Genomic DNA, 55,992 nt, shown 5'->3' with positions numbered 1-55,992 from the left:
CACATCGAGTGTCACTGTTCAGTTTTCAAGGAACTTGTTAGTACGCTTTTGCACTTCACTGCGTCTCAGCGAGTACTTTTATATCTTATTACAGATAATATTTTTTGTCAACAACTTTTTTGTTATTTAATTTGATGACAAATTTTCAGTGCCACTTTCAAAAGCGACTTGATTAATATATCATGAGTTCAAGTTAGAAAGCAAGCAATAAACTTATATTTAAATTTTCTAACTATGTACCGGCAATTATTTTATAGATAAATTATCTTTGGTGAATTGCTTCATAAGCCTACTACCTAAACAACTTTACTATCATACTGCTTCATATAAAATAGACGGACAAACGATTACGATTGTCCGTCTCCTTGCAGTTCTATACCTCTTCCGTACTCTCTTCGTTCATTTCTTCTGCCTGTTCAGCCGCAGTACGCTCGCGCATAAGCGGGAATAAAAGAACATCACGAATGGATTGGGAATTCGTCAGCAGCATAACCAAACGATCAATCCCAATACCTAACCCTCCTGTTGGAGGCATACCATACTCTAACGACTCAAGAAAGTCTTCATCCATCATATGCGCTTCATCATTTCCAGCTTCACGTTCTGTTAACTGTGATTCAAAACGCTGACGCTGATCAATCGGATCATTCAGCTCAGTAAAGGCGTTGGCATGTTCACGACTTACAATAAATAACTCAAAGCGATCCGTAAAGCGAGGATCTTCCTCATTCTTCTTAGCAAGCGGAGATACTTCAACCGGATGTCCATAAATAAATGTCGGCTGAATCAGCTTCTCTTCTACAAAGTGCTCAAAAAACTCATTAACAATATGACCGTATTTAGCACCTGGAGGTACGGGGACATTGTGCTTCTTCGCGAGCGCTATCGCTTCCTCATCCGTCATGTGCGGCCAGAAATCAACACCGGTTGCTTCTTTAATCGCATCGACCATATGCACTCGCTTCCACTGCGGCTTCAGCTGAATTTCATTACCTTGGTAATTAAACACAGTCGTACCAAATACATCTTGGGCAACATGTGCAACCAGATCTTCAGTTAAGCGCATAATATCTTTGTAATCCGCGTAAGCCTCATACAATTCAATGGATGTAAACTCAGGATTATGGCGGGTAGAAATCCCTTCATTACGGAAAATCCGGCCAATCTCATAGACTTTTTCAAGTCCGCCTATGATCAAACGCTTCAAATGAAGCTCCGTCGCAATGCGCATATACAGGCGCATATCGAGCGCATTATGGTGCGTAACAAACGGGCGAGCTGCCGCTCCGCCTGGAATGCTGTGCATGGTTGGGGTTTCTACCTCAAGATAGCCACGCTCGTCCAAATAACGACGCATAGATTGAAGAATCAAGCTTCGCGCAATGAATGTATCCTTTACACCTGGATTCATAATTAGATCCAAATAACGTTTGCGGTAACGAGTTTCCACATCTTTAAGGCCATGGAATTTCTCAGGCAGCGGACGCAGTGATTTACTCAGCAATATAACTTCTTTTGCTTTTACGCTTGTCTCACCTGTTTTCGTCTTAAAAATAACGCCGGTTACACCGAGAATATCACCGATATCGCACAGCTTATACATATCATATGCTGGTTCGCCAACCTGATCCTGACGCACATAAATTTGAATGCGGCCGCTTTGATCCTGAAGGTGACTAAACCCTGCTTTACCTTGACCTCGCTTGGCCATCAATCTTCCTGCAATGGAAACTTCAATTTCCTGCTCATCCAACTGTTCTTTCTCAAGCTCTCCATACTGATCTAGAATTTCTTTTGCTGTATGAGAACGCTCGAATTTCTTTCCAAATGGATCAATTCCATTTTCACGCAGCGTATGTAACTTCTCGCGCCGGATTTGCTCCAGTTCGCTCAATTCTTCTTGTCGGGACATGCTCGTATTCAACTCCTCAAATCTTGTACTACATCCATTGTAGCCTAAAACTAGCTAAAAGCTCCTACGAAATCGAAGGAGCTTAGCTTAAACATGCGTTAATCTACTTTAATCTCAAGAATTTCGTACCGCACTACACCTGCGGGAACGTTTACATCTACAACTGAGCCTTTAGATTTGCCTAGAAGAGCTACACCAACCGGCGATTCGTTTGAGATTTTATTTTGTGTCGGATCTGATTCCGCAGAACCTACGATCTTAAATTCCATCTCTTCGTTAAATTCAAGATCTTTTACTTTTACTGTAGAGCCGACACCTACCATACCTGTATCTAATTCTTCACCGGTAATCACTCGTGCGTTACGAAGCATTTTTTCTAACGTAATGATACGACCTTCAATAAAAGCTTGTTCATTCTTTGCTTCTTCATATTCAGAGTTCTCGGACAAATCGCCGAAACTGATGGCTTCTTTAATGCGTTGTGCTACTTCGCGGCGTTTTACTGTTTTCAACTGTTCGAGCTCGTCTTCAAGCTTTTGCAAGCCCGCAGCGGTTAGGATTACTTCTTTTTCCGTCATCTTCGCATTCCCCCATCATCATCCATTCTATACTTTTCCTGCGCCTGATGTATCGTAGAGTGTATGATAAAATTGTATTTTTTATGCAATTAACAGACATATATGAAACTGCCAGTGCATTCACTGGCAGTTTCGTATACCGATATGAAGGTATTATATGGTAGCCCCTTGCTAATGTCAAATTCAAGCCTTAGAGCACTTTTACCTTCTTTTCTAGCTGTTGATCTGCGTATTCCGCCGCTTTCGCTTCTACTCTGCTAAGGTAGTCAAGCAGCAGATTCGCCATGCCTTCTCTTGTTTCCTGAACATTAATACCGTCACGGACTTGTGCCGATGCCGGGAGGCCCTTAAGATACCATGCTGCATGCTTGCGCATCTCAAGCACAGCAACTTTTTCACCTTTTACCTTAATGAGGCGATCTAGGTGCAATAGAGCAATCTCGATCTTCTCACGCGGCGTCGGATCGTTAGGCAGCTCACCATTGGTCAAATACTGAATCGTACGATACAGCATCCACGGATTTCCAAGCGCAGCACGGCCGATCATAACACCGTCACAGCCCGTTTCATCAATCATACGCTTCGCATCTTCCGGAGTAGCAACATCACCGTTGCCGATAATCGGAATGCTGACAGCTTCCTTCGCTTGTCGAATATATTCCCAGTTCGCCTTACCTTGATACATCTGCACACGTGTTCTGCCATGAATCGCAATTGCTTTCCCGCCAGCACGCTCTACCGCTTTTGCATTATCAACAACATAGATATGATCTTCATCCCACCCGATACGCATCTTTACCGTTACCGGCTTCGATACATTCTCAACAACAGCGGAGACCATCTCTTCAATTTTATTGGGGTCGAGCAGCCAGCGTGCACCTGCATCACAGCTTACGATCTTTGGAACTGGACAGCCCATATTAATATCGATAATATCAGCATTTGTATGCTGATCTACATGTTTTGCTGCCTGTACAAGGGTTTCTTTGTCTCCGCCAAAAATCTGTAGGCTGAGCGGCTTCTCACGCTCATCTACATACAGCATCTCAAGTGTTTTTTTGTTCCCATGTACAATCCCTTTATCGCTAACCATCTCAGCGCAGACCAAGCCTGTGCCGAATTCCTTTGCAATCAGACGAAATGCAGGATTGCATACACCCGCCATCGGAGCAAGCACGACATTATTCTTCAGCTCGATGTTTCCAATTTTTAGGGTAGCCATACTTCCACCTTCCATATATGCTTTACGTAAAAGTTACGGGCTATTCCTTGTATAAGCAAAAAAAGCCACTAATTATTCCCCTATTTTATCATAGGATTTTTTCATTTCAACTGTTTTCCGCCTGTATACTCAATCCATATGCTCCCATTGAATCGTTTTCCAATGCTGTATACCCTCTCGGTCTTCTACATCTGCCAGCGCTTTTTGTACAGTCAAAAAGGTTCGATCCTCTTCTATGCAGGGGATAATAGCGTCCGGAGCAATTTCTGCGAGGGGGATAAGTACGAATGCCCGCTCGGTCATCCGCGGATGCGGAACTTGCAATCCTTCCTGCTGGATACATTCGGTTCCATATAATAAAATATCAATATCAAGTGTGCGCGGACCCCAGCGAATCATGCGCTTCCTTCCTAATTCCGCCTCGATCTTCTGCATATGTACAAGCAGATCACAAGGCGCAAGGGACGTTTCAATCTGCAGAGCAAGATTTAGAAATCTTCCCTGTTCAGTATAGCCGATTGGTTCTGTCTCATATAAAGAAGAGCTTCTTCGCACGCTGATATTGGGTAGCCGGTCAATCATTTGTATCGCGCGAATCAGCAATTCTTCCCGATCGCCCATATTTGATCCGAGTCCGAGAAAAGCGTGGATGATTGGACTATCCATTAATTTTTGCCCGACTGCGTATAATCTCTACAGCCACCGAGTCATAGTGACCGGGAATTGGAGGATCTGGCTTTGTCACACGCACAAGGATCTCGTCAATTAACGTGTAGTTCTGCAGAATTTTGGCTGCAAGACGTTCCGCAATTGATTCTACAAGCTCGTACTTTTCATTTTCTACGACCTGCTGTGTCGTTTGATAAATATCCGCGTAATTTACCGTGTCTTCCAATTTATCGCTGTGTCCAGCTTTAGACAGATCAAATATCAGTTCGAGATCGACATAGAAGCGCTGACCGAGCTTATTTTCTTCTTTAAATGCTCCATGATAACCCCAGAACTCCATCTTGTTAAACAAAATTTTGTCCATTGTATTCACTCCTCTTCTTGCTGCCACCCATATAACATGGCATCCATCATACGACAGACACGGGCAATCGGTTTTACGTCATGTACTCTGACAATCCGGCAACCGCGCTCTATACCAAGCGCTACTGTAGCTGCCGTTCCCTCCATCCGCTCCGTTACCGGAACATCACCTAGGGCTTTGCCAATAAATCTCTTGCGTGAAGTACCTAGAAGCACCGGATATCCGAGTGCTACAAGTTTGTCCATATGATACATAATCTCAAGATTGTGTTTATACGTTTTGGCAAATCCAACACCAGGATCGAGAATGATCTTCTTATCTTCTACCCCTGCTGCTTTCACCAAATCAATACACTCGTGCATATCCTTTAACACGTCATCTACAAATGACATATAGTTCATATTGTCCCGATTATGCATCAGAATTACAGGTAGCTTTGTTTCCGCCATCACGGCCGGCATATGCGGATCTGCTTTTGCCCCCCATACATCATTAATGATGTGAACGCCGGCGCAAGCGGCCTGGCGCGCTACTTCCGCTTTGTATGTATCTATCGATAATGGGACTTCGATTTCTCGCACCAAACGTTCAATCACCGGAATGACTCGCTCCATCTCCGCTTCCGCGCTGATTGGGTCATGACCGGGTCTTGTCGATTCGCCTCCAATATCAATAATATCCGCTCCGTCCGCTACCATTTGCCGAGCGTGTTCAACCGCACGCTCTACCGTTTGATAATGGCCGCCATCTGAAAATGAATCCGGTGTTATATTGAGAATCCCCATTATAAGTGTACGCTGATGAACAGGCAGTTCATAAGAGCCTGCCCAAATCCCCTGCTGCATATGTTCCGCTCCTCTCTGGTGTATATAACTTATACGATATGATTGCGATACAGCGCAAGCAACTGCTTCGTAATTGCTCCTATTGTACCCTGACCAATTCTTTGCTCATTCACCGTATGGATGGGTACAATCTCTTGAATAGCATTCGTAATAAATACTTCATCTGCTACCATTAACCGTTCAATATAATACCAGCCTTCCCGTACAGTAAAGCCATGCAATTCAGCCAATTCCATGACGAACTCACGCCGTGTGCCGGGTAGAATTCCTGTTTTTATATCAGGCGTGTACATCACATCTTCAGAAACGAAAAAAAGATTCGATACAATCCCTTCCGCCAAGCAGCCATTTTCCGTAAGAAAAAGCCCTTCCACATCCGGATGCGTACCAATCTCCATCTTACCGAAGCGATTATTCATATAATGGTGAGACTTAAAACGCCACTCCCCTTCAGGAGAATTGCGCGGCCGCTTCAGGACCTGAAGTTTCTTTCCTGTTTCATACAACGAGATCGGAAAATCAGGCAGCGGCTTTACGAAAATAAGCCAATGCGGTTCATCATATATACCCGCATAAGGACCAAGCCCTTTATCGCCTGCCGTCAAATCGACCCGTACATACGCATCATGCAAACCATTTGCACTAAGCGTTTTAAGAATGGCAAAACGTAATTCTTCGCGCGTCATTGTCAACGCAATACCAAGCTCATCTGCCGCTTGCTGCAGCCGATGATAATGCTTCTCCAGCAAAGCGATATGCCCGCTGTATACCCTCATCGTCTCGAACAGTCCCAGCCCATAAAGAAAGCCGTGATCAAACGGCGAGATCACAGCTTGTTGGGCATCCAGTATACGCCCATCGAGAAATACTTTCACGATTCGTTCCTTACTCCTTTATTTATATATTGGTAAGCGGAGCGTAACGTGTTAAAAAGTTACGCAGCAGTTGCATGCCATGTTCTGTCATAATGGATTCGGGATGAAATTGTACTCCTTCTACCGCAAGCTCGCGATGACGCAGCGCCATGATTTCTCCTTCCGGCGTCTCAGCCGTAATTTCCATACACTCTGGCAGCGTCTGCCGCTCCACGATAAGTGAATGATAACGTGTTGCACGGAATGGTGTAGGCAATCCAGCAAATATACCTTCGCCGATATGATGCACCTGCGATGTCTTACCATGCATCAGCCGTTCGGCACGGATGACTCGACCACCAAATACTTGGGCAATGGATTGGTGTCCCAGACACACGCCAAAAATCGGAATCCTGCCCGCAAACCGCTCGATCGCTTCTAGGCTAATCCCTGCTTCGTTCGGTGTGCAAGGCCCTGGTGAAATCATAAGATACGACGGCTGCAGGGCTTCAATCTCATCACATGTGATCTGATCGTTGCGTATAACGCGCAGTTCTTTCCCCATCTCACCCAAATACTGAACCAGATTGTACGTAAATGAATCATAATTATCAATCATCAAAATCATGCTCGACTCTCCTCTCTCATACTCTTCTCAGCTCTTAGCTTTGCTTCGGTCAAAGAAAGCGCTCGCCACAGGACTTCTGCCTTCTTTAATGATTCATAATACTCTGCTTTTGGGATGGAGTCAATCACAATTCCAGCCCCTGCCTGCACATGTGCCTCTCCTTCTTTGAGAATAAGGGTACGGATGATAATATTGCAGACGGCGTTACCGTCAAAACCCAGTACACACATAGCACCCGTATACGGTCCACGGGTCACCGGCTCCAACTCTTCAATAATCTCCATCGTGCGTACCTTTGGCGCACCGGTAATTGTCCCACCCGGAAAAGCTGCAATGATTGCATCATACATATCCTTGTCCTCCGCAAGCAATCCCGTCACATTGGACACAATATGCATCACATGAGAATACTTCTCTACGACCATGAGTTCGTCAACCTTCACAGACCCGTATTGGCTTACCCGCCCAAGGTCATTACGCTCTAGATCAACAAGCATAATATGCTCGGCCACTTCTTTCTCATTGTCAAGCAGTTCATGAACCAATGCAGTATCTTCTTCTTCCGTCCGACCTCTGCGCCGTGTTCCTGCAATTGGTCGCGTGCTTAGCTGATTGCCTTTTACACGAATTAATAGTTCGGGGGAGGCGGATACAAGCTGGAATTCCGGAAAGCGAATCAATCCCATATAAGGAGACGGATTCATCGAACGAAGCACTTCATAGATCGCTTCTGCTTCCAAATCGGTATTCTTCGTTTGACGGACAGAGAGATTTACCTGAAAAACATCTCCTGCTGCAATGTACTCTTGTACGCGTCTGACCGACTCTTCAAACTCCTGCTGGTTATATGACGTTCTAAGGCCCTTCAGATAGGCATCACCGCTCTCTTCTTCCGCTTGCGTAGAATAGGAAGCCGATTCAGAAGTCCTTAATGCAGCCGCAAGATCACTGGCCATCTCTATCAGGCGTTCGTGCCCTTCCTCTAATGTATAAAGTGCTGCACGCTCGCCGACATGTACGATAATAAAAATCTTGCGCTGTTCATGATCAAAAACATACAACTGTTCAACCAGCATGAGGTAGATATCAGGGAGCTGTAAATCATCTGTTGTGCTACGGGGCAGTTCTTCATAATAACGTCCCGTATCATAGCTAATGTACCCAATTGATCCGCCCAACCATTCCGGCAGGCCCGCTTCGGCCGTTTCATCGGCTTTTGGTGAGAAATGATGACCCATCCAACGCCGCACGGTTGCCATCGGGTCCGCCATAATCGGTGACAGAGCACCGCTACCTTCCCGCACTTGTCCATTCTTATATAGAAGAGAAGCAGTCGGATCAGCTCCTACGTATGTATAACGTCCGTTTCGTCCGCTCTCTAGAATAAACGCATAATCCACTTCCGCTGCAATCTTCCGATAGAGCTGCCATGGATCTTGCTCCAACCATTCGATGCTTTGCCAGAGAGGCACACGCTCATAGCGCCCAAGCCATTCTATCGTCCATTCCTCAGGCTGTCTCACTTGCTTCCCTCCATTGTCTATCGTTCTCTGCGCAAAGCGAGCCCTTGCCTTTAGCAGGTCAAGGGCTCGTGCTCTTTTATTATACTCACTCTTCGTCGAATTGATAAAGAGGGGTGCTTAAATATCTTTCTCCGTTGCTTGGAATGATGACAATAACGTTCTTGTCTGCTCCTAGCTTCTTCGCTACTTTCTTCGCCGCATGAATAGCAGCACCTGATGAGATTCCGCCCAGAATGCCTTCTGTTTTGGCTACTAAACGCGCCATAGCAAATGCATCTTCATTTTCTACCTGGATGATCTCATCATATATATCCGTATTCAGCGTCTCCGGTACAAATCCAGCACCAATCCCCTGGATTTTGTGCGGCCCCGGCTTACCGCCCGATAATACAGGGGATGCGGCAGGCTCAACAGCTACAATCTGAACCTCTGGATACTTCTCCTTGAGCACTTCACCTACACCGGTAATCGTTCCGCCGGTTCCGATACCGGAGACAAATGCATGAACGCCGCCGATTTGTTCAGCCTGCTCTAGCAGTTCTTTCGCCGTCGTCTCGCGATGAATCTGCGGGTTCGCTTGATTTTTAAACTGCTGGGGCATGAAATAATTTTCATGCTCACTCACTAATTCCTCCGCTTTGCGAATGGCTCCCCCCATGCCTTCCGCTCCCGGTGTCAGCACAAGCTCCGCACCATATGCACGAAGCAGATTGCGTCTTTCCATACTCATGGTGTCGGGCATAACGAGTAGAGAGCGATAGCCTTTTGCTGCGGCTACCATCGCAAGTCCAATGCCTGTGTTTCCGCTTGTTGGCTCCACAATTGTCATGCCTTCTTGCAATACACCTTCTCGCTCTGCCGCTTCGATCATAGAAAGCGCAATTCGATCCTTTACACTACTGCCTGGATTAAAAAATTCCAGTTTCAAATAAACATTTGCTTCGTCCGCTTCCGTCACACGATTTAATTTCACTAATGGTGTATACCCGATTAAGTCAGTAATTGATTGAGCTACCCGCATCGGAAATCCTCCTCATCAAATACCTACTAATTAAATAGGTTTTATGAATATTATATCAATCGACCTAAGAAAGCGTCAATTGTCCACTATAAATTTGCACGAAGATTCTCAAGGTCCTCACGGTCAAGGTGGTAGCGTTCGTTACAGAAATGGCAGGTGATCTCAGCTTCTCCCTGTTCTTCGATCATCGCATCCAATTCTTCTCTGCCAAGGCTGATTAATGCGCGATTCACACGGTCCAAAGAACAGTGACAGCTAAATACGACTTCCTGCTTATCCAATAGGGTAAAATCAGCTCCCAAAATCTCATGCAGAATCTCTTCAGGAGATAATCCCTCATCAATCATCGATGAGACAGGGCGAATGGAGCTGAGTGTTTTCTCCAACCGTTCAATTACGTCTTCTGGTGTATTCGGCATAAGCTGAATGATGAAGCCACCTGACGCTTTTACTGTATTGTCCGGATTCACCAGTACACCTACACCCACAGCGGAAGGTACCTGTTCGGATACAGTCAGATAATATGTTAAATCTTCACCAATCTCACCTGACACAATTGGACTTGTCCCTTGATACGGTTCTTTCAATCCCAAATCTTTCGTTACAGTAATGCTCCCCTCCGTACCAACAACACGGCGAACATCCAATTTGCCTTTCTCATTCATTTCTTTAAAGTGGATATGCGGGTTGTGCACATAACCTCGCACCTCACCTTTTGCATTGGCATCAGCCACAATCTGGCCTACGGGTCCGTTACCACGTATAACAACGGTCAGACGCTCACTGCCTTTCAGCATCGCCCCCATCATAGCTGCCCCAGATACGGTGCGTCCTACCGCTGCGCTCACGATCGGCCATGTATCTAAGCGGCGCTGAATTTCTTGCATTGTATGTGTAGTACGCACGGCAAACGCGCGCACGAAACCGTCATATGCAATTCCACGAATTAAATAATCTTTCATTATCTTTCCTCTTTCTTCCTTGAGTTAGCGCCATCGGTCGCGCTTATACAAAACAGTTTACCACAACATGTACAGTCAGCAAAAAAAGGCGGAGCATTCCCCGCCTTTCTTTATTTCTTATTTCGATTGTAGATTAAGCGCAAGCCTTTTACTGTTAACCATGGGTCCACAATATCAATTTCACTTGACTCACTTCCGATTAACTCTGCCAATCCTCCTGTCGCAATCACGGTCGGCTGCTTTGCTACCTCGGCTTTCATCCTGCGTACCAGCTCATCCACCTGGCCGACAAAACCGTAGATAATACCGGATTGCATGGCATGAATCGTGTTGCGGCCAATCACGCTTGGCGGCTTCATCAACTCGATACGGGGAAGCTTAGCAGCACGGCTGTACAATGCTTCCGTAGAAATGCTAATTCCCGGTGCAATAGCACCACCATGATAGCCTCCCTCCTCATCAATAAAGCAGAAGGTAGTTGCTGTCCCAAAATCCACAACAAGCAGAGGCGTACCATAATGATGAATGGCAGCTACAGCATTAACGATGCGGTCTGCGCCGATCTCACGAGGATTATCTGCTTTGATGTTTAGTCCGGTTTTTAATCCAGGCCCGATCACCATCGGCTTAATATCGAAATACTTCTGACACATCTTCTCTAGCGGAAACATAAGCGGCGGAACAACGGAGGAGATAATGATTCCCTCCACATCACTAAAGGACAGCCCTTTATCAGCAAATAAGCTTTTGATGAGCATGCCGAACTCGTCATCGGTCTTGCTGCGGTCTGTGCTAATGCGCCAATTATGCTTTAATGCATCACCTTCATATACGCCCAGTACGATATTCGTGTTTCCAACATCAATGACAAATAACATCGTATCGCGTCCCTACCTATCGTTTTCTTTCATTTAGATCCAGACTAATGTCTAATGCAGACACAGAGTGTGTCAAACTCCCAACAGAAATAATGTCCACCCCTGTGGCTGCAATTCCCTGCACCGTATCAAGATTGACACCGCCTGAAGCCTCTACAATCATCCGTCCGTCTACACGACGCACGGCTTCTCTCATTGTATCCAAATCCATATTATCCAACATGATAATATCAGGGTTCGCTCCGATTGCTTCTTCTAGCTGTACAAGCGTCTCCACTTCCACTTCTACACGCATCGTATGCGGAATAGCTTGGCGCGCAAAGGATACAGCAGCACCGATGCCGCCAGCAGCCTTAATATGATTATCCTTAATCATTACTGCATCAAATAAACCCAGGCGATGATTATGTCCGCCGCCTACCGTTACTGCATACTTTTCAAGCATCCGCAGGCCCGGCGTCGTCTTGCGCGTATCGACTATGCGAACTTTTTCACTTGCCATCCGCGCTTTTTCTACATATTGCCGGGTCAATGTAGCAATGCCGGACATGCGCTGCAATAAGTTAAGAGCAAGACGCTCACCGCCGAGCACGCTTTGTACCGACCCTTCTACTTGAGCAATCATCGTGCCTTTTTCAACAAAAGCCCCCTCCATTACCTTTGGTGAAAAGACAAGTGATGCATCGAGACATGTAAAGACACGCTGCGCTACATCAAGACCTGCTATGACACCATCCTGCTTGGCGTATAGAATCCCTACTCCATCAAGGTCTTCCGGTACGGTCGCAAGGCTTGTTACATCACCGAAGCCAATGTCCTCTTGAAGCCACATCTCAATCTGCCGATCAAGCAGTTGTTTATTCATCTTCATTTGTATTTCTCTCCTCTAAAACCCCGTCTTCAATCGACTGCACAATATGCTTGCGCCATACTAGATCATCTTTCTTCGAGAAATCCTCACGATAATGACCTCCACGGCTTTCTTCCCGCAGGAGCGCCGCATTCGCAACCAGACATGCGCACGTTAATAAGTTCAGATACTCAAGCTCTTCCGGTTTCTCTACCTTCATCCGAAATGCTTTTACATAACGCTCCAGCTCACGTACAGCTTTCGTAAGTCCTCTTTCGTCACGCTTTAATCCGACATGTGCGACCATAAGCTTTTGCAGCCGGAGTTTCCTCTCCATAACCGTATCGCTTTTCATCGTATGCTGGCGCATTAAGGAAAAGGATACAAACGGAATGTCATCACCAATATCATCAAGCTCGCCTACTCGCTGTGCAATGCGACGTCCAAATACCAGAGCTTCTGCAAGTGAATTGCTGGCTAAGCGATTGGCTCCGTGCACACCTGTACATGATACTTCGCCACAGGCGAATAAGCGCTGTGTCGCTGTCTCCCCATACAGATCTGTCTTGATACCGCCCATAATATAATGTGCAGCTGGTGCAACCGGAATCCAATCTGTCACCATATCCAAACCATAACGAAGGCAAACCTTATGAATCGTAGGAAAACGATGCTTGATTAACTCCTCTGATTCATGGGTAATATCCAAGTAAACGAACGTGGAACCAGTTGATTCCATTTCAGACACCATCGCGCGCGCAACCACATCTCGGGGAGCGAGCTCTTTCAACGGATGGTATTTCTCCATGAAGCGCTCTCCCTTTATATTGCGCAGGACCGCTCCCTCACCTCGCACCGCTTCAGATATAAGAAACCGAGGAGCGCCTGGGTAACATAACGAGGTTGGATGAAACTGGATGAATTCCACGTCTTTAATATAAGCACCAGCCCGGTATGCCATAGCCATTCCATCGCCTGTGGCAATTTCCGGGTTGGTGGTATAGCGATACAATTGTCCGGCTCCGCCGGTAGCCAATATTGTAGCATTAGCACGTACATAGATAACCTTACCATCGGGCTTGCGTACAAGTGCGCCGATGCATTCACCTTGATGAGTCACCAGATCAAGCGTAAAATGATTCTCAAGAATTGTAATACGTTTGTTGGTCAGCGTACATTGCGATAAGGCGCGTACAATCTCCGCGCCGGTTGCATCTCCCTGCGCATGCAGAATGCGCCGCTGGCTGTGCGCTCCCTCTCTCGTTAACGCAAGCACGCCATCTTCCTCATCGAACTTTGTCCCGTAACGAATCAAATCGGTAATACAGGAAGGCCCTTCATTCACGAGTACATCCACCGCTTCACCTAAACAGATACCAGCACCTGCAATCAGCGTATCTTGTCGGTGCAGCTCTGGAGAATCGGTCTCTGCTGTTACGGCTGCGATACCGCCCTGGGCATAACGCGTATTGCTTTGTGTTAGCGCCGTTTTACTGAGCAACATCACATTGTGCCGCTCACTTAGCTTAAGTGCCGTATATAATCCGGCAATTCCTGAACCGATCACCAGCACATCTGTCTTATATGTTTCAAGTTCAGCTAGCTTAAAATCAATGACATAGCGTGGCACCATCTGATTTACCCTTCTTTCTTAACACCCTTTGCCGATTACTGAACCGCTTCGACAGACAGCATTCGCTCAAGGGAAGCGCGCGCCTTATCCGCGATATCTTCCGGCACATAAATCTGCGGCTGCATAGTCTCCAAGCAATCAGCAATTTTTTTGAGGTTATTGACCTTCATGTTCGGGCAAACCAGATATTTTGAAGCAAAGATAAATTCTTTATCCGGGCTGTCCAAACGCAGCTTATATCCTACACCGTCTTCTGTTCCAACGATGAACTTCTTGTGATTTGTTTCACGACAATAGTTAAGGATGCCCGTCGTACTTCCAACAAAATCACCCATCGCTACAACTTCCGGGCGGCATTCAGGATGTACGACAAACTGAGCATCGGGATGCTCTTCTTTGAGCTTTTGTACATCTTCTACCGTTAACTGGTCATGTGTATTGCAATACCCTTCCCAAATAATCATCTTCTTATCAGTGAATTGAGATACCCAATGCCCTAGATTTTTATCCGGAACCCAGATGATTTCTTCTGCATCAATAGATTCAATTACATTCTTTGCATTGGATGATGTACAGCAGATATCTGTCTCCGCTTTCACATCGGCAGACGTATTAATGTATGCGACCACTTTCGCGTTGGGATGCTGGGCTTTTACTTTTTTGAGACCGCCTACATTTACCATGTCCGCCATAGGACAGCCGGCACGTTCATCTGGAATGAGAACCGTTTTGTCCATGTTCAAAATTTTCGCGCTTTCTCCCATAAAATGAACACCACAGAATACAATAACATCAGCATCTGTTGTTGCTGCTTTCTGTGCCAAACCGAATGAATCACCAAGAAAATCCGCAATTTCTTGAATCTCAGGACGCTGATAATAATGCGCCAAAATAATTGCATTTCTTTCTTTTTTCAAATGCATGATCTTGTCTCGGAGTTCCCGGTTTCGCTGTTCCTTCTTCTCTAAAGCTAACGCTTCCATATTGAGCAACCTCCATTATGAATCCTTAAAAACAATACCCACGGGGTAACTAGAATATTTGTATCATACCTTTAAACTGAAAAATTGTACACACCTAAAGCAGGGTAAAGAGCAAGAGGATGTTAGTAACTAAAATACCACCCTCCTCCTTCTTCAATAGAAAAAAAGCCTTCCCATCTCAGGGAAGGCTTCCTTTATATGCTTATGTGTCGCTTCGATCGCGCTCTTCGCTATCAATGCCAGGAGTTGGCGCGGAGTCGTCCGGCTTGCCAGTGATCTGTACCTTCACATCGCCAGTCGTAACTTCCTTAACTTCGCCTACATCGCTTGAGAGCGAGCCGGTCTCGATAATACTCTTGATTTGTTCAGCATCCAGCGTCTCTACTTTAAGAAGCGCCTGTGCTACACCTTCAAGCTTATCCATATGCTCGTTAAGCAGGTCTGTACAACGCTGGTGACAATCGCGAATAATCGTCTGAATCTCTTGGTCAATTTGACGCGCTGTCTCATCGCTGTAGTTCTGCTCATGTCCGAAGTCGCGGCCAAGGAATACTTGACCTTGACTTTGACCAAATTGCATCGGTCCTAAGTTGGTACTCATTCCGAACTCCATAACCATGCGACGGGCAATACCTGTAGCACGTTCAAAGTCATTATGAGCCCCTGTACTGATTTCTTTAAGTACAAGTTCTTCCGCTACGCGTCCGCCAAGCAGACCTACGATCTTATCTAACAGATCGGATCTGGTAGCGAAGAACCGGTCTTCTTTTGGAAGCATAACCGTGTAGCCACCTGCGCTACCACGCGGAATGATCGTTACTTTATGCACCATATCGGCATTTTTTAAGAAGTAGCCGCAAATTGTATGGCCGGCTTCATGATAAGCCACAAGTCTCTTCTCATCATCACTAATGACACGGGACTTCTTAGCCGGACCGGCAATAACACGGTCGATAGCTTCATCTACTTCATTCATGTCGATTTTGCGTTTATTACGGCGTGCTGCAAGCAATGCCGCTTCATTCAATAAGTTCTCAAGATCGGCACCGGTAAAGCCCGGTGTGCGGCGGGCGATAATATCCAAATCCACGCCTTCACCCAGCGGCTTATTGCGCGCATGTACCTTCAGTACTGCTTCGCGGCCTTTTACATCTGGGCGATCTACTGTAATCTGACGGTCAAAACGTCCAGGACGCAGAAGCGCCGGGTCAAGAATATCCGGACGGTTGGTCGCCGCCACAATGATAATTCCTTCGTTGGCTCCAAAGCCATCCATCTCAACAAGTAACTGGTTAAGCGTCTGTTCGCGCTCATCATGGCCGCCGCCAAGACCAGCACCGCGCTGACGACCTACGGCATCAATCTCATCAATGAAAATGATACATGGAGCGTTCTTCTTCGCATTCTCGAACAAGTCACGCACACGCGAAGCACCGACACCGACAAACATCTCAACAAAGTCGGAACCACTAATGCTAAAGAACGGCACACCCGCTTCACCAGCGACAGCCCGTGCTAATAGCGTCTTACCCGTACCCGGAGGACCGACAAGGAGCACCCCTTTTGGAATACGCGCTCCAACCGCGGCAAACTTACGCGGATCTTTCAAAAACTCTACGACCTCAACCAGTTCGGCTTTTTCTTCATCCGCACCGGCTACATCGTTAAATGTAACCTTCTTCTTCTCATCATTATATAACTTCGCTTTGCTTTTACCGAAGTTCATAACCCTGCTGCCGCCACCCTGGGCCTGGTTCAACAGGAAGAAGAATAAAATAAAGATGATCACAAAAGGAATAATTGAGGTAAGAAAAGTAAGCCAGACAGAATCACCTTTCTGTTCTAGATACTCTTCTTTTGCCAGATTCGCTTCTTCTACTTCCTGCAGCAGCTTCGCATTATCATAAAGCGGCCCATTCGTATAGAAGATCGTCTGATCCTTCAACTTACCCTGAATATAATATGTACCTCGGTCAGGACGAATCTGCAGTTCGGCAACTTGACCCTGGTTAAGGTACTGACGGAACTTGTTGTAAGGGATCTTCGACGTGTCCGTACCCTGGTTGGTAATGAAATTGACAATCCCAACCGTTACTAGAATAATTAGCAGATAAAATCCTGTATTGCGGAAGAACCGATTCATTCCTTACCTCCTCTCGCGCTCAAACACCTACATTATTTTACCACATGGAACTTAACGTTCACAACTTATCAGTTTAGCTATATACTTCAGGCTTCAGGATTCCGATATAAGGGAGATTACGGTACTTCTCTGCGTAATCGAGTCCATAGCCGACAACAAATGCGTCCGGAATCTGAAATCCGCAATAATCCGGCTTCAAGTCGACGGTGCGGCGTGCCGGCTTGTCAAGTAACGTCACCACCTTAACAGAAGCGGCATTGCGTCGTTCAATAACATCAATCAAATAGCTAAGTGTCAGTCCGCTGTCGATAATATCTTCGACAATAATAATGTGACGGTTTTCCACAGAAGTATCCAGGTCCTTCATAATTCGTACAACCCCTGAGGATTGGGTGGAAGCTCCATAGCTTGATACGGCCATAAAGTCCATCTCAAGCGGAATATCCATGCGGCGCACCAAGTCTGTCATAAACGGAGCGCCTCCCCGTAAAACACAAATAACGAGTGGGTTTTTATCCGCATATTCTCCAGAGAGAGTACGCCCCAACTCGCGAACTTTTTCCGCAATTTCTTCTTCTGTCACAAGCACTTCCTGAATGTCTTTTTCCATGATGAACCTCCTGGTATGAACACGGTCACAATTTTGCATTCCGCTGTCAATCATACTCTTCTGGCCACGCAATGTACACCCATAGCTACAAAGAGAGATGAAATTGTCAAAAAAGCGACGAATCAAGCACTACATACAATACGACATCCGCTTCCATGTGCGGCACATACCAACTCGAACGCTTCACGCCAGGGATCCAGAGAATGTGTTCATCATCGGTCAGAAGAGGAATTCGATCTCGCTTGTCGCGGGGAATCTTCTTATCGATAAGGACATCCTTTACCTTCTTGGTTCCGAGCATGCCTAGAGGCTGTATTCGATCTCCAGCACGCCGTTGCCTTACGTATAGTTTACCCTTAACGATTGCCGGATCAAACACGGCGAACACACCTTTTGTCAGGTGCTGTTTCTCATCCCTGCTCCCATAATAGCAATGGATCGTCCGATCAATTTCCGGAATGTACGTCTGCCCGGGAATATCCAAAGAATATATGTAGGGGGGTATTGAAGTTGTGTCTGAAATAGATGAGAAAATCACTCGTTGATACTCTCTGCGCACCTGCAATTGTCCAGGTAAATGGATACAGGCTGCCGGGTTTGTACCTTCGATGATTTCGCGTATGTTTTCAATATGCACATACCCTGTTTCTTTTATGTCGCTTTTCAGCAGATAACTTAATATTAGTTTAATCATCCTCCTTTGTAAAGCAAGGTGATGCGCCAGAAAGTCATTTTGTCTTATGATTATTGTATTGGCGCTCCAATCTTCTACAATAGACGAAAGATTGGCTTCACTCTCCTGCCGCAGATAGTCATTCTCCTCCCTAAGCAGGCTTGCAAGCTGTGCTGTAGTATCGGATATCTGCGGATTTTCTTGCCGCATAAGCGGGATCCAATGTAGACGAATCCGATTGCGCAAATACTTGTCGCTGAAATTGCTTTGATCCTGACGCGGAATCATTCCGTGTTCCTTGCAATAACGCTCAATTTGATCGCGTGAGACTTCAAGCAGCGGACGAACGATATCGATGTTATTCTCGTGTCGACGCAGCGGAATGCCTGACAACCCTTCCACACTTGTGCCTCGCACAAGACGCATTAACATCGTCTCCAACTGGTCGTCTGCATGATGAGCCGTCGCGATCTTAGCGCCTCCCATGTCTTTTGCTACCTGCATAAGAAAACGGTAGCGAACCTGCCGCGCAGCTTCTTGAAGATTCAGTCCTGTCTCTGTAATAAAACGCGGAACATCAATAGACTCCACAAAACACGGAATATTCATCTCCGCACACAGGCGCTGAACATAGCGGCTGTCTTCTTTTGACTCTTCACCCCGAAATTGATGATCAAGGTGTGCTGCGGCAAGTGTCCATTCATATTCTTCTCGCAGAGAAGCGAGCGCATGTACTAATGCCACCGAATCGGGACCACCTGATACAGCTGCCACTACCGAGTCGCCTGTCTTTAATAAGCCGTAAGCCTGTATCGTTTTCTTCATTTGCTCAAGCAAAGGTTCCACCTTCAATCATGCGGCCAGAGAAATGCCGACCTATATAACTATACGCATCATATTTCCCATAGGTTTCAAAAAAATTTCATTTGTTTTTTAACTATAACAAAAAAAAATGCCGCGCCCCAACCATCCGCTATGTTAGGGCGTGGCAATGTCTTTTATTTTAGCTTACATAACGGGGCCGCTCAATTTTCGGAGCATTCGGTACCGGAATTGTCGCCCACGGCAGCATGTAATGTTCAATACGCGCCACCATGACCGTCATATCATCAGGAATCTCACCGTAATGCTGACGAATAATGAGCTCTAACAGACAATCAGCCACCTCCTGGGGTTCATTTGTTTTTAACTCGGAGATTTTTCGTTTCATCCATAAGTTTTTGTTCTCTACGCGCGGCGCCTCATAGATGCCGTCTGTCATCATAATTAACAAATCACCTGGCTTGAGCTGGTAGCTCACAATATCAACATCAATATCGTCAATAATACCGATCGGCAAGTTATTCGCCGAGATCGGGATGACTTCCCTGCCCCGCTTAATAAAGCTTGGCGTAGAACCGGTCTTGATAAACTTCGCCTGACCATTATGCTGGTCGATCAAAGCCAGATCAACCGTAGCGAATACTTCATCCGGCGAACGGAGAGAGAGCACTGTGTTGACTGATTTAATGCTCAGCGTCTCCTCCATACCCGATTCGAGCAATTGCTGCAAAAGCTCAAGCGTTGAAGAGCTTTCCATGTATGCTCTCTCTCCGTTGCCCATCCCATCGCTCATAGCGAGCGCCATCTTTCCGCTTCCGAATTCCATAATTTTAAAGCAGTCACCGGATAGAAGCTGTCCTCCTTTAGCGGCGCCGGCTACGCCTGTTTCAATCTCAAATGTTTGGGCTGAACCAAGGCACATGCGGCACGTTCCGTCTTCAAGTGCCTGGCAGTTTTTGTTTTTGACGGTAATTTTCTCACCCAGAATATCCGTGAGCAGCGGAGCGATAATTTTCGAACATTCATCTCTGCCGTGACAGGACGGCTGGGTAATTTCAATGTCCACCTTCCCTTCTTCTAGATTCATGATATCCACGTTACGTATCGATAGCCCCACTCCTTCCAATGCCCCAAAAATTTGCTGTTCCTGCACATGCAGATGAATGCCTTCCTTCTGTACTTCACGGGCGAAGTTCTGCATGACACGCGAGACACCCGCTAACTGCTCGGCTACGAGCCGTCGACTTTCAGCAATCTGCTGTTTAAGATGCAGTTGGGTCTGCCAGCGTACATATTCCTGCTCCATGTAGGTCAGCATCCGATCTTGCTTTACACATTTGCGCAGCCAATCCTTCGGCATCTCGTTAAGGTTAACTTCACCGTCCCTTTTCATAATGCGCATCATCTCAGTAAGCGCTTCGTACGTATCATCAAACTCTCGGTTCCAGCACTGATCCTTCTTCCAGCACCGCTGGCATGTATTCTTCATCACCTCACCTAGAAAATAATCTTTACTCGTCTCTTCGCTCGGCGGCTCCGCCATATAAGGCACAGCAAATGTTTCGGAGAGCTTCGTGAAGAGATGGGCGAACTGATCCATCTTTCCGACTGTCACATCACGCACCTTTCGTAAATATTGTTGTTGCGAGCTTGCGTTCTCTTCTGTTCCCGGGATAAATTTTGCGATTTCATTCATCACAAATCTCGGGGTGAATAAGAAAAGCAGCACAGCCGCGAATGTCTCAAGCGTCGATTGCAGTATCTCTCTCTGTTCGCCTACATAGACGGTAAGAATGGAGGAGCCAATAAGAAGACCTAAGGCCACTGTCCATTTCTTCCCCTCCTTAAGCAGACCGGCCAGCAATCCGGAGAACGCCAAGAGACTAATCTGATGAATGGCATCTATGTTAGCCAGACTCAATACAAGTCCGGTTACAACTCCCACAGCAGCACCAACCGTCCCCCCACCTACGGCCGCAAAAAGCAGAACCAAATAACGTGAGAGTGTATTATCGACCGATACATCCTGTACAATCCATCCGACCGTTCCCGTCATAATGGATCCTAGCAGAATAATTAAGCAGATAATTTCTTCCGTTCGCAGATGCTGGTGGCTACGCTTGGATGTAAGGATTGGAATCGCCTGAACAAAAATAAGCGTAAGAATCAAACTAAGCAGCGCCGCAACTCCGTCCATGAAGAATGAATACCAACTTAGCTTGTTCATAATGTAATCTACCGTCACACAGCTGAGGAGGACCGCGAGAGATGAAAGCAACGGGGCGTAATTGAGCTCGATCTTCCTGTGCCGCTCCATGCCGCTTAGCAAAACCAGCACCATTGCCATTCCGAGAAAATTTGCCGAAGCGATCTCCATCGACTGCATCGCGCTTCCGGCGATAATTGAAAACATGATCAGAAGCAGCCGATTTTTCTTTAGGAAATACATCACCGCGAAAAAAGGGACCGCAAACGGAGACATCTCCTGTAAGATCACTGCCCGTCCCAGCAAAAAACCCATCACCAGATGAAGCGCACTCCACTGGTGTGATACAGCATAGAGCCAGTTACCGCTTCTCGTATTAGCCCCCTCTAAAGCAGTCGTCATTCTTCCTGTTATCTTCCCTGCTGTTGTAACGGATTCATTTCGAATCATCCTGCAACACCACCTACTCATAAATTTTGTATCTCCGATTTAAGCACATGCCAAAAACAAATTTTGTCAAAACAAGGGAGGTTGTATTAAAAATTTTCCGACAATTAAATTCTTATTTTCCGGTTGATGTCGACGCAAAAATGTAAGCGGCACTTACATTAAAAGAAAAGAAAAAAGAGGAGCTATCGCTCCTCAATCCATATCCCTATTGCTTTTTTTTCTGTTCATCCGGCGTTAGAAAAATGACCTCTCCCTCTTTCGAGAGGAAAAAGTTTTTACGTGCTAACTCTCCGATGTATTCTTTATCATTCATTCTTTTTGTCTGTAATTCGAGTTGTTTCTTCTCTTCCTGCACTTTGGTGGCCTGGCGCTGCAAATCCGCAAGCTCACGCTGTTTGTCAGCTAATTGTTGGCTTTGCGAGTAATACGTGTAGCCTGCCCATGACAAAAACAAAACGACAATAATCTGCAAAAGGCGCATTCTGCGCTTTAAACCTTGCTTTGGTGGCTTGGATTGCGGTTGCTGCTGCATATCGTTCACCTTTCTTGATTGATTATTTTACATTTTCTTACCTTTTATCCAACCCGTCAAGGCTTGCCACCTTTTTCTCAAAATTACTTTTATTCGTCCCATCGGTTTTTGCAAGTATTTTCCCCATATCCATGACCACAGCTTTCTCCCGACTGAAAGAAACGGCCACGCTATCCACTTGCCAATAGTAAGCAGAACAGAGAGAAAAAACATTGCAACTGCAATGAGCGAACGATACAGAAACAGGAGCGGAACGATAAGAAACAAATAGCCGATCCGAAGCATTACCCGGTACAGCCACAGAACAAATGCAATAAGCTTGTTCAAAATTCGAAGATACAAACGCTGAAACAATAAAAAATAAAGAATGATACCGATCCCAAGCCCAAGAAAGATGTAAATTCGAACCACACCTTCATTGATTCTCAGAAGCGTACCGAATACGAGAAACGTACAGCTTATCCAGAAAAAAAGGTCCGTGATCCATACGAGCCAGATAGGGAGGCGGCATCTGCGTTCTACCGTACGATACGTATCATACAGCATCCCCATCGCTAATCCGCACAAAAGCATCGACAGCATGGTAACTGCTTGCCCGCTAAGTGTCACTTAAAGATCCTGCCAAAGATTCCTTTGGCTTTTTCCCCCTGGTAGGATTCGTCGATGTACTCCATCGCGAACACCACGCCCTCGATGGATACCTGTCCTGTCTCTAGACTTAAGTTTTTCATATGCAGGTTCTTACCCTTTATCGTAAGAAAGCCAGCCTCCGTGTGAAGCAGGAACTCTTCATGATCGAAGCTCTCGACTTTAAGCACGCCTGTTATATCAAGTTTTTTCCGGTTAATCATGACGACATCATGGCGAATGCTCTTCTTCGGGTTCGTTTCCATCATCACGGCCCACCCTCCTTTTTATACCATCCTATTGAGAGTGAGCATAGATTAGAACACAATAAACAGCGAAGGCAATTACCAGATAGAAGCCCCAGGCTCTTCCCGGTCATCACGGGGAAGGTATTCTTCATTAATCATGGTGTAAAGCGTCGCTGCTTCGTCCTTTTTGGTCGTATCAAGCAGCTTCTCCACCTGTACCGTTACAAGCTTATTCCCATAGCGAACCGTAAGCTCGTCACCTACTTTTACATTAGCACTGGACTTGGCTACCTGGCCGTTAATAAGTACACGTCCCTGATCGCACACTTCCTTCGCCAATGTACGGCGTTTTACCAATCGGGAAACCTTCAAAAATTTATCAAGACGCACGTTATACCCCTTCTTCCTCTTTCTTTTTCCGCTTGGCTTCCTGCCACCAATTCTCCATCTCTTCAAGCGACGTATTCTCAAATGTCTTGCCCGCTTCCTGCACCTTCTTCTCGATATAAGAGAAGCGATAATAGAATTTCTTATTTGCAAGAGCAAGCGCCTCTTCCGGGTCAATCTTCATAAAGCGTGCTACATTTACGATGACAAACAACAAATCGCCCAGCTCTTCAAGACGATGTTCATCCGTCTTCGCCTCTTGCAGCTCTTCCCACTCTTCCTTCACTTTGTCGAACACCTCGGAGAGCTTGTCCCAGTCAAAGCCGACACCTGCCGCTTTCTTCTGGTATTTGTATGCCTTTAACATAGCGGGCAAGTCACGCGGCACACTGTCTAAACGAGATGCCTCTTCTTTTCCTTTACCCTGTTTTTCCTTCTTCTTAATAGCCTCCCAGTTCTGAAGGGCTTCATCCGCATCTTGGGCGTCTGACGTACCGAACACATGCGGATGACGGCGGATCAGCTTCTCATTCAGCCCGGCAATGACATCTTGAACCGTAAAATAACCATCCTCTTCCGCCATCTGTGAATGAAGCATAATCTGGAGAAGCAGATCTCCCATCTCCTCACACATCGCATCCGGGTCCTCATCATCAATCGTCTCTAGTACCTCGTACGTCTCCTCAATGAGATTTTTTCGGATGGACTGATGCGTCTGCTCCCGATCCCACGGGCAGCCATCAGGACTGCGCAGAATAGCAACGATGTCTCGCAGCCGCCAGAATTGCCGGCTCAACGCTTCATCCTCTTGGGTAGGCGGAACATATACCGTCGTCAGGTTCCCGTATTCGGCAAGCCTGTCCAATTCATACAGCGGTACTACCTCCATCTTCTCCTGCCCGGCAATTCCTGCAGCCGTGACCACAGTAACCGGATATTCATCCGGATATACGTCCATAAGTGTCAGCTTGACTTCTGAGGCAATAAAAGCGTCGTAGACCTGGCAGATTAGCATGTGAAGATTAGGCTGAACCTGATGCGCATATAAAGCGGTACCGTCAAGCAATGCGAAGCCTTCAACCGGATCAACCTTCAATGAAGCAAATACCGGGTCAAGAAAGCTTTGCCCTCCCTGCACATCGATCTGTACACCGCGCTCCTCCGCTTTCTCAAGCAGCAGTTGAACCGTACGCTCTGCTACCAGCGGATGGCCGGGTACAGCATAGACGATTTCTCCCTTTTCTACTGCTAGCGCAAGAAGGCGTTCACTGATTTCCTCATAGACCCCCGGAAACTGATCATGTGCCTCATATACAGAATCAAAGCTCTCATACTCTACACCTTCAGCGGATAGTTCTAAAATAGCCGGGTGTTTCTCCGTACGTACGTATAGCTGCTTCGTCTCTTTCAATGTGCGATATATGCCAAGCGGTAGTCCATCCAGGCTTCCCGCTCCAAGTCCGATTACGATGATTCTTTTCATCATTTCCGCCTCCCTTTCATCTTTACTCATGCAAAAGCCGAAGCTTTAGCAGGATGGGTACAAGCCTACGCCCCGCTTTTGTACTCTCCAAATCAGCGCGGCGCACCGTTCCGGATAGGAAAAGAGCAATCGCATACATGATAACCCCAGCTCCAACAGCAGCCAAGCTTACTCCGGTAGCATATAAGCGGGCAGAGGAGAAGATATCCGCCAAGCCGCGTTCTACGGCCGCTCTTGCAACAAATGCCGCAAGCCCCATCATCGTTACCGCCAGAAATGGCTTGAGGAAGAATTCCCCTAGACCAAACCTAGCACCTGTTAGATGCTTAACCGCATACAAGTTAAGCAGTGTAGAGATCATATAAGCACACACGGTTGCTACCGAGGCCCCAATAATTCCAAAGAACGGAATGAGCACTATATTTAATAGAAGCTTTACGATAACACCTATGAGCAGGTTTCGTACCGGAAGATTAACTTCTCCCATCCCCTGTAGGATTCCCGCAGAAGTAATTCCGAGCGTCGAAAAGATGGTAGTGAATGCAAGGACTGTTAGCGCTACTGTACCATTGGCGTTTTCATAGAGCATAACATTTACAGGACCTGCCACAATAGCCAGTCCGACCGACGCAGGCAGTCCAAACAAAAAGGTTAAACGCAGAGCAAGCTCTGTTCGATTGGTGATAAGCCGATGCTGATTCAAGGCCCTAGCCTCGGCAATAGCCGGGACAAGCGATAAGGACAGGGATGTCGCAAGGAAAGCCGCGAATTGCACTAAGGGCTGACCACGATCAAAAATCCCTTTCAATGCATAAGCCGACTCGGCATCATTGCCCCCTCGTATGAGCATACTCACAACTGTGAATGAGTCTGTTAGCTGCATAAGCGGCAGCACAAGCGATCCAAGACAGATCGGAATCGCGTAATAGAAAAGTTTCCGGGCAATGTCTGATATGGTCTCTTCTTTATATGATTGCCGCAAGCTTGCCTCATCCCATACCCGCTGCTGTACTTTCTGATTTCGCCGCCAGAAAAAAAGCATGACCACAAACGCGAAGCAAGCACCTGTAACAGCACCGAATACCGCGCCCGACCCGGCAAGGTAGACATCGCCTGTCGTTTTCATGAACCAATAAGAGAGAAAGATAATCGTGGCAACACGAACAAATTGTTCACTGATCTGTGATACAGCCGTCGGAACCATATTATGGTGTCCTTGAAAGTAGCCCCGCATAGCCGCCATGACCGGGACGATCAACAGAGCAAAAGATACGCTGCGAATCGGCATGGTCAGTCTCTCGTCCTTCATAAAGCCTGCAAGCACGGGTGCGCCGAACCAGAGAAGAAAAAAGAACAGAAAGCCGGTCAGCGTCAATACGCCCGCAGATACGCGAAAAATCTTACGTGCTCCGTATACGTCACCGACCGCCAGCTTCTCCGCTACAAACTTCGATATTGCAATCGGAAATCCGGCTGTTGCCAGAATGAGAAGAGCGCTGTACAACGGATACACCTGTGTATACACATAGTATCCAAGGTCGCCCGTAATATTCTGATACGGAATACGGTAGACGACCCCAAGCATTTTGGAGAGCAATGCCCCTGCCCCCAATATTGCAGCCCCTTTTAAAAAGGATGCTCCCTGATTCTTAGCCATAGATTTCCCTCTCTTTTCCCGGTAAATTCCTGCATCATTATATCATAAACACAGACAAGGCGGACCGAAAAGACATGTCCCCTTGAACTAGCTTATGCCCGGGATAAGACGAACTTTCCTACGCCAAAGAAAAAGCTCCCGGGCTCAATTGAATCACCGGAAGCTTTATCCTTGCTTGCTTATTGTTCCATTTGCTTCGCCAAAAATCCAGCCGCCGTCTCTACTAGCTTGACTTCAAGGTCGCCCATTTTGGCCTGATCTTCCTTGGTCAGCAAGATAACAGAACCGATGGGATCACCGCTTGCGATAATCGGGGCAATAACATAGGAAGCATAGTTCTCCTCGTTATCACGGATAATCTCGTACTCACCAGCAGTTGTCTGCAGAGAGGTCCGGCGTTCCTCCATCGTATTCTCCACGATCTCACCGATTGGCTTGTCCATAAATTCCTTCTTAGAAGCTCCAGAGACAGCGATGACAGTGTCACGATCACTAATGAGTGTAATATGATTCGTGCTCTCATACAGTGAATCGGCATATTCCTTAGCAAAGTCGCCCAACTCGCCGATTGGGGAATACTTCTTCAGAATGACTTCGCCATCGCGGTCCACGAAGATTTCAAGGGGGTCACCCTCACGGATGCGGAGCGTACGGCGAATCTCTTTCGGAATGACTACCCGTCCCAGATCGTCAATCCGGCGTACAATTCCAGTTGCTTTCATAATTCTTGATGCCTCGCTTTCCTGAAGTAATGAAATAACTGCAACTTATATTGGCTTGCTTGTAGTATTTATCTCCTTTAGGAAGAATATTCACCCGCACTTCCTTGTTCATAGAAAAAAGGGTCTGTACATACTTCAGTACAGAACCCTCTTCCCATCTTACTATCTACTGTCCGCTTGGCTTTTGCCCTTCCGGAGCCGGTACAGGCTGCTGTCCACCATCTGGAGTCGGTTGCGGAATTTGCTGTTGTTGTCCGCCCGGTTGTCCAGGTGCAGGCTGCTGAGGCTGTTCCTTCACCATATCAGCCGGAACTTTTTCTTCTTTAATAAGTTCTTTCACCTTGCTGTTTAAGAACTCGCCTTGCTTCTGCTGTGCCAGCATATCGCCAATGTCTTTCTTTACATCTTCATAGGACTGATCCGTACGTTTTTCGACACGCATAATATGATATCCGAATTCGGTCTCGATCGGATCACTAATTTTGTTTAGAGGCAGTGTCTTCGCTGCATTCTTATACTCTGCTGCAGTCTGCTCTAATGTGCTTCCGTCAGGCATTGGATATTGATACAATCCACCCGTTTCCTTGCTTCCTGGGTCGTCTGTATTTTCTGTTGCCAGCTTCGCAAAATCAGCTCCACCGCGTAACTTCTTCACCAACTCATCAGCTTTTTTCTTTGCTTCTGCTTTGGAGCGCTTCTCTGTGCCAATCAGGATGTGGCGCACATCTGTCTGCGTCAAATAACCTTCCTTTTTGGCCAGCTCATATTCTTTCTTCTTATCCTCTTCCTTAATGTCTTTGGAGAAATAAGCAATCATTTTCTCTTGATCAAGGAAGAAATCCTTCATCTCACCTTCCGTTACTTTACGGTCAGCATAGTACTGTGTAAGCTTCTCTTCCTGGCCTACCTGTTGTTTGACGAAGTTTTCATACTGCTTAAAGCCTTCATCGGCTTTTTTCTTCATCTCATCCGTCTCTTTCACCTGGTCGGTGATATGCTGCGTCATGACCATATAATGCAGCAGATAGGTCAGCGCTTCCTTGTTCCCTGACTCAACGGCTTGTGCCATGCTCGGCTCAATCGCTTTAATCACTTCCGTGTAGTTCTTGAATTGTGGTGCTGTAATTTCCTTACCGTCATCATACTTCGCGGCTATCGGTTCTTTCTGTCCACAGCCTGCAAGTAGAACAATGAGGGAAAGAAAGGCTACTAGTGCAAGTCGCCCATACTTCTTAATTGGCCACATCTGTTGCTTCCTCGCCTTCTCTTTTCTTTTTGAGTTCATCGAATTGAGTGAGGAAACTTTCAACAAGTTCAATGCTCTCCTCATGGGTCAATCCTTTTACCTTAATCCCGACGACAACTTGCTGCCCTTGACGTGAAGGTGTAATGCGTCTAAGAAGAGGACCCTTAACTTCATAAAGGTCACCCCAATCCACTTTAGCACCCTGATCTTCATGGAAAACCAATTGGATCATATCTGCTTTCTGGATCATCTCTACAATCCGATGCGCTCTTGCATATACGCGCAGACGCGATACAAGCAGGAGATTTTGCACGCTTTGCGGAATATCACCAAAACGGTCCATAAGCTCTTCCGTCAAATCCTCAATCTCTTCAAAAGAAGATACGGCAGCAAACTTCTTGTACATCTCAATCTTCTGCTTTCCATCCTGAATATAATCTGATGGAATAAACGCATCAATTGTCAGATTGATTTCTGGATGTACTTCTTCTTCCTTCTGCGGCTCGCCCTTCAGCTCTTCAATTGCATCCTTGAGCATTTGGCTGTACAGGTCAAAGCCGACCGATGCAATAAAGCCGTGCTGCTCCGCTCCCAGCAAGTTCCCTGCTCCACGAATCGACAGGTCGCGCATAGCAATCTTAAATCCAGAACCGAGTTCAGTGAATTCCTTAATTGCCTGCAGACGCTTCTCAGCTACTTCTGTTAATACTTTATCACGCTGATATGTGAAATACGCATACGCTATCCGATTGGAACGGCCGACACGTCCACGTAGCTGATAAAGCTGGGACAAGCCCATCCGATCCGCATTCGTTACAATAAGCGTGTTGACATTAGGGATATCTACGCCCGTCTCAATAATGGTCGTACTAACCAGGACATCCGCCTCTCCTTCAAGAAAGCTCAGCATTGCCGTCTCTAGCTCCGTCTCATTCATCTGACCATGTGCCACCGCTACGCGGGCTTCCGGCACAAGCATACGAATCTGATCAGCCATCTGGTCAATGCCTTGGACCTGGTTATAGAGGAAGTATACCTGACCTTCCCGTGCCAACTCACGCTCAATCGCTTCACGCACCAACCCGGCGCTGTACTCCATAACATATGTCTGGACCGGGAAGCGGTTTTCCGGCGGCGTCTCAATTACCGATAAATCTCGCACGCCAAGCATCGACATGTGCAGTGTACGCGGAATTGGCGTTGCTGTCAACGTTAGAACGTCTACATTTGTCTTTAGGCGTTTAAGCTTTTCTTTGTGCGTCACGCCAAAGCGTTGCTCTTCATCGACGATTAGCAAACCGAGGTCTTTAAATACCACATCCTTGGAGAGCAGGCGGTGCGTACCGATAACAACATCGACCGTGCCGTCTTTTACCCCTTTTAATGTTTGTGTCTGCTCCTTCCGCGTACGGAAGCGGCTAATTACAGAAATATTTACCGGATAGTCAGCAAATCTCTCACGGAATGTCTCATAATGCTGTTGGGCTAGAATCGTCGTCGGTACGAGCACGGCCACCTGCTTGCTGTCCATTATCGCTTTGAATGCCGCTCGGATTGCCACTTCTGTTTTTCCATATCCCACATCACCACATAACAGACGATCCATAGGCCGTCCCTGTTCCATGTCTTCTTTAATCTCTTGGATCGCCCGGAGTTGATCTTCTGTTTCCTCATATGGGAACATCGTCTCAAACTCTCGGATCTCTTCCCCGTCTTTACTGAAGGCATAACCCTTCGCTTGCTGACGTTCCGCATACAGCCGAATAAGATCCTGTGCAATATCCTGAACAGAGGCGCGCACCTTATTTTTGACTTTCTTCCAGTCCGTACCGCCAAGCTTATATACTTTTGGCTCTTTTTCTTCGCTTCCTACGTATTTCTGTACTTGATCGATCTGCTCAATCGGCACATACAGCTTGTCATTGCCGGCATACTTGATATGGAGATAATCCTTATGAATGCCATTAATTTCAAGCGTTTCAGCTCCAAGATACTTCCCAATTCCGTGGTTAACATGTACTACGTAATCGCCTACCTGAAGTTCCGTATAACTTTTAATGCGTTCGGCATTACTCAAATTCTTCCGTGTCTTCGTGGCTTTACGCTGTTTTTGCGTGAATACTTCACTCTCAGTCACCACAACCAGATGCTGAATCGGCATCTCGAAGCCGCCCTGTAGGTTACCAATCGTAATAACCGGACGAGCACTCGCAAGCGCCTTATCCGGAGAAAGGATAACATCAGCTTCAATCTCGTAATCGTGGAAGACCCGCTCAAGGCGGCGCGCACGCTCTTCATCAGCCGCACAGAAGACGACATTAGCATGTGATTTCTTCCATCGCTCCATCTCTGTCTTTAAGACATTCATCTGCCCATGAAAATTCTGCATCGCCTTGCAATTGAAATTCACGATGTTCTGTGGATTCGTCTTAGGCACCTGGCGTAAAAACAGAGATGTGTACAAAATCGGCCATCTCTTCGGCGCAATAATATCCTCTAATGAATGAGAAAGCTCGACATCCGGCAGGAATTCACCCTCCTGTACAAGCGCTGTCTTCCACTCCGCCTCATCCTTCTCAAGCTGCGAGGATGCTTCGACAATACGCGACGGCTCATCAACTACAACAAGCGGCTTTTCTTTCATATAATCTATTACTGAGTGCTGTGTTGAATATAGAAAAGAGATATATTTATAGATTCCGGTAAATGCATGACCTTGACGAAGCTGTTCAATCTCCCAGCCTACTTTCTCAACAATCAGCTCCTTAATGCTCGTTGCCTTAACCTTGGAGAGCGAACCGTTCATATGCTGCTCTAACTTATCAGCAGCTTGTATGAACACTTCTTTATCGCCGAATACTTCCCTCGTCGGACCAATTACAATCTCCTGCAAATTCTCGATGGAACGCTGATTTGAAATATCAAACGTACGGATGGAATCAACTTCTGTATCAAATAGCTCTATCCGTATCGGATGCGCCATATAGACAGGAAAAATATCAATAATTCCTCCACGAACGCTAATTTCTCCGCGCGTCTCTACCATTTCGACCCGTTCATAGCCGAGCGCTATCATTTTCTCAAGAAAATTCTGCAGCTCAATCTCTTCACCTGCATGAATGGTATACTGAGCGGCTCTCCACCGTTCCACCGGTACCACTGAGCGGCGAACACCAGCAAACGGAATGATCAATACCCCTCTTTTTCCTATAGAGAGCGCATTCAATACTTCAATACGCTGGCTCAGCGTCTCAGGACTCGAAATGGAGACTTCTGAGATCACCATCTCGTTAGCCGGATACAGCCATAATTCCTCTGCAGGTACTAATTGACTCATATCATCATACACTTTTTGAGCCTGAAACATGTTGTGCGTCACGATAACGAGAGGACGCTCCATTGTCTGATACAATGCGGCATAGAAGATCTGCCGAGCGGAATTACTTAATCCAGACACCAACTGCTCACTCAGCCCACGCGCGTAGCTTTCCACGACGGCCTCGAATTCATCGCCACGCTTGAATTTTTCTACCAGACCTTGCAATCGCTCCTCCTCCTCTCTTTGTGGGTGCATAAACAAATGCAAAAATAAGCCTTAGCAAAAAAGCCAAGGCTCTCTATGCGACTTTATTGTAAAGGATGCGTAAGTTCAGGGTGACGGTTTATAGCTTCACTGCAATATTCACATGTGACATGTGCCACCATATCCCCATTTGCTTCATAGCTAATTATATGTTCCCTCTCCTCACGGGTCAAGAAATGAAGTCCCAACCTTTGTTCCGTTGCATCGGGATGGTCAATTGCTCCGTGCTGTGTGCGGCAGTGCGGGCAAATATATCGTATGGCCATATGTACACCTCCCGGAAATGTATTATTCTCATATGTATTCTTTCCAGAAGGGAGGTGTGCCATACGAATCCTAATTAAATTGATTCATGACGCGCAAAAAAGAAATTTCTGTCCATGCTTTAGCTGCTTCAGCAGCGTGTTTCACCGCATCCTGCACATCCGCCAATTCTTCCGGCGGAAACGTAGTCAGCACATGGTCCACTACTTTATAACCTGGCGCAGGGCGCCCGATGCCAATTTTGATTCGTTTGAATTCTTCTGTGCCGAGATGGGCAATGAGTGACTTCATTCCATTATGCCCTCCAGAACTGCCTTTGGTACGCAGACGCACTTTACCGCAAGGCAGATCAAGGTCATCATAAATAACAAGCACATCCTCTTCTGGATCGAGCTTATAAAAGTTCAGCAGCGGCGCCACACACTCGCCGGACAAATTCATGTAGGTCATCGGCTTCACAAGGATGACTTTTTCTGTGCCGACTCTTCCTTCTCCGATCAATCCTTTGAATTTGCCTTGGGAGAGCGGGATATTCCACTCTTCGGCAAGGCGATCAACCGCCCAGAACCCGACATTATGCCGGGTCATCTCATATTGCTTACCCGGATTGCCCAGTCCTACAATTACTTTCATTCTATTCTCCCCTATTCTATATGTTGAAAAATACGCTGAAAAAGCGCAACCCAACGGTTACGCTTTTAAAAAACAATCATCTTGCAGTATGTGCTACTCTTTATCAGGCACAGCATCTCCGGAGCTATCCTCCGTATCCGCCTCATCCTCAGCAACCGCTTCCGCCTCAGCTTCCTCTGCGTTTGGCTCTTCTTCAGTTGGCTCAGCCTGCGGCGGCACAATTGTAAGGACGACCGATTCAGGATTATCAAGCACGTCAATACCTTTCGGCACGGTAAGATCAGCGACCGTTACCGTATCACCGACAGTTAATTTCTCAATATTATAAGGTATGCTATCCGGAATGTCGCCTGGCAGACAGCTAATGCTCAGCTCACGCATCGTTTGCTGAAGCACGCCTCCGTCCTTCACACCTTCCGACTCGCCTTCAAGCACGATAAATACACTTGTATCCGTCTTTTCGTTCATATTTACCGTACCAAAGTCCAGATGCAAAACCTTATTTTTAAGCGGATCACTCTGTAAATCCCTGATCATGACGTTTACAGGCTTTCCATCCACTTTTAGCTTAATTACATGATTCAAACCCTGCTGGTTTACCAGCTGAAGAAAGGGTCCCTCCTCAATGGCGAGCGATTGGCTTTCCATATCGTTGCCGTATATAACAGCGGGAATCTTTCCTTGATTTCGCAGCTGATTCAATGCGGAACGAGGTCCTACCTGTCGTTTTTCTGCTTGTAATTCCATTGCCATATTATATTCCCCTCCTACTGTAAGGTTCGTAGCAATATCATTACTTACTTTACCCAATCCAGCGAAGAGTCAATCATAAACAAAGCGAAATTAGTCAAACAGCTTGCTAACAGACAGTTCTTCGTGTACGCGAATAATCGCTTCCCCGATGATTGGCGCTACAGACAGCGCCTGAATTTTTTCGCTCTGCTTCTCAGGCCCGAGCGGAATCGTATTCGTAACAATCAGTTCTTTAATGCTGGAATTCTCGATGCGCTCAATCGCAGGTCCAGACAGAACCGGATGCGTGCAGCAAGCATATACCGCTTTCGCTCCCGCTTCCATCAGCGCATTCGCCGCAAGCGTAATAGTACCAGCCGTGTCGATAATATCATCAATAATAATCGCAGTACGGCCTTCAATATTGCCAACAATGTTCATGACTTCGGCTACATTAGGCTCCGGACGACGCTTATCGATAATTGCAATCGGCGCTTCTAGACGCTCGGCCAATTTTCTTGCGCGCGTTACGCCACCATGGTCTGGCGATACAACAACGACATCTTCGAGATTTTTGTCAGCAAAATGCTTACCAAGAATCGGCACACCCAGCAGATGATCCACTGGAATATCAAAAAACCCTTGAATTTGCGTAGCATGGAGGTCCATAGTAATCACACGGTGTGCTCCGGCTGTTTCAATCAGATTTGCAACTAGCTTTGCGGTAATCGGATCCCGCGCCCGCGCCTTGCGGTCTTGACGAGCATATCCATAATACGGAATAACCACATTGATGCTCTTAGCAGAGGCGCGCTTAAGCGCATCCACCATAACCAATAACTCCATTAAGTGCTCGTTAACAGGGGCGCTGGTGGATTGAATAATGAATACATCCGCACCGCGCACGCTTTCGTTCAATTTGATCTGAACTTCTCCATCACTGAAATGAACAACCTGTGCATTGCCCATTGGAAGTCCGATATGATCTACGATTTCTTTTGCCAAAGCCGGATTTGCATTACAAGTAAAAACTTTTAATTTCGGGTCGCGATAATTCGCCATGACTGCTGTTAAACCTCCATACCTTTCATATCTTGTTTACTTCTTTATAATTTTTTTCGCGTAATCTTCCTTATTCGTCTGACGCTCACGCGCAATGGCCAGCGCGCCATCCGGCACATTATCCGTTATTGTAGAGCCCGCCGCTACGTACGCGCCTTCTCCAACGGTTACAGGTGCTACAAGATTCGCGTTACAACCTACGAAAGAATGATCCTTAATGATTGTCTTGTGCTTATTCACACCATCGTAATTTACCGTTACTGTACCGCAGCCAACGTTTACGTCAGCGCCTACTTCGGCATCACCAAGATATGTAAGGTGGGATACCTTGCTGCCTTTACCAAGCGACGTATTCTTAAGTTCTACGAAATCACCTACTTTTGCCCCTTCGCCCACATGAGAATTCGGACGAATGTAAGCAAATGGCCCGACCGTAGCGTCACTATCAATCCGACTATCCGTTACTACCGATTGCTTGATCTCTACACGGTCTCCAATTTGGCAGTTTGTGATCTGTGTATTCGGACCAATGATACAGTCTTCTCCAATGACCGTGCCTGCACCGATCAACGAACCCGGATAAATAACAGAATCACGCCCGATTGTCACATTGGTTTCAATGTACGTGTTCGATGGATCGATAATGGTTACGCCTTCTTTCATATGCTGTGTAAGAATGCGTTCTCTCATCATCACTTCTGCCTTGGCAAGCGCTACCCGGTCATTGACACCAATTGTAACCTCTTCGGTAATGGATGCTTCGATTCTCTCCCCTTCACCTTTGAGAATTTCAATGATGTCGGTAAGATAATATTCGCCCTGCGCATTGTTATTTCCGACCTTTTCAAGCGCAGCAAAGAGCTTTTCATTATCGAAACAATATGTACCGGTATTGATTTCTTGTACCTGCTGCTCTTCTTCATTCGCATCCTTCTGCTCTACGATGCGCTCAACTCCACCGTCCACACCGCGAATGATGCGGCCGTATCCGGTTGGATTCTCCATAATCCGGGTAAGAATCGTGCCTGCAGCTTGATTTTTCTCATGATGGGCCACCAGTGCTTCTAACGTTTCGGCACTAATGAGAGGCTCATCACCGGATAGAACAAGCGTCGTTCCTTTTTTCTCTTTTAACAGCGGAGCCACTTGCATAACAGCATGGGCTGTTCCTAGCTGTTCTTCCTGCATCGCATATTCAATTTCGCTGCCGAGTTGTTCTCTTACCTTGTCTGCTCCATGGCCGACAACGACAACGATCCGATCTGCACGCAATTCGTTCAGGCTATCTACAACATGCTGAACCATCGGTTTACCGCAAACGGGATGCAGTACTTTATATAGCTTCGATTTCATTCGTGTTCCTTGGCCAGCAGCCAATACAACCGCAAATTTATCTGACATGGTAACCTCCCATTTCGATAAGTTCCACAATGACTATATCTTAATTACCTTTCTATTTCAAGATAAGTAAGAAAAGAGATGAAAAAATGACCCATCCTTTTTTTGCAAAAAGAAAAGAGGCCTATGCTTACTAGGCCCCTTTGACTTACTGCAACTGAAATTAAGCTCCCTCTTCTACCAATTCTTCTGTAATTTCTGTTTCTCCTACTCGTTCATATTCAGCCAATACGGCGGCCTGAATCTTTTCGCGGGTAGACGAAGAGATCGGATGCGCAATATCGCGGAATTCCCCTTCCGGAGTACGCTTGCTCGGCATTGCTACAAACATGCCATTGTTTCCGTCGATGACACGGATGTCGTGCACCACGAATTCATTGTCAATCGTAATCGAGCAAATCGCTTTCATACGACCATCAGTGTTTACACGGCGGAGTCTTACGTCTGTTACTTCCATGTCTGGTCACCACCTTTTTCCAATTATCTGAAGCTTGATAACTGTAATTCAACAAAGGTGGAAAAAAATCCTTCTTCTATTTGAAAAAATTTTTAGCTTTTTCTTAATTTTGGTACTTTACCCTATTGACATATTAATAACTTTACAGAGCAGCAACCAATTCAATTTCTAAAGATACGTCTTTTGGAAGGCGCGCCACTTCTACAAGAGAACGTGCCGGACGATGATCACCAAAATACTCCGCATAGATGTCGTTGATTGTACCGAAGTCGTTTATATCTTTTACGAAAACTGTTACCTTCACTACATTGTTCAGCCCGCAGCCCGCAGCCGCCAGCACTGCCTTCAGGTTAGCAAATACCTGGTGCGTCTGCGCCACAATATCTCCTGTTACAAGCTCGCCTTCCGCTGTAAGCGGAATCTGTCCGGAAGTATAGAGGAGATTGCCCACTTTAATTGCTTGCGAGTATGGTCCAATAGCGGCCGGTGCTTGTGTAGTAGCGATCTGTTCCAACATAGATACCTCCCCGATTTTTATTATTTTTTAAAATAATTACCCAGTTCAATACGTACTTCTTTATCCCGTACATCCACTTCCGTTACGCGAAGCAGGGATACGTATTCTTCAACGAGACGCTCTTCTACGTTGGCCGTCTCCATAAACACACCCACGCCGACGACTTCTGCCTTGAATTCTTCAAGCAGGTCCATCATGCCGCGCGCTGTGCCGCCCGCCTTCATAAAATCATCAATAATAAGCACTTTAGAATTCTCCGGCAGGCTGCGACGAGCCAGTGACATCGTCTGGATTCGCTTGCTTGAACCAGATACATAGTTAATGCTTACGACCGAGCCGTCCGTTACTTTGCTATAACGGCGAACGATGATAACGGGAACATTCAAATAGTATGCGGTAGCATACGCTAACGGAATGCCTTTGGTCTCTACCGTCATAACATAGTCTGCTTCCGATTCGGCAAATACAGTAGCGAATACTTTTCCGATCTCTGAGAGCGATTCTGGGTCACCAAGCAAATCGGCCATATAAAGATAGCCACCCGGCAGCAGACGATCCGAGCTCCCTAACGTATGACATAGGCGTTCTACGTTCGCCCGCGCTTCTTCTGCGTGCATTAAAGGAATATATTTTACGCCTCCTGCCGCACCTGCTACCGTTCTCAGCAGACCAACACCTTCTGATTCAAACAACTCTTTAATGATAGATAAATCCTCACTGATGGATGATTTAGCTGCTCCATATTGTTCCGCAAAAAATGTAAGCGGAATGAGCTTATGCGGGCGCGCAAGCAGATGCTGTGTCATATCTACAAGTCGCGCACTTCTCCGTAACTTTTTCATGTGCGTTCCTCCGTATTAAAAACCGAATATTATGAAGTGAATATACCACTTATGTACGGATTTACGCAAGTATTACCGATTATTTTCCCCAAGAATACGAACGGCATATACTTCCTTGCAGAAACCGCGCAGTCCATTATACACCCGATTCATTCGTGATTCCCGATCCGTTAGGGCAAATACGGTAGGCCCGCTGCCGGACATAAGCACACCGTCCGCCCCAAAGCGAAGCATGCGCTCCTTAATCTGACGAACTTGGGGATGCGCTGCAAGCGTCACCGATTCAAGATGATTGCCCAAGGCATTGCAGACCCCAGAAAAATCACCACGGCGAATCGCTTCGATCATCTGGGCTGATTTCCGTCCGTCCTCTAGTTCATCCACACGCAATGCGCCATACACATCACCTGTCGACACCCCGATAGGCGGCTTTGCTAAGATGACCCAGCAAGGAGGAGGCGTAGGAAGTCTCTCGATTCTCTCTCCCCGTCCGCGTGCCAGTGCTGTTCCTCCATACACACAGAATGAAACATCAGAACCGACTTGCGATCCAAGCGCCGCCATCTCCTCTACAGTCATTCCTAGCTGCCACAGCGTATTCAATCCTTTAATTGTGGCCGCTGCATCACTGCTTCCCCCAGCAAGTCCTGCCGCAATCGGTATCTGCTTATCAATATGAATATGTACGCCGCGCTGAATACCGAAGCGTTCCTTGATAAGGCGAGCCGCCTGATATACATGGTTTCTTTCATCAAGCGGAAGATAGCTTACCGTACAGTCAAGCGTAATCTTGTCTTCTTCTAACGAATGGATGGTTAACCGATCGGCCAAATCAATGGTTGTCATAACCATCTCAATCTCATGATATCCATCCGGTCTTTTGGCCAATACGTCTAACGTTAAGTTGATTTTTGCCGGAGCCTTGATCATAAGGCAAGCTTCGTTCACCAATTCCTTCTTCCCTTCCATTTTATGCTTTGCTTATTTTAGCATTAATTTTATAGAAAATGAAGGAGCAGCCCCAGAGGCAAAGCAGAACACAACAAAAGGCCAGGCAATCTGCCTGGCCCTTACCGGGAAAACATTACTTGGTGGGATTCTGATTTGCAAGCGCCTCTTCAGCCAGCTGAATGGCCCGCTTCACCATGTTTCCTGCATCGCGGGTAGTAATACCGCCCCAGCCCTCACGCTGCACGGTCTCATAAAACCCAAGGTCCTTCGCTAACTCATACTTAAGCTGCTCTGACATAATACTTCTTCTGCGTGCCATATATACAGCCCCCTTTATTCTTCCCGTACGCATAGTATGTGTAAAAGAGGCAAAATAAAAACAGCAGGATAAAGTATCCTACTGTTGCTCAAGGGCGATGCGAATATGTTCATCTTCGCGGCAAATTGTAAGTTCTACTGTCTCTGTAAGCACATCTGCATAGCTGTACGAAACGCGCTCGAAGGAATGCTTGTCCTCATCGAGCTTCACAATAAATACAGACGGGTACGTTTCTTCTAGAACTCCCGTCCTTTCTACGGTCTTGCGACGGCCACCGTTCGCTCGAAGTAAAATTCGCTCGCCGATATGCCCATCCAGATTACGTTTTATATCGTGTAACGTATTTCTCGCCATTCAGACCACCTCACTATATGTAAGTATACCACCACTTTTATAGTATGTCAAATAAATCAATTATTATAGCAATAATTAATGAATCACGTCAACATTTTTTTCCGGGAAAAGGTATATAAGTCTGAAAAATCAAAAATTAAGAAAAAAGTCAGGAGTTCTCTAGCCATTTATATGGCAAGCCAGTCTTTTTTCATAAAAAATGGGGAAGACTGGCGATTGCCCGGTTATTCATAACACATCAACGTCACGGCTTTGGAATACCGAAACGAAAGCAGCCTTTCGTCTCCAGCCCCCCTACACCTTCGATTCCAGTAATCGTGTTTTTTACCATCTCGAATACATTCACTGATTGTTGAATGGAAGTATATGCTACCTTCTCAGCTATGTAGACAGGATCTAAGGTATGAATGTTAATGCGCTTTGGCGAACTGGCAAAATTCGCTCCCGCTCCCAGTATCGCTTCAAAATGGGATTGACATGCCCCGGCGAAAATGACAAGGCTGTCTTTACTTTGTTGAAACGTCCGCGCCCTCTCCACCGCCCGAACGAAATACTTAGAGTGCCGATAGCTGTTTATGTCATCCGCTGGGCCGCGCTTGCTCTGCAGCGCATCATGCCCCGTCAATACAAGAATGTCTGGATTATGCTTCTCTAATAGGGGTAGCAGTTGCTCAGGAAATTCCGTTTCCGGGAAATGATATCCGAATGCAGGCACTTTAAGTTCTTTGTAGACAGCCAGACACTTCTTTAAATAATTGCGGTCTCCGTCCAAATGAAGAACTTTACCGGGCCAATCAAATGATCCGCCCATATCCTTTGTATGATTAACCTGGCGCCATGCATTCCTCTCGCGAGCCGAACGCCGTTCTTGTTCAATAAGCTTCATAGCCTCAAGATGCTTCTGCTCACAAGCCTCCCGCAGCTTCCGCATCTCATCTTCATTTACTTTAACGAGGTCCGCAAGCGGTGCATCCGCTAGCAGCCGGTAATCAAGGCCAATCAATATGGCAATTTTATCTTCTTTATTAATATCGATAATCTGAAACAACATATCATATCCGTGCGACTTCCGGGTAACAATGTCACCGACCACGAATTTTGGATTCATAAACACAAAAAAGCCCCCTCTCCCTGACATCGTATGCGTGCCTAAAAGAAGGGGTTCTGCCTATATGGAAGTACGATAAATAAGATTGCTTAACCGAGCAAATTCTTCAAGTGAGAGCGTCTCTCCGCGTCTCGTCGGATCAATACCTGCTTCCTCAAGAATACGCAGCATCTCTTCCTTGCGCTCCTTGCTGAACAGGTTATTCATAAGGTTGTTAGATAATGTTTTGCGTCGTTGGGCAAAGCTGGCTTTAACAACCCGATAAAACATAGCTTCATTGTCCACATCCACAGCAGGAGTATTGCGAATGCGCAACCGCAGAACGGCAGAATCGACGTTCGGCTGTGGAATAAATACACTGTGCGGCACAATCGTGACGACCTCCGCTTCCGCATAAAACTGTGCCAAGACACTTAATGCGCCGTATTCCTTCCCTCCAGGCCCTGCTGCAATACGTTCCGCCACTTCCTTCTGGATCATGACGACAATATTTTCAAGCGGCAGGCGCTCCTCTAAGAGCTTCATCAAAATGGCACTGGTCACATAATACGGGAGGTTGGCTACGACACTAACGTCTTTGTATGCGGAGAATTTGTCACGAATCAACGAAGTCAAATCCATCTCCAGCACGTCGCCATGAACAACTTCCGTATGCGGATACGGCGAGAGCGTGTCCGCAAGAATCGGCAACAGGCGCTGGTCAATCTCAATGGCTACCACTTTGCCTGCCCTCCGGGACAACTGTTCCGTTAAGGCGCCAATACCCGGTCCGATTTCGATGGCTCCTTTTTCTTTGCTTAACTCGGCTGCCTCAACGATTTTGCCAAGAATATTAAGATCGATTAAAAAATTTTGTCCGAGACTTTTCTTAAAAGAAAATCCATACTTTTTCAGAATTTCCCTTGTTCTTGTCGGTGTCGCAATATCGCGCATTGTCATCTTGATTCCTCCTGCGAAAGAACCCAGGCAAGCGCCTCGGCGAATTCTTCACGCGTAATCTGCAGCATCAACAGCCGCTTATGCAATTGCTGCGCATTAGCATACCCAATGCCCAGCTTCTCACCCAGCATCGTGCGGCGTCCTTTGGCCTGTGCACCGCCAACCAGACCTGCATCAATCATATCCGACATCGTAATCAGTTCTGCAGGCGCTTCAGCTTCTGTACGGACATCAGCGAGCGCTTTACAAATCACATCAGGCGTTGCATATTCAACACCCAGATTGCGCTTCCCCTGACCCTCAGCTTTCTTGATGAATGCATGCTTACAGCCCGGCACAGCCTGACTAATAATCTTGCGAATGCGTTCACCTTGATAATCAGGGTCTGTAAATATGATCACGCCGCGCTTTTGTTGCGCTCGTCGAATACGGTCAATGACCCACTTAGGAATCGCAGAACCGCCTGTCTCAATCGTATCGGCACGTACCGCACGTTGGATCGCTACGGTATCGGATTTACCCTCTACCACGATAATCTCTTTAATCATCACGTTTGTTTCCTCATTTCACAAAAAAGACAGGGAAAAACAAATTTTCCCTGTGTGTATCATACCATTAATTTGGTTTATTGGGGCCGATAACATGCACGGTTTTTTGCTGCACACCAAAGTTTTGTGCTTCCGTCTCTGATTCAAAGAACAGATCCATTTTGTTTCCTTTGATGGCGCCGCCCGTATCTTCGGCCTTACGAAAACCGTACCCTTCAATATAAACCCACCAGCCGAGTGGTACGACACGCGGGTCTACTGCAATGGTTCTTCCTTCTGTCGCAGTTGCTCCTGAAGCTGTGATCGCATATTCCGCATCACCCGGATTTTTGCCGGTAGATGCTACGTGAGGCGAGTACGCAGTCATTTTCACACGGAGCGTTTGGCGCGGCGTGAAGTTTTTACTCGATGACGAGAGCCTAGACGCCCGGTCCGTCATATCTGCGCTTCGCGATACAGCTGTCATTCGCGCCGTTCCCACCGCTACAATCTTATCTGTTTCATTCTGCAGCTTTTTGGTTTCGACGAGCTTCTTTGAGGCAGGCTTGCCATTGATATAGACAACCTCATACCGTTCTAGGACTTTTCCCTGCTGTCCCTGCTGGATCACCTTCTGCTGTCCTTGCAGCATTGTACGGTCTTCCTGCTCTTTTGTATTGAAGGCTACCGTTTTCTCATTTTGCACTACTTTCTTAGCGATTCGTGTGACCGTTACCGTTTGATTTTCCTTTATGGTCTCATTAAGCGCTGGTACAACCTTATCCATCGAGCCAATCCCAATGCTTTGCTCTTTAAGAATGTCTTTTACTTGACGCTTCGCTGTCATAACTTCTTTCTTCTGACCTGCGACATTGATTGTTATTTTTCTCCCCGGCATGTATGTAACTTGCATACCATCTGCCAACGCTGTCTCCACTCCGAAATTCATATCATCGAAGTCCTCTGGCGTGATTCCCTTCTCTGTCAGAAATTCGCCCAGCGTTTCCGCTTTTGTAGTTACGGCCATTGCTCTGCCGTCATTTATGAAAGTGAATTTTTTTGTTTGCAATGAATTAAACAAAAGCGCAAGACTTAGCAGAACAATCATCGCAACAGCGGTCAGAAGAATCCATGTACGATCCTTCAAAAAAACCGACTGAATATGATTTTGTTTCAAAGTCTATCTGCCTCCTTCAACGGTTGAGAGTCATTGTAGACGATTCCTTTCAAACTTGTCAAACCAGTTTTTTACATGACTCTTTACAAAGTTCGCGGTTTTGCAATAGGAATATAGTCTCAATAAAACAACTCAACCGTTGATACATCTGAGGCAAAAAGAGTTTCCAATAATCAATTTATTCCTTTATATGGAATAAATTTTTAGCATTTTTCGTCGTAATTTGGGCTAATTCTTCGAACGAAATATTCTTCAACTCGGCTATTTTTTCCGCCACATAACGAACATATCCACTTTCATTTCGCTTGCCACGGTACGGCTCCGGAGTCAGGTACGGGCAATCCGTTTCGATCAACAAGCGATCAAGAGGTACCATCTCGGCTACTTCTTTTGGCTTTTTGGCATTTTTGAATGTGACCGGGCCGCCAAGCGAAATATAAAAGTTCAAGTCTAAGCATTGCTTCGCCATCTCGGGGCTGCCCGAGAAACAGTGCATAATGCCGCCGATCTCCTCCGCCTTTTCCTCACGCAGAATATCTAGAATGTCCTGATGCGCATCCCGGTCGTGGATTATGATTGGCAGCGAAAGTTTTTTCGCCAGGCGGATTTGCTTGCGGAATACCTCTTGCTGTATATCCTTTGGAGACGTATCCCAGTAATAATCCAGGCCGATCTCTCCGATGGCCACCACTTTTTTCTCTTCCTTCGCCAACTGTTCAATCCAACTCAAATCTTCTTCTGTCAATGTCTTAGCATCTTGCGGATGCCAGCCAATCGCGGTGTAAATAAAATCGTATTGATGAGCAAGCGCAAGAGAAGTCTCAATCGTCTCACGATTATACCCGATGTTGCAGATATAGGAGATGCCGTTCTCTCGTGCACGGGCAATCGTCTCGGCTCGGTCTTCATCAAACTTCTCGTCATTTAAATGTGCATGCGTATCAAACAGCATGGCTTACACTCCTTCCCTTTTCATTTACAGTACTTATTTAACGATAGCACCGTTTGGCATATTGTCGGGGACGGTCGCAAGCGTAAGGGTATCACCTTTAGACGCAGCAAGAATCATTCCATTCGATAGCTCACCGCGCAGCTTAACCGGCTTCAAATTGGTTACACAGATGACCTTCTTGCCTACCAGTTCTTCGGGGCTGTAGTACTTGGCAATACCAGATACAACCTGACGTTTTTCATACCCTAAGTCAAGCTGGATTTTTAGCAGCTTGTCAGCTTTCGGAATTTTTTCCGCTTCGATTACCTGGGCTACACGCAGTTCGACCTTCATAAATTCGTCGATGGCAATCTCAGGTATGTCCTGCTTTTCTTCTTTCAACTCTTTTTTCTTTTTGTTTTCTTCTGCTTGCTTACGGGCAGACGCTGTGGTTTCATCGATCACTGCGATTTCCTTTTCCAACTCAAGACGCGGAAATAACGCCTCGCCGCGATTTGTCTTACTACCGGATGGAAGCTTGCCCCATTCTTTGGCTGTATCCCAGCTTGTGTACGCCTCATTTTCTGTAATACCCAACTGTGTCCAAATCTTGCGCGGTGTATGGGTCATAAATGGCTGGATTCCAATTGAGATAATCCGAATACTTTCAGCCAAATTGTACATTACGGTACCAAGACGTTCCCTATTTGCTTCATCTTTAGCCAATGTCCATGGCGTTGTTTCATCAATGTACTTATTTGTACGGCTGACAAGCTCCCATAGGCTTCCAAGCGCTCCGCCGAACTTCATTTCTTCCATACTTTCTTCCAGCTCAGCCATCGCTTTACGTGCCGTAGCCTGAAGTGTCTCATCTAATGAATCAGGTGCGGTCGGTGCAGGAATGATACCATCAAAATATTTCTCAATCATTGCAACCGTACGGCTAACCAGATTTCCCAGATCATTCGCCAAATCAAAATTCAAACGCTGGATAAATGCTTCTGGCGTAAATACGCCATCTTGTCCAAAAGCAATCTCACGCAGCAGGAAGTAGCGAATGGAGTCAGAGCCGTAACGCTCGATTAAGAACTTCGGATCAATTACGTTTCCTTTTGATTTTGACATTTTTCCATCTGGCATCAACAGCCAGCCATGTCCGAACACTTTTTTCGGCAGCGGAAGATCAAGCGCCATGAGAATGATCGGCCAATAAATCGTATGAAAACGCAGAATGTCTTTACCAATCATATGAACATCTGCCGGCCAATAACGGTTGAATTTAGACTCGTCATCACCCATATAGCCTAGTGCAGTAATGTAATTTGCAAGCGCGTCAATCCAGACATAGATGACGTGTTCCGGATCGTTCGGTAGCTTGATACCCCAATCGAATGAAGTTCTAGAGACACTTAGATCTTCAAGACCAGGCTTTAAGAAGTTGTTTACCATTTCATTGCGTCGTGACGCCGGTTGAATGAAGTCAGGATTCTCCTCAATGTATTTTAGGAGACGATCCTGATATTTCGACATGCGGAAAAAGTAACTCTTCTCTTTTACAAGCGTTACCGGGCGACCGCAATCCGGACAGATATGCTCCCCATCCTTTTTGGATTGATGTTCAGTCCAGAACGCTTCGCAAGGTACACAATAATACCCTTCATATTCACCAAGATAGATGTCGCCTTTGTCGACAAGCTTCTGGAAGATTTTCTGTACTGCATCTTTATGACGCTGCTGGGTCGTACGAATGAAGTCATCGTAAGAAATATCGAGGCGAGCCCACAGGTCCTTGATCCAATCCACGACAGGATCAATAAACTCCAATGGCTGCTTGCCCTCTTCTGCGGCACGCTGTTGCAATTTTTGACCATGCTCATCTGTACCGGTTAAATAATATACGTCATAGCCGCGTAAACGTTTATAGCGGGCCAATGCATCACAAGCAATGGTCGTGTATGCATTGCCAATATGAAGGGTGTTGCTCGGATAATAAATCGGTGTCGTAATGTAATAAGTAGGCTTACTCAATCTCGCTCATCCTTTCACCTAAAAAATGTAAGAAAACTAAAAAAAACCCTCATCCCAAAATGGGACGAGAAGCTCTCGTGGTACCACCCAACTTCCCTGTCAGTGTACAGTAGAAAAAATGCACAGACAGGCTCTATTCCCGTAACGAGGGGAACGCTGCTCTCTTACGCGCAGCTTACGCGTTCGAGGGCAGAACTCAGGGGCCATCTTCATCCCGCTCCTTTTACCGGCTCCCACCAATCCCGGCTCTCTGCAAAAAGTATACGTGAGTACTCTTCCCTTCATCGTCTCTTTACATATTTATCTACATTGATTACCTTTTCTTTTTTAATCTATACATGAAACGGTTGCTTCCGTCAAGTCGACACTGTACGTAAGCGTAAAAGCCTTTATTTTACTTATTTGTCGAATAAACAACATGAAAAAGATAAATTTTGTCGAATTTATATAAAACCAACAAAAATCAGGTTTATTTTTTGGACCTAATCATAAAAAAAGTATAATTTACTAATAGATTAACAACAGAAAGATGTTGTATAATTAGCATATATATTACATTAAGAGCATTTTTTTACCTTTTATAGCATTTTTTTTACATATAATGAGAATTTTTTATGCTATAATCCCAGTAACTGGTTGACCTATAGGTAAAAACCTGTTAGGATAGTGTTTAAGAAAGATTTGTCGAATTTTGACGATAAAATAGATAAATCTAATGATATGAGAGGAGACACAGTACACATGAAATCAACAGGTATTGTAAGAAAAGTAGACGAACTGGGTCGCGTTGTTATCCCAATTGAACTTCGCCGCACGCTAGGTATCGGGGAAAAAGATGCCTTGGAAATTTATGTAGATGGCGAACGTATTATGCTGAAAAAATATGAGCCTGCTTGCGTTTTCTGCGGTAGCACGGATGAGACAATCACTTACAAAGGAAAAATTATCTGCGGTGGTTGCCTATCTGAGATGCCTGCCATGCAAAAAGCGTAAGATATTTATATAATAGAAGAAAAGCTTCTCCGCTTAGCGGAGAAGCTTATTTTTCGTTTTGGTGATACTCATTGTAGATGTCCCGTTTTGGCAAACCGCGTTCCATTGCGACTTGTTTTAATGCGTCCTTTTTAAGCAAACCTTTTTCAATATGAACATTCACATGCGTAACAATATCAAGTCCCTGCCACCACTCTGCTGCCTCACTGTCCTCTTCTCCCGCGTTTCCTTCCACAATTACAGTGAATTCGCCACGAATTTCTTCCTGCTCTTCAAGAAATACAAGCACATCTTCTATACACCCCCGTACGAATTCTTCATAGCGCTTGGTTAACTCTCTTCCTAGCGCTATGGCTCGGTCTCCTAGTATCTCCTGCATCTCACGAAGAGTTTTATCTATACGGTGCGGGGACTCATAGAAGATCAATGTCTCAGGATAAGGCCGCAGACGCTCTAATTCTTCCCGACGTTCCTTTTTATCACGCGGCAGAAATCCGCGAAAAACAAATCCGTCTGTAGATAATCCAGACACGATAAGGGCTGATAAGCCGGCATTAGCACCTGGAATCGGAATCACCGCAATGCCTTCCGCTATCGCATCATGTACAAGTTCTTGACCAGGATCGGAAATAGCCGGCAGACCTGCATCACTGACAAGAGCTATGCTCGCTCCTTCATTAATTAAGCGAATAATTTCAGGACCGCTTGCCGTTTTATTATGCTCATGATAGCTGATGAGCCGGGTCTCAATTTGGAAATGCGTCAGCAGCTTACGTGTCTGTCGAGTATCCTCTGCAGCAATAATATCGACTTCCTGAAGCGTACGAACTGCACGTACGGTCATATCATCAAGATTGCCAATCGGTGTCGCTACAAGATATAGCTTCCCTGTATGCTCTTTGGGTGCAAAGCTTTTCTGAACCAGCATGCTTACTCCTCCTTTCTCTCTCCATAGTAGATTGAATAAATCTCATCACAGTATGTGCCGTCTTCCTTATATACAATCAAAGGCGGCAAAATCTTCACGTCCGGCTTTCCATCGCGAATCCCTTCAATTAGCACCATATTTGCTTCCGCACCAGGCTTTGGATGAACAAGACGGATGCGTTTTGGTTCTATTCTGTACTGCCGCATTAGAGTAATCAAGTCACCTAGCCTTCCTGCACGATGAACGTAGGCTACCTTCCCTCCACTGCGTACCAAACGGCTGCTTGTCCGAATCATTTCTTCTAAATTCAGCAGAATTTCATGACGGGCGATGGCAACATGGCTGCGTTTGTTTTTGTCACCGCCGATAACCGGCATATATGGCGGGTTACATGTCAAGGCATCGTATCCTCTGTTCGGCAAAAAGGTATGGGCCTCTTTTACATCGCCATGATATATCACAATGCGTTCGTCTAGCCCATTCAATGCAACATTGCGCTTCGCCATATCGTACAATCGATCCTGAATTTCTACCGCATCAATCGGACACTCCGTCCGGGCGCTGAGCAATAATGGAATGACCCCGTTGCCGGTACACAAGTCAATGATTCGTCCGCGTTTCATTGGAAGGGAGATGAAGCGGGCAAGCAGCACCGCATCAAGCGAGAAACAGAATACTTCGTTGCTTTGTATGATCTTCATATTCTTTGTCAATAAATCATCCAGCCGCTCATCCGGATTCAGCTTCATATTCTCCATCCCGTACATTCGTTCCTTTCGCAAAAAACGACCCGCATAAAGTACGGGTCGTTTATCGTTATCCCTGTTTATTTAAAAATGCAAGACAAAATAGACAATCTCCGTCCGTTCGCAAGCTTCCGTAATGCACATTACAAATATGGAAGCCTTCTTGGTACAAGCGAGCCAAATTGTCATACCCTTCTCCGACGACCGCCCGTGTTTTCTTGTCTTTTTTCGCTTTAGCCATACTGCTCTGGCGCTTTTCCTTCTTCTCAAGCTCCATCTCACGCTGCTGCAACCGATCTCTAAGGTGTTGATTTTCAATTAAGAGATTTTTGTTTTCTTCCATAAGCTCCAGCATCGCGTTCTTTAGATGACCGATCTCTTCATATAACCCCCCTACCTTCTCTTCAATTAACGCAAGCTGGTGAAACATGCTTTGTTTGTTCACAATCCCCACCTCAGTTATTCTCTACTGCACCTTCTCCACCACGCTAATTTCTTCGAGAGGCAGTTCTAGTACTTGTTCTACCTCATATACATCTACCTGAACTTTGCGTTCTAGAATGTTCAGGCCTACGACCCGACCGTATCCCATCGGCGTCGCTACTTCCTTCCCTATATCCGGTAATTCATCCTTGGCGTTCTCATAATTATCGTTCTCATATTTCAAGCAGCACATCAAACGCCCGCATAAGCCAGATATTTTTGCCGGATTCAGTGAAAGATTCTGGTCTTTAGCCATCTTAATCGATACCGGCTCAAAATCCCCAAGGAATGTAGAACAGCAGAGCATACGGCCGCACGGTCCAATCCCGCCAAGCATCTTCGCCTCATCCCGCACACCAATCTGGCGCAGTTCGATACGTGTGCGGAAGATGGCAGCCAGATCTTTAACCAATTCACGGAAATCAACCCGGCCATCTGCCGTAAAGTAAAAAATGACTTTATTTTTATCAAACGTATATTCCACATCCACAAGCTTCATCTCCAGCTTATGGATAGCGATCTTTTCCTGACAGGTGCCGAAAGCTTCCTGAGCAAGCCTGCGGTTCTCCTCCACTTGAAGACGATCCTGTTCATCAGCAATACGCAGCACCTTCTTCAGCGGCAATACAACATCATCTTCGCTCACTTGCTTACGACCGATAACCACCTGTCCGTACTCTACTCCCCGTGCTGTCTCTACAATTACAGCATCATGATTCTCAACCGGAAATTCACCCGGATCGAAATAATATATCTTGCCCGCTTTCTTAAAGCGAACACCTACTACATCAAACAAAATGTTATCCCTCCTGCAGACGAAGCACCATATCTTCCAAGGATAACTGCAGGTTCGCATAATGCGTAAGCCTGTTTTTCGTTACCAGGATTGTCCCCATTCCATCCACAAGTCTGCGCTGACTGATGCGCAATGCCTGTTTCCGAATGGGCTCCATCTGATCATTATTCGTAATCTGGGATTCCTGTCCCAGCAAAAAAAGTAATAAATCACGAAACCAGAGCAGCAATAAATCAAGAAACAGGGCAATTCTTTCAGGGTCCTTCTCCTGCTTAAGGAGTTTATCATGAAGGGTAACGAGAGCATATGCGCCTCGTTCCATAATGTCCTCACTTAATTGTATCACTAGGCTTCTTACCTGCGCAAACGATTCTGTTTGACATAATGTGCGCGCACCGTCTATATCGTTGGCAATATGAGCAGAAGCCCTGGCCAAGCCCGGTCTTACTCCTTCTTGTTCAAGAAGCTTTGCAATTGCTTCTGGAGAAGGTGCATTAAAGTGAAGGATTTGGCAGCGGGAAAGAATGGTAGGTAAAAGATCATGAATATTACTGGTGAGAAGAATGGCCACCACACCCTGTGGGGGCTCCTCCAAGAATTTCAGCAGACGGTTCGTCGCCTCTTGATTCATCTTATCGGCTTCTTCCATAATATATACTTTATGACTGGACTCTGCTGCACGATATGCAAATTTTTTCTGGAGGTCTTCGATTTGTTTCATGCGAATAATGTTCTTATCCGGCTCCACCCAATGCACGTCTAAGTGATTGCCTTCTTCAATCAATCGGCAATTCTTACACTTTCCACAACTGTCTCCATTTTGCTGTAAACAAAAAATCGCCTTAACAAGATGCTGAGCCATTTTTTTCTTGCCGGCTCCTTTGGGGCCAACAAAGAGATACGCATGCGAAAGACGGTTATGTTGCATGCTGCGATGCAGCAGTTCGGCGACCTGTCTTTGTGTCGTATATTCACTCCACATTATCGATCCACACTTCTTTCGCTTGATTTACTACATGTACATATTAATAAGCAAGCCTCGGATTTCACCAACCGTATCAAGAATGTTAATTCCCTTTTGTTCCTTTTTTAATACGGCATCCGTTACTTCTGTTAGCTTCTTGTCTACTTCGGTAATAATTTTATATACTTTGCTTCGGCCGCGGCGGCTGAAACCGTGCCGTTCTTCTAGGGCCACCCCGTTTTTTACTGCTTCTTCCATGAAGTTTTTAACCAACGATTTGTATTCTTTTAGATCCTTAATGGTACGGAACTTGGCAAGCCGCTCACCCTGCCTGTCAATTTGTTCGATCAGCTTATTGAACTTATCAACATTAAGCTGCTGACTGCGGTTCTGCATCACTTCATCAAAATCAACATCATATTGAGGAATAACCTTTTGCTTTGGCTCAACACCCAATGTTTTGTCGATCGGCATATTTTCTCCAATCCGCATGGAAATCACCCTTTTCCCTTTATTGCACGGCTTTACGCATCCACCCATTTAAAAAAATGCGTTACCCTCGATGAGCAAGATAGTGGAGGAAATGTTCGCGTACTTCTTTTTGTACGGAGTCAATATCACGCGCCGCATTAATTTTGACGATCCGATCGGCATGCTCAAGGCAGATGGCAGCAAATCCCTGTCGTACTTTCTGATGATAGGCAGCGGGCTTGCTCTCAATGCGATCAGGTCCCTCCTGTAAGCTGAAACGCTGCTGCAGGCGTTCCTGACTTACCTCAAGGGGCAAATCAAGAAAGTATGTTACATCTGGCGTCAATCCACCGGTAGCAAATCGGTTTATATTCGTTACCTCAGTAAGGGGAAGCTCAAGGCCATAGCCTTGATACGCGATGCTTGCGTCTACAAAGCGATCACACAAAACAATGGTTCCTTTAGCAAGTGCTGGAATGATCTTCTCTCGGACATGCTGCGCACGTGAGGCAGCGTAGAGCAGAACTTCCGTCTCCTGCTGCATTTCGCTATTCTTGGGGTCTAACAGGAGAGAGCGAATGGCATCGCTAATATTTGTACCGCCTGGCTCCCGTGTCAGTAGGACATCATGACCCATCTCTTGTAAAAACTTATATAATAGTGCAATCTGGGTGGTTTTACCCGACCCATCCGTACCTTCAAATGTCACAAAACAACCCTTCAACAGTTGAATCCTCCCTTGTTTTGTATGATGTTATCATAATCGAAAAACTACCGGTTGACCAGTACGAAGATCGCCTTCATCTGTTCGTCCAAAGCACCCTGAAAGTAACCACCTGCACGCTCAATACGATGTATTGTTTCAATGTGGGCAGCTGTGATCCTCTCCCCTGGCGTAAGTAGGGGAATACCTGGGGGATATGGAATCACCATCTCTGCACAGATTCTGCCTTCAGCCTCTTCTATACGGACCTTTTCCTTATCGCTATGAAAAGCCTCCTGAAGCGATATAGATGGCTTAATTACTTCTTTCGTACCTGCTGACAGCCTTTCACTTTGATCGTTTTGAAACCCAGGTTCGTCTTTATTGGAAGGCAAGTTGCACAGCATCCGGTCAATTTCTAGGATGGCATCTGCAATTCGCTGTATATCCATATCAGATGCGGCAATGGAAAAAACAAGGACAACATTTTTTATATCCGCCATTTCAGCTACGTATCCTCTCTTCTGCAATGCATCAAGCAATTGATATCCCGACAGAGCCGTATGACAGGAGGTGATCACCCACTTTAATGGGTCGCTTTCTTCTGCATGCCATAATAATAAATGCTCAAGCTGCTTATTGAGTGTTGCGCGATGCTGTTCTAGCTTTACAATGGTACGAGGAAGTTGCCTTCGCCCCTGCACTACTAAATAGCGACGCGCAACATCTAGAGAGGCCATCAATGGATACGATGGGCTGCTTGATTGAATCATGGACAGCACACTGGCAAGCCTTTGTATAGGAATTCGTCTTCCCTGTACATGCAGCATTGAAGCCATGGTCATAGCTGTAAGCATTTTATGTGTGGATTGGACCACCAGATCCGCCCCCGCTTGCAGAGCTGAAGGAGGCAAAGCCTCGACCTGTCCAAGATGGGCGCCATGCGCTTCATCTACAATAAGGGGAAGGTCTGCTTCATGGCATATCTCTGCAAGCGCCCTAACGTCCTGCGTCATTCCATAATAGTTGGGGTTGGTTATCCAAACTGCTTTTGCCTCTGGGTATTTAGACAGCGCTTCTTGTAGTTGCTCCGCATGGATACCTGCAGCAGCCTGAGTCATAGGTTCGATCTGCGGAACCATATATACTGGATGGGCGCCTGCAAGCAATAATCCGTTACACACTGACTTATGTGCATTACGCTGCACAAGAATGGTGTCACCGGGCGAGCACAGCGTAAGTGCCGCAGCTAGATTACCTGCTGTCGTGCCGCCAATAAGAAAAAATGTATGCTCGGCCCCAAATGCATTGGCAGCAAGCTGCTGGGCCTGTGCAATCACTTCTGTCGGATGATGCAGATCATCAAGTCCGCTAATTTCTGTCGCATCCAATTCTAGAATGGACTGAAAATGCGCCATTGCCTGCGCATCAAATGTCTCACCGTCTTTATGCCCTGGCACATGAAGAGTCGTGTTCTTGTTCTTAGCATATGCACAGAGAGCTTCATACAGCGGAGCGCTTTCATGATTCATTGTTGTTCTCCTTTGTCATTATGTATTGATATGGTGCTATATTTTCTCAAAAAGAAAACCCTTCTTAATTCTAAGAAGGGTTCAGGCGTTTTGCTTAAGCCAGATGCTTCGCATCTGCCGAATGAAAAATCGGTATTTATCTTCTGAAGCGTCCGTTGTGACAATTTCCTGCTCACATTGCTGACAGACGAATGAATCAAAAATGAAGATGCCCTGAGACTCTTCCTTGCCGCATACAATGCAGCCGTGGTTTTCCTGCTCCATCATTATATATCACCTTCATCTTTTTTACACCATTGTTCCCTATTTCTTCTTATTCTATACAGAATACAGGAAAAATGTTAGGGAAAATATCCATAGCCCATATAATCACAATCAATGGCTTCCATCTCTTCTGGTTCATATAAGCCGTACGGGTCAACAATGACCCGATGTTTCATCGTGGCCTGCCGCATCTTCCAATCTTTTAGCGGAAGCGTTAGAAAGGTAGATGCTTGTTCAAGCATAAACAGCACAGATGCATTCTCTAGTGCCTGCCATCTATCATGATATTGAATCGTTCCCTCCGAAGAAGAACATAGAGAAGCTGGGCATAGCGGAAAGGCGTGAATACGATGTGGGAACGAGCGCAGCTTTTCTACCACATATGCTGCTGCACGGGATTGCGGATCGCTCCAGATGGCAAAAGTAAACGGTTGATTCCTGCAATTATTGAAGCGGGAAGCCAGCGTAGGGAACACAGTCTCCTCCATCCAATCAATCCATTCTTGCTCACAAGGCATCTGCTTATTTTGGCCGATAGCTGAATGTAGGCCTAACGCACGCCGTACTACGATATACTTTGCTTTACGCTTTAAACAATACTGACGTAATATCCTTTCAGGAAAATATGTACCTACTTTATACTCGTTATAAAAATTATACGCGACTTCTGCTTCACGCAGGGGAAGAGTCAATACAGGTACGCCATATATGCCGCCTAATAATCGTCGCATACTTTGCACTTTTTTTTCATAAGGGTTCTCAATGCCAAAAATAACGCTTTCTATTTTGTTGGCTCCTACAAAAAAAATCAATGATTTTCCTTCTATTGTAGTATGCAAATTTCCCCCTCCAAACCCGATAATGAGGATAATGAAAGATTAGGTAGATCAAATAACAAATATAACTTACATTTTAATAGGAGAATGAAAGATGAAGCTGGGAAAAACTAATAAAGGGAAAATAGAAAATAAAAACTCAACAACTATTTATAGTCATACTCTCCACTACCGTTATCGTTGGAATTTACTTACGATCTTTATTCAATTAAATATGATGCTTAGTTTTTTCTACTTTGCACAAAATTATCTTCATGCTACCGATCAAAATATTCTACAATCATTTGGTTACCTCGCAATTTTATGGGTTCTCCAAGGAATATCACTTTTTTTGTATTGCTTTGTATCTTCTATTTCAATGAGTTGGCACATTGATGCCTTTTTCTCACCATGGGGAGGATGGAAAACAAAGCTCCCCTTGTCGATTTCCGATTATCAGCAAATTGAATGGATGTTCTTCTTTTTGGGCATTGCTTCAGGAATAGGACTGGCAGCCTGGTCAAAACCGCTGCATGGACTTTTACTGCTCGCTTTTCACATCACCCTTAGTATTCCGCGTTTATTTACAGTCCTACGCATACAAAAATGGAAAAAAGAAAAAAAGAGCTATGTAGTAAAACATGAACGTCAAGGAATTGGTCTATATTCAACAAATGGATAATGACATACATAACAAAAACCCCGCGTCCAAAAATTTGGACGCGGGGTTTTATCTTATACCCTGAA

The 55,992-nt window shown here is 45.9% G+C and carries 57 protein-coding genes and 1 other annotated feature; of the genes, 2 read left to right on the top strand and 55 right to left on the bottom strand.

Going from position 1 to position 55,992, the window contains the following annotated elements:
* Positions 1-373 precede the first annotated feature (373 nt).
* The 45 genes from lysS to metG all read right to left on the bottom strand — a co-directional run bounded on the left by lysS (position 374) and on the right by metG (position 46,550).
* Positions 374-1,912: a lysine--tRNA ligase gene (lysS, locus tag AB3351_RS22340; RefSeq protein WP_371149328.1), complete on the bottom strand. Its 1,539-nt coding sequence runs from the start codon at positions 1,910-1,912 to the stop codon at positions 374-376.
* A gap of 98 nt (positions 1,913-2,010) precedes the next feature.
* Positions 2,011-2,490, bottom strand: coding sequence for a transcription elongation factor GreA (greA, locus tag AB3351_RS22335; RefSeq protein ID WP_371149327.1), 480 nt, complete (start codon positions 2,488-2,490; stop codon positions 2,011-2,013).
* Between the two features lie 190 nt (positions 2,491-2,680).
* Entirely contained in the window at positions 2,681-3,712 is a 1,032-nt protein-coding gene (dusB, locus tag AB3351_RS22330; RefSeq protein ID WP_371149326.1) for a tRNA dihydrouridine synthase DusB, read from the bottom strand.
* 129 nt (positions 3,713-3,841) lie between these two features.
* A complete protein-coding gene (gene folK / locus AB3351_RS22325) occupies positions 3,842-4,378 on the bottom strand; it encodes a 2-amino-4-hydroxy-6-hydroxymethyldihydropteridine diphosphokinase (RefSeq protein ID WP_371149325.1) in 537 nt (178 codons plus the stop codon).
* Positions 4,371-4,745 (bottom strand): dihydroneopterin aldolase, encoded by a 375-nt coding sequence (folB, locus tag AB3351_RS22320; protein WP_371149324.1) that lies wholly within the window; start codon positions 4,743-4,745, stop codon positions 4,371-4,373. Before folB ends, folK begins: the two co-directional genes overlap by 8 nt.
* Positions 4,746-4,750: 5 nt before the next feature.
* On the bottom strand, positions 4,751-5,590 hold the full coding sequence (gene folP / locus AB3351_RS22315; protein WP_371149323.1) for a dihydropteroate synthase: 840 nt from the start codon (positions 5,588-5,590) through the stop codon (positions 4,751-4,753).
* Between the two features lie 29 nt (positions 5,591-5,619).
* Positions 5,620-6,465 carry an aminodeoxychorismate lyase gene (gene pabC / locus AB3351_RS22310; protein ID WP_371149322.1) on the bottom strand — a complete coding sequence of 282 codons (846 nt, stop codon included), beginning with the start codon at positions 6,463-6,465 and terminating at the stop codon, positions 5,620-5,622.
* A gap of 22 nt (positions 6,466-6,487) precedes the next feature.
* Entirely contained in the window at positions 6,488-7,072 is a 585-nt protein-coding gene (gene pabA, locus AB3351_RS22305; RefSeq protein WP_371149321.1) for an aminodeoxychorismate/anthranilate synthase component II, read from the bottom strand.
* The gene (locus tag AB3351_RS22300) at positions 7,069-8,595 is read right to left on the bottom strand and encodes an anthranilate synthase component I family protein (protein ID WP_371149320.1); all 1,527 of its coding nucleotides are present in this window, start codon (positions 8,593-8,595) and stop codon (positions 7,069-7,071) included. The genes pabA and AB3351_RS22300 overlap by 4 nt, the downstream gene beginning before the upstream one ends.
* Positions 8,596-8,680: 85 nt before the next feature.
* Positions 8,681-9,616: a cysteine synthase A gene (cysK, locus tag AB3351_RS22295; protein ID WP_371149319.1), complete on the bottom strand. Its 936-nt coding sequence runs from the start codon at positions 9,614-9,616 to the stop codon at positions 8,681-8,683.
* Positions 9,617-9,702: 86 nt separating this feature from the next.
* The gene (gene hslO, locus AB3351_RS22290) at positions 9,703-10,578 is read right to left on the bottom strand and encodes an Hsp33 family molecular chaperone HslO (protein WP_371149318.1); all 876 of its coding nucleotides are present in this window, start codon (positions 10,576-10,578) and stop codon (positions 9,703-9,705) included.
* Between the two features lie 110 nt (positions 10,579-10,688).
* Positions 10,689-11,456 (bottom strand): type III pantothenate kinase, encoded by a 768-nt coding sequence (locus AB3351_RS22285; protein ID WP_371149317.1) that lies wholly within the window; start codon positions 11,454-11,456, stop codon positions 10,689-10,691.
* 16 nt (positions 11,457-11,472) lie between these two features.
* Complete coding sequence (gene nadC / locus AB3351_RS22280; protein ID WP_371149316.1) at positions 11,473-12,327, bottom strand: carboxylating nicotinate-nucleotide diphosphorylase; 855 nt, start codon at positions 12,325-12,327, stop codon at positions 11,473-11,475.
* On the bottom strand, positions 12,314-13,939 hold the full coding sequence (nadB, locus tag AB3351_RS22275) for an L-aspartate oxidase (RefSeq protein ID WP_371149315.1): 1,626 nt from the start codon (positions 13,937-13,939) through the stop codon (positions 12,314-12,316). The genes nadC and nadB overlap by 14 nt, the downstream gene beginning before the upstream one ends.
* A gap of 35 nt (positions 13,940-13,974) precedes the next feature.
* The gene (gene nadA / locus AB3351_RS22270) at positions 13,975-14,922 is read right to left on the bottom strand and encodes a quinolinate synthase NadA (RefSeq protein ID WP_371149314.1); all 948 of its coding nucleotides are present in this window, start codon (positions 14,920-14,922) and stop codon (positions 13,975-13,977) included.
* Between the two features lie 202 nt (positions 14,923-15,124).
* A complete protein-coding gene (gene ftsH, locus AB3351_RS22265; RefSeq protein WP_371149313.1) occupies positions 15,125-17,065 on the bottom strand; it encodes an ATP-dependent zinc metalloprotease FtsH in 1,941 nt (646 codons plus the stop codon).
* 73 nt (positions 17,066-17,138) lie between these two features.
* Positions 17,139-17,675, bottom strand: a complete 537-nt coding sequence (gene hpt, locus AB3351_RS22260; protein ID WP_371149312.1) for a hypoxanthine phosphoribosyltransferase — start codon at positions 17,673-17,675, stop codon at positions 17,139-17,141.
* Between the two features lie 106 nt (positions 17,676-17,781).
* A complete protein-coding gene (gene tilS / locus AB3351_RS22255) occupies positions 17,782-19,185 on the bottom strand; it encodes a tRNA lysidine(34) synthetase TilS (protein WP_371149311.1) in 1,404 nt (467 codons plus the stop codon).
* Positions 19,186-19,351: 166 nt separating this feature from the next.
* Entirely contained in the window at positions 19,352-21,826 is a 2,475-nt protein-coding gene (spoIIE, locus tag AB3351_RS22250; protein ID WP_371149310.1) for a stage II sporulation protein E, read from the bottom strand.
* 205 nt (positions 21,827-22,031) lie between these two features.
* Positions 22,032-22,358 (bottom strand): FtsB family cell division protein, encoded by a 327-nt coding sequence (locus AB3351_RS22245; protein ID WP_371149309.1) that lies wholly within the window; start codon positions 22,356-22,358, stop codon positions 22,032-22,034.
* Positions 22,359-22,385: 27 nt separating this feature from the next.
* Positions 22,386-22,967 (bottom strand): spore cortex biosynthesis protein YabQ, encoded by a 582-nt coding sequence (gene yabQ / locus AB3351_RS22240; RefSeq protein ID WP_371149308.1) that lies wholly within the window; start codon positions 22,965-22,967, stop codon positions 22,386-22,388.
* Positions 22,964-23,254, bottom strand: a complete 291-nt coding sequence (yabP, locus tag AB3351_RS22235) for a sporulation protein YabP (protein WP_371149333.1) — start codon at positions 23,252-23,254, stop codon at positions 22,964-22,966. Before yabP ends, yabQ begins: the two co-directional genes overlap by 4 nt.
* Before the next feature lie 75 nt (positions 23,255-23,329).
* Positions 23,330-23,623 carry an RNA-binding S4 domain-containing protein gene (locus tag AB3351_RS22230; RefSeq protein ID WP_371149307.1) on the bottom strand — a complete coding sequence of 98 codons (294 nt, stop codon included), beginning with the start codon at positions 23,621-23,623 and terminating at the stop codon, positions 23,330-23,332.
* 1 nt (position 23,624) lies between these two features.
* On the bottom strand, positions 23,625-25,106 hold the full coding sequence (gene yabN / locus AB3351_RS22225; RefSeq protein WP_371149306.1) for a bifunctional methyltransferase/pyrophosphohydrolase YabN: 1,482 nt from the start codon (positions 25,104-25,106) through the stop codon (positions 23,625-23,627).
* 19 nt (positions 25,107-25,125) lie between these two features.
* Positions 25,126-26,760, bottom strand: coding sequence for a putative polysaccharide biosynthesis protein (locus tag AB3351_RS22220; protein ID WP_371149305.1), 1,635 nt, complete (start codon positions 26,758-26,760; stop codon positions 25,126-25,128).
* Between the two features lie 179 nt (positions 26,761-26,939).
* On the bottom strand, positions 26,940-27,482 hold the full coding sequence (gene spoVT / locus AB3351_RS22215; protein WP_371149304.1) for a stage V sporulation protein T: 543 nt from the start codon (positions 27,480-27,482) through the stop codon (positions 26,940-26,942).
* Positions 27,483-27,648: 166 nt separating this feature from the next.
* Positions 27,649-28,728 carry a peptidylprolyl isomerase gene (locus AB3351_RS22210; RefSeq protein WP_371149303.1) on the bottom strand — a complete coding sequence of 360 codons (1,080 nt, stop codon included), beginning with the start codon at positions 28,726-28,728 and terminating at the stop codon, positions 27,649-27,651.
* Positions 28,715-32,272, bottom strand: a complete 3,558-nt coding sequence (gene mfd, locus AB3351_RS22205; RefSeq protein ID WP_371149302.1) for a transcription-repair coupling factor — start codon at positions 32,270-32,272, stop codon at positions 28,715-28,717. The genes AB3351_RS22210 and mfd overlap by 14 nt, the downstream gene beginning before the upstream one ends.
* Before the next feature lie 83 nt (positions 32,273-32,355).
* Entirely contained in the window at positions 32,356-32,577 is a 222-nt protein-coding gene (locus AB3351_RS22200) for an anti-sigma-F factor Fin (protein ID WP_371149301.1), read from the bottom strand.
* Positions 32,578-32,647: 70 nt separating this feature from the next.
* The gene (gene pth, locus AB3351_RS22195; protein WP_371149300.1) at positions 32,648-33,208 is read right to left on the bottom strand and encodes an aminoacyl-tRNA hydrolase; all 561 of its coding nucleotides are present in this window, start codon (positions 33,206-33,208) and stop codon (positions 32,648-32,650) included.
* Between the two features lie 93 nt (positions 33,209-33,301).
* Positions 33,302-33,961, bottom strand: a complete 660-nt coding sequence (locus tag AB3351_RS22190; protein WP_371149299.1) for a 50S ribosomal protein L25/general stress protein Ctc — start codon at positions 33,959-33,961, stop codon at positions 33,302-33,304.
* 90 nt (positions 33,962-34,051) lie between these two features.
* Positions 34,052-35,002, bottom strand: coding sequence for a ribose-phosphate diphosphokinase (locus AB3351_RS22185; RefSeq protein ID WP_371149298.1), 951 nt, complete (start codon positions 35,000-35,002; stop codon positions 34,052-34,054).
* Between the two features lie 36 nt (positions 35,003-35,038).
* Positions 35,039-36,403, bottom strand: a complete 1,365-nt coding sequence (glmU, locus tag AB3351_RS22180; RefSeq protein WP_371149297.1) for a bifunctional UDP-N-acetylglucosamine diphosphorylase/glucosamine-1-phosphate N-acetyltransferase GlmU — start codon at positions 36,401-36,403, stop codon at positions 35,039-35,041.
* Between the two features lie 160 nt (positions 36,404-36,563).
* Positions 36,564-36,857: a septation regulator SpoVG gene (gene spoVG / locus AB3351_RS22175; protein ID WP_206248884.1), complete on the bottom strand. Its 294-nt coding sequence runs from the start codon at positions 36,855-36,857 to the stop codon at positions 36,564-36,566.
* 142 nt (positions 36,858-36,999) lie between these two features.
* Positions 37,000-37,374 carry a RidA family protein gene (locus AB3351_RS22170; RefSeq protein ID WP_371149296.1) on the bottom strand — a complete coding sequence of 125 codons (375 nt, stop codon included), beginning with the start codon at positions 37,372-37,374 and terminating at the stop codon, positions 37,000-37,002.
* Positions 37,375-37,394: 20 nt separating this feature from the next.
* Positions 37,395-38,216: a pur operon repressor gene (purR, locus tag AB3351_RS22165; RefSeq protein ID WP_371149295.1), complete on the bottom strand. Its 822-nt coding sequence runs from the start codon at positions 38,214-38,216 to the stop codon at positions 37,395-37,397.
* Between the two features lie 72 nt (positions 38,217-38,288).
* A complete protein-coding gene (gene ispE, locus AB3351_RS22160) occupies positions 38,289-39,164 on the bottom strand; it encodes a 4-(cytidine 5'-diphospho)-2-C-methyl-D-erythritol kinase (RefSeq protein WP_458306044.1) in 876 nt (291 codons plus the stop codon).
* A gap of 136 nt (positions 39,165-39,300) precedes the next feature.
* A complete protein-coding gene (locus tag AB3351_RS22155; protein ID WP_371149294.1) occupies positions 39,301-39,486 on the bottom strand; it encodes a small, acid-soluble spore protein, alpha/beta type in 186 nt (61 codons plus the stop codon).
* Between the two features lie 78 nt (positions 39,487-39,564).
* On the bottom strand, positions 39,565-39,840 hold the full coding sequence (gene veg / locus AB3351_RS22150) for a biofilm formation stimulator Veg (RefSeq protein WP_371149293.1): 276 nt from the start codon (positions 39,838-39,840) through the stop codon (positions 39,565-39,567).
* Positions 39,841-40,084: 244 nt separating this feature from the next.
* Positions 40,085-40,948, bottom strand: a complete 864-nt coding sequence (gene yabG, locus AB3351_RS22145) for a sporulation peptidase YabG (RefSeq protein WP_371149331.1) — start codon at positions 40,946-40,948, stop codon at positions 40,085-40,087.
* Positions 40,949-41,008: 60 nt separating this feature from the next.
* The gene (rsmA, locus tag AB3351_RS22140; protein ID WP_371149292.1) at positions 41,009-41,887 is read right to left on the bottom strand and encodes a 16S rRNA (adenine(1518)-N(6)/adenine(1519)-N(6))-dimethyltransferase RsmA; all 879 of its coding nucleotides are present in this window, start codon (positions 41,885-41,887) and stop codon (positions 41,009-41,011) included.
* Positions 41,884-42,435 (bottom strand): ribonuclease M5, encoded by a 552-nt coding sequence (gene rnmV / locus AB3351_RS22135; RefSeq protein WP_371149330.1) that lies wholly within the window; start codon positions 42,433-42,435, stop codon positions 41,884-41,886. The genes rsmA and rnmV overlap by 4 nt, the downstream gene beginning before the upstream one ends.
* A 67-nt stretch (positions 42,436-42,502) precedes the next feature.
* A complete protein-coding gene (locus tag AB3351_RS22130; protein WP_371149291.1) occupies positions 42,503-43,591 on the bottom strand; it encodes a 3D domain-containing protein in 1,089 nt (362 codons plus the stop codon).
* Positions 43,592-43,769: 178 nt separating this feature from the next.
* Complete coding sequence (locus AB3351_RS22125; RefSeq protein ID WP_371149290.1) at positions 43,770-44,543, bottom strand: TatD family hydrolase; 774 nt, start codon at positions 44,541-44,543, stop codon at positions 43,770-43,772.
* 33 nt (positions 44,544-44,576) lie between these two features.
* Positions 44,577-46,550, bottom strand: coding sequence for a methionine--tRNA ligase (gene metG / locus AB3351_RS22120; RefSeq protein ID WP_371149289.1), 1,974 nt, complete (start codon positions 46,548-46,550; stop codon positions 44,577-44,579).
* 57 nt (positions 46,551-46,607) lie between these two features.
* Positions 46,608-46,844, bottom strand: a binding site (T-box leader).
* Positions 46,845-47,291: 447 nt separating this feature from the next.
* On the opposite strand from metG, the gene AB3351_RS22115 reads away from it, so the two are divergent.
* Positions 47,292-47,543 carry an AbrB/MazE/SpoVT family DNA-binding domain-containing protein gene (locus AB3351_RS22115; protein ID WP_371149288.1) on the top strand — a complete coding sequence of 84 codons (252 nt, stop codon included), beginning with the start codon at positions 47,292-47,294 and terminating at the stop codon, positions 47,541-47,543.
* A gap of 46 nt (positions 47,544-47,589) precedes the next feature.
* On the opposite strand, the gene rsmI is transcribed toward AB3351_RS22115, so the two are convergent.
* The 10 genes from rsmI to AB3351_RS22065 form a co-directional block, all read right to left on the bottom strand.
* Positions 47,590-48,471: a 16S rRNA (cytidine(1402)-2'-O)-methyltransferase gene (gene rsmI, locus AB3351_RS22110; protein WP_371149287.1), complete on the bottom strand. Its 882-nt coding sequence runs from the start codon at positions 48,469-48,471 to the stop codon at positions 47,590-47,592.
* Between the two features lie 2 nt (positions 48,472-48,473).
* Entirely contained in the window at positions 48,474-49,238 is a 765-nt protein-coding gene (locus AB3351_RS22105; RefSeq protein ID WP_371149329.1) for a tRNA1(Val) (adenine(37)-N6)-methyltransferase, read from the bottom strand.
* A 49-nt stretch (positions 49,239-49,287) separates the two neighbouring features.
* Positions 49,288-49,662 carry a DNA replication initiation control protein YabA gene (yabA, locus tag AB3351_RS22100; RefSeq protein ID WP_371149286.1) on the bottom strand — a complete coding sequence of 125 codons (375 nt, stop codon included), beginning with the start codon at positions 49,660-49,662 and terminating at the stop codon, positions 49,288-49,290.
* Between the two features lie 21 nt (positions 49,663-49,683).
* Positions 49,684-50,496, bottom strand: a complete 813-nt coding sequence (locus AB3351_RS22095; RefSeq protein WP_371149285.1) for a PSP1 domain-containing protein — start codon at positions 50,494-50,496, stop codon at positions 49,684-49,686.
* A gap of 4 nt (positions 50,497-50,500) precedes the next feature.
* On the bottom strand, positions 50,501-51,478 hold the full coding sequence (gene holB, locus AB3351_RS22090; RefSeq protein ID WP_371149284.1) for a DNA polymerase III subunit delta': 978 nt from the start codon (positions 51,476-51,478) through the stop codon (positions 50,501-50,503).
* A 30-nt stretch (positions 51,479-51,508) separates the two neighbouring features.
* Complete coding sequence (locus AB3351_RS22085; protein WP_371149283.1) at positions 51,509-51,952, bottom strand: YaaR family protein; 444 nt, start codon at positions 51,950-51,952, stop codon at positions 51,509-51,511.
* 61 nt (positions 51,953-52,013) lie between these two features.
* A complete protein-coding gene (gene tmk / locus AB3351_RS22080; RefSeq protein WP_371149282.1) occupies positions 52,014-52,655 on the bottom strand; it encodes a dTMP kinase in 642 nt (213 codons plus the stop codon).
* Positions 52,656-52,702: 47 nt separating this feature from the next.
* Positions 52,703-54,166: an aminotransferase class I/II-fold pyridoxal phosphate-dependent enzyme gene (locus AB3351_RS22075; RefSeq protein ID WP_371149281.1), complete on the bottom strand. Its 1,464-nt coding sequence runs from the start codon at positions 54,164-54,166 to the stop codon at positions 52,703-52,705.
* Positions 54,167-54,247: 81 nt separating this feature from the next.
* Positions 54,248-54,433, bottom strand: coding sequence for a sigma factor G inhibitor Gin (locus AB3351_RS22070; protein WP_371149280.1), 186 nt, complete (start codon positions 54,431-54,433; stop codon positions 54,248-54,250).
* A gap of 74 nt (positions 54,434-54,507) precedes the next feature.
* Positions 54,508-55,269 (bottom strand): hypothetical protein, encoded by a 762-nt coding sequence (locus AB3351_RS22065; RefSeq protein WP_371149279.1) that lies wholly within the window; start codon positions 55,267-55,269, stop codon positions 54,508-54,510.
* Between the two features lie 91 nt (positions 55,270-55,360).
* Here AB3351_RS22065 and AB3351_RS22060 point away from each other — a divergent pair, with 91 nt between their 5' ends.
* On the top strand, positions 55,361-55,927 hold the full coding sequence (locus AB3351_RS22060; protein ID WP_371149278.1) for a hypothetical protein: 567 nt from the start codon (positions 55,361-55,363) through the stop codon (positions 55,925-55,927).
* The last annotated feature ends 65 nt before the right edge of the window (positions 55,928-55,992 follow it).

It is taken from the genome of Aneurinibacillus sp. REN35 (genome assembly GCF_041379945.2).
Lineage (GTDB): Bacteria > Bacillota > Bacilli > Aneurinibacillales > Aneurinibacillaceae > Aneurinibacillus.
This window is presented reverse-complemented; position numbering and strand designations above follow the sequence as displayed.

What these genes read in the sequence shown, in the direction of transcription:
- lysS (WP_371149328.1), bottom strand. Translation starts at nt 1,912, where the DNA reads ATGTCCCGACAAGAAGAATTGAGCGAACTGGAGCAAATCCGGCGCGAG.
- greA (WP_371149327.1), bottom strand. Translation starts at nt 2,490, where the DNA reads ATGACGGAAAAAGAAGTAATCCTAACCGCTGCGGGCTTGCAAAAGCTT.
- dusB (WP_371149326.1), bottom strand. Translation starts at nt 3,712, where the DNA reads ATGGCTACCCTAAAAATTGGAAACATCGAGCTGAAGAATAATGTCGTG.
- folK (WP_371149325.1), bottom strand. Translation starts at nt 4,378, where the DNA reads ATGGATAGTCCAATCATCCACGCTTTTCTCGGACTCGGATCAAATATG.
- folB (WP_371149324.1), bottom strand. Translation starts at nt 4,745, where the DNA reads ATGGACAAAATTTTGTTTAACAAGATGGAGTTCTGGGGTTATCATGGA.
- folP (WP_371149323.1), bottom strand. Translation starts at nt 5,590, where the DNA reads ATGCAGCAGGGGATTTGGGCAGGCTCTTATGAACTGCCTGTTCATCAG.
- pabA (WP_371149321.1), bottom strand. Translation starts at nt 7,072, where the DNA reads ATGATTTTGATGATTGATAATTATGATTCATTTACGTACAATCTGGTT.
- cysK (WP_371149319.1), bottom strand. Translation starts at nt 9,616, where the DNA reads ATGCGGGTAGCTCAATCAATTACTGACTTAATCGGGTATACACCATTA.
- hslO (WP_371149318.1), bottom strand. Translation starts at nt 10,578, where the DNA reads ATGAAAGATTATTTAATTCGTGGAATTGCATATGACGGTTTCGTGCGC.
- AB3351_RS22285 (WP_371149317.1), bottom strand. Translation starts at nt 11,456, where the DNA reads ATGTTATTTGTCATTGATGTTGGAAACACGAATATCGTACTGGGCGTA.
- nadC (WP_371149316.1), bottom strand. Translation starts at nt 12,327, where the DNA reads ATGAAGATGAATAAACAACTGCTTGATCGGCAGATTGAGATGTGGCTT.
- nadB (WP_371149315.1), bottom strand. Translation starts at nt 13,939, where the DNA reads ATGGTGCCACGCTATGTCATTGATTTTAAGCTAGCTGAACTTGAAACA.
- nadA (WP_371149314.1), bottom strand. Translation starts at nt 14,922, where the DNA reads ATGGAAGCGTTAGCTTTAGAGAAGAAGGAACAGCGAAACCGGGAACTC.
- ftsH (WP_371149313.1), bottom strand. Translation starts at nt 17,065, where the DNA reads ATGAATCGGTTCTTCCGCAATACAGGATTTTATCTGCTAATTATTCTA.
- hpt (WP_371149312.1), bottom strand. Translation starts at nt 17,675, where the DNA reads ATGGAAAAAGACATTCAGGAAGTGCTTGTGACAGAAGAAGAAATTGCG.
- spoIIE (WP_371149310.1), bottom strand. Translation starts at nt 21,826, where the DNA reads ATGATTCGAAATGAATCCGTTACAACAGCAGGGAAGATAACAGGAAGA.
- AB3351_RS22245 (WP_371149309.1), bottom strand. Translation starts at nt 22,358, where the DNA reads ATGCAGCAGCAACCGCAATCCAAGCCACCAAAGCAAGGTTTAAAGCGC.
- yabP (WP_371149333.1), bottom strand. Translation starts at nt 23,254, where the DNA reads ATGATGGAAACGAACCCGAAGAAGAGCATTCGCCATGATGTCGTCATG.
- yabN (WP_371149306.1), bottom strand. Translation starts at nt 25,106, where the DNA reads ATGATGAAAAGAATCATCGTAATCGGACTTGGAGCGGGAAGCCTGGAT.
- AB3351_RS22220 (WP_371149305.1), bottom strand. Translation starts at nt 26,760, where the DNA reads ATGGCTAAGAATCAGGGAGCATCCTTTTTAAAAGGGGCTGCAATATTG.
- spoVT (WP_371149304.1), bottom strand. Translation starts at nt 27,482, where the DNA reads ATGAAAGCAACTGGAATTGTACGCCGGATTGACGATCTGGGACGGGTA.
- AB3351_RS22210 (WP_371149303.1), bottom strand. Translation starts at nt 28,728, where the DNA reads ATGTGGCCAATTAAGAAGTATGGGCGACTTGCACTAGTAGCCTTTCTT.
- AB3351_RS22200 (WP_371149301.1), bottom strand. Translation starts at nt 32,577, where the DNA reads ATGGCCATACGATATATTTGCCCGCACTGCCGCACACAGCACGGAGCA.
- pth (WP_371149300.1), bottom strand. Translation starts at nt 33,208, where the DNA reads ATGAAAGTAATTGTAGGACTGGGCAATCCGGGTAAGCAATATGAGATG.
- AB3351_RS22190 (WP_371149299.1), bottom strand. Translation starts at nt 33,961, where the DNA reads ATGGCAATGGAATTACAAGCAGAAAAACGACAGGTAGGACCTCGTTCC.
- AB3351_RS22185 (WP_371149298.1), bottom strand. Translation starts at nt 35,002, where the DNA reads ATGGCGAATTATCGCGACCCGAAATTAAAAGTTTTTACTTGTAATGCA.
- glmU (WP_371149297.1), bottom strand. Translation starts at nt 36,403, where the DNA reads ATGTCAGATAAATTTGCGGTTGTATTGGCTGCTGGCCAAGGAACACGA.
- spoVG (WP_206248884.1), bottom strand. Translation starts at nt 36,857, where the DNA reads ATGGAAGTAACAGACGTAAGACTCCGCCGTGTAAACACTGATGGTCGT.
- AB3351_RS22170 (WP_371149296.1), bottom strand. Translation starts at nt 37,374, where the DNA reads ATGTTGGAACAGATCGCTACTACACAAGCACCGGCCGCTATTGGACCA.
- purR (WP_371149295.1), bottom strand. Translation starts at nt 38,216, where the DNA reads ATGAAAAAGTTACGGAGAAGTGCGCGACTTGTAGATATGACACAGCAT.
- AB3351_RS22155 (WP_371149294.1), bottom strand. Translation starts at nt 39,486, where the DNA reads ATGGCACGCAGAAGAAGTATTATGTCAGAGCAGCTTAAGTATGAGTTA.
- veg (WP_371149293.1), bottom strand. Translation starts at nt 39,840, where the DNA reads ATGGCGAGAAATACGTTACACGATATAAAACGTAATCTGGATGGGCAT.
- yabG (WP_371149331.1), bottom strand. Translation starts at nt 40,948, where the DNA reads ATGAATCCAAAATTCGTGGTCGGTGACATTGTTACCCGGAAGTCGCAC.
- rsmA (WP_371149292.1), bottom strand. Translation starts at nt 41,887, where the DNA reads ATGACAATGCGCGATATTGCGACACCGACAAGAACAAGGGAAATTCTG.
- rnmV (WP_371149330.1), bottom strand. Translation starts at nt 42,435, where the DNA reads ATGATTAAAGAGATTATCGTGGTAGAGGGTAAATCCGATACCGTAGCG.
- AB3351_RS22125 (WP_371149290.1), bottom strand. Translation starts at nt 44,543, where the DNA reads ATGCTGTTTGATACGCATGCACATTTAAATGACGAGAAGTTTGATGAA.
- AB3351_RS22115 (WP_371149288.1), top strand. Translation starts at nt 47,292, where the DNA reads ATGAAATCAACAGGTATTGTAAGAAAAGTAGACGAACTGGGTCGCGTT.
- rsmI (WP_371149287.1), bottom strand. Translation starts at nt 48,471, where the DNA reads ATGCTGGTTCAGAAAAGCTTTGCACCCAAAGAGCATACAGGGAAGCTA.
- AB3351_RS22105 (WP_371149329.1), bottom strand. Translation starts at nt 49,238, where the DNA reads ATGTACGGGATGGAGAATATGAAGCTGAATCCGGATGAGCGGCTGGAT.
- holB (WP_371149284.1), bottom strand. Translation starts at nt 51,478, where the DNA reads ATGTGGAGTGAATATACGACACAAAGACAGGTCGCCGAACTGCTGCAT.
- AB3351_RS22085 (WP_371149283.1), bottom strand. Translation starts at nt 51,952, where the DNA reads ATGCGGATTGGAGAAAATATGCCGATCGACAAAACATTGGGTGTTGAG.
- AB3351_RS22075 (WP_371149281.1), bottom strand. Translation starts at nt 54,166, where the DNA reads ATGAATCATGAAAGCGCTCCGCTGTATGAAGCTCTCTGTGCATATGCT.
- AB3351_RS22070 (WP_371149280.1), bottom strand. Translation starts at nt 54,433, where the DNA reads ATGATGGAGCAGGAAAACCACGGCTGCATTGTATGCGGCAAGGAAGAG.
- AB3351_RS22060 (WP_371149278.1), top strand. Translation starts at nt 55,361, where the DNA reads ATGAAGCTGGGAAAAACTAATAAAGGGAAAATAGAAAATAAAAACTCA.